Genomic DNA, 57,671 nt, shown 5'->3' on the forward strand with positions numbered 1-57,671 from the left:
TTATCTGAAAGAGACCCCTTCGCAAACAGCCGGGCCGTACGTCCATATCGGTTTGGCCCCCGGGGTTGCAGGGTTTGACATCTACCGCCCGGAATTGGGTCGGGATATCGCGGGCGCGCAGGCTAAAGGCGACCGGATCAGCGTGCGGGGCAAGGTGTTGGATGGCACAGGCACGCCAGTCAAAGACGTGTTGATTGAGGTCTGGCAGGCTGATGCGGCGGGCACCTATCCCGGTTGCGGCGAAGTCGCGCCCGACTTTCGCGGTTGGGGGCGCGTCATTCCGGATTTCGAGACCGGAGAATGGTCCTTCGACACGGTAAAACCCGGGCCGGTCGCCGGGCGGTCGGGCATCATGATGGCACCGCACATCACCCTCTGGCTGGTTGCGCGTGGGATCAATGTCGGGCTGACTACCCGGCTTTACTTTGCCGATGAACAGGCCGCCAACCTAAACGATCCGGTGCTGAACCTGATTGAGCAGGACAGCCGGCGAAAAACCCTTATCGCCCAGAAGAATGGTGACAGTTACAGATTCGACATTCACCTTCAGGGCGATAACGAGACAGTGTTCTTCGATGTCTGACACAGCCGTAAAAACCCCCTGCATCATCTGCGTGGCCATCACCGGGTCCGTGCCCACCAAGGCGGATAATCCTGCCGTTCCGGTCAGTCTGTCCGAGCAGGTCGAAAGCACGCATGAGGCCTTTGAGGCCGGTGCCACAATCGCGCACTGCCATGTGCGGGACGACGCAGGCAATCCAAGCTCTGACCCGACTCGTTTCGCTAACCTCAAACAGGGGATTGAGACGCATTGTCCGGGCATGATCGTACAGTTGTCGACCGGCGGACGGTCGGGTGCGGGGCACGCACGCGGCGGCATGCTGCCGTTGGCCCCGGACATGGCATCTCTCTCTGTTGGGTCAAACAACTTCCCGACCCGTGTTTACGAAAACCCGCCCGATCTGATCGACTGGCTGGCCAGCGAAATGGTCAAGCACGATGTTAAACCCGAGATCGAGGCTTTTGATCTGTCCCATATCTTCCGCGCCGCGGTGATGTACCAAAACGGGCAAATCAAGGATGTGCCTTACGTTCAGTTTGTGATGGGGGTGAAAAACGCTATGCCGGTGGATCGCGAGGTGTTCGATTTCTACGTGCACACGATCCGCAGGCTGTTGGGGGATGCCCCCTGGTGCGCCGCCGGAATAGGCGCGAACCAGATCGTTGTGAACGAATGGTCCATTGCCGCAGGAGGGCATGTACGCACTGGTCTGGAAGATAACGTGCGCCTGAACCGCGATACCCTGGCCCCGTCGAATGCGGCTTTGGTCGCACGAGCCGTCGAGCTTTGCGACGCTTATAAGCGCCCCATCGCCACTACGGCTGAGGCACGGTCAATCCTCGGATTGCGAAAGGGAGTTGCCTGATGTCACGGACTCATTGCCTCACCCTCCTATCCGAAGCTGTTGGCAAACCTCCTACCCTGCACCGATACCCGGACGCTCAGGACCCAAACCTCCGATCCTGGCCGGGATCCACGTCATGAGCGATCTATTCGAACACCCCTGGTTCTCAGGCCTGTTCGGTGATGCCGATGCCGACGCGATCTGGTCGCCGGACCGGTCGCTAACCCATATGCTCGCGTTTGAAGCCGCCTATTCACGTGGGCTGGGGGCCGTTGGCCTTGTGCCCCCAGATCAGGCGCAGGCTGCAGCGGAGTGGATCGAAGAGGCCACTCTCGATCCGACCGTTTTGCGTGCGGGCACGGTGCAGGACGGGCTGCCAATCCCGGCGCTGGTTCGCAGCCTGAAAGCTGAGGCGGGATACCTCGCCGGCGCGATCCATACCGGGACAACTTCGCAAGATGTCATGGATACCGCGCTGGCCATGACATTGCGCGAAACTTCTGACCTGTTGTCAGATCGGTTGACTCGATTGGTAGATCAACTAGAGCAGCTCAAGGCGATACATGGATCGAACACGATCATGGGACGAACGCGTATGCAGGCCGCTCTGCCAATCACTGTCGACCACCGGTTAGAGACCTGGATCACGCCACTGACAGACCACCTGACCCGACTGACCCAGATACGCCCCCGCGTGGAATGCGTGCAGATGGGCGGCCCCGTTGGCGACAGCCAGACCCTTGGAGCACAGAACCGCGAAATGGCGACTTTTCTGGCAGAGTTTTTGAACCTGCATCTGCCGGAGCGATGCTGGCATGTCACCCGAGGCGTGCTTGCAGACTACGCGGGGCTTCTATCCCTGATCTCAGGTTCCATTGCGAAAATCGGTCAGGATATCAGCCTGATGGCACAACAGGGTGTGGATGAGATTAAGCTGAAAGGCGGTGGCGGATCATCGGCAATGCCCCATAAACAGAACCCCATTTTGGCAGAGCTGCTGGTCACACTCGCCCGCTACAACGCAACGCAACTGCCGGGGATGCACCATGCCCTTTTGCATGAACAGGAAAGGTCGGGCAGCGCTTGGGCTTTGGAATGGATGATCCTGCCTAATATGGCAAAGACGACAGCACGGTCGTTATCCGCAGCCGTCACAGTTTGTACGCAGATAACCTCAATTGGCGAGGGGCGGAAATGATCGCACCGCTCTTGCTGGACCTATACGCTGAAACCTGAACAGCGACTTTGCGATACACTGAAGGAGGAAAACCAATGTCGATGAAGAGATCCCTGCTGAGTTCGCTGGCCGCGCTGGCCTTTTCAGCGACCGCTGGCCTGGCACAGGAGGTGACGCTGACGATGCATCATTTCCTGCCCCCTGTCGCCGCGGCGCATAAAGGTATGCTACAGCCATGGGCGGACAAAGTTATTGAAGACAGCGATGGCCGAATTGCCATCGAGATCTTCCCGTCCATGTCGATGGGTGGAAAACCGCCCGAGCTGTATAGCCAGGTGCGCGACGGCTCAGCCGATATTGTCTGGACGGTTTTGGGATATACGCCGGGTGTGTTCCCACGCTCTGAGGTGTTTGAACTGCCCCTGGTTCATGCCGGGTCGGCCACTGACACGACAGTCGCGATGAACGCCTCGATGGATATGCTAGCCGAGGATTTCGACGATGTGCATGTCATCTTTTTGCACACCCACGATGGCAATGTGATCCATTCCGCGTCAGACCCGATCACCAGCCTTGAGGACGCAAAAGGTGTCAAGCTGCGCACCCCCAGCCGCACAGGTGCCTGGATCATCGAAGGTATTGGGGCAGAGCCTGTCGGAATGCCGGTTCCTGCCCTGCCCGAAGCGATGTCCAAAGGCGTGGTTGACGGGGCCCTGATCCCGCTGGAAATCGTTCCGCCGCTCAAACTGCAGGAACTGGACAAGTCCATAACCGAGCTTCCGAACGGCGACCGCTTTGGCACCGCCACGTTCATGGTCGCCATGAACAAGGACGCCTATGATACCCTGCCCGACGATCTGAAGGCCGTCATCGACGCCAATTCCGGTGCCAATGTCGCAGGCAATGTCGGTGCCATGTGGGAAGGCTTTGAGGCTGGAGGTGAAAAAGCGCTTGAGGCCGCCGGGGTCGAGCGGATCGTATTGTCCGACGAAGAGGCCGCCAAATTCAACGCTGTCAGCGAACAGATCGTCCAGCGCTGGATTGATGAGGTGGGCGAAAAAGGTATTGATGGCGCGGCTCTGGTTGAAAACGCGCGCGCCGCAATTGCCGCCGCCAATTCCGGCAATTGATCTGACAAAGCCGGGGGATTCCGATCCCCCGGCATTCAAAAGGCTTTCAGGGAAAACAGCATGAGCGTGGTTCTCAGACGTCTGGCAGATGCGTTTGCACTGCTCGGGGGCGGTATCCTTCTTGCGATTGTGGCCGTCACGACAACAAATGCCTTTGCCTTTATCCTCGATCGGATCGCGGGGCTGTTCGGTACCGACGTGGCCGGGTTGCCCGGTTATGAGGATTTCGTTCAGCTGGCAATCAGCTGCGCTGCTTTGATGTTTTTCCCCTATTGTCAGGCCAATCGCGGGCATGTTTCTGTCGAACTGTTGACCAACCGGATGCCGCAAGCCCTGCAGCGCGCAATCGACCTGCTGTGGCTAGGCGTCACCATAGCTGTTGCGCTGTTTCTGGCCTATTGGATGATCTTTGGCATGCTCGAGGTGCGTTCGGATCAGGTGGTGACCAGCGTTCTGGGCTGGCCGAACTGGCCGTTTTACATCCCCGGTCTGTTGTCCATGATCCTGTGGGCGCTGATCGCGGCGGATCAGGTTTTTGGGGATGCGGCCAATGCTTGATCCAATTTCCATCGGCGTGATCGGGCTGGTTGTTCTGTTTGTCTTGCTGCTGCTTCGGATGCCCGTCGGCATTGCGATGATCGCAGTGGGCATTGGTGGGACATGGGTTCTTAGCCAATCGGTCAGCTACATCCGGTTTGTTCCCTACCTGAAACAGTTCAAAACCCTGCTTTGGGAGAACGTCGCCAACTATGATCTGTCCGTAGTGCCTTTGTTTGTTCTAATGGGCTATGTCGCGGCCGAAGCGCGGCTGTCCACAGACTTGTTCAAGGGGCTCGAGGCGCTGATGTCCCGGTTGCGCGGCGGCGTTGCCATGGCTGCGGTCGCTGCCTGCGGCGGGTTTGGGGCGGTGTGCGGATCATCATTGGCCACAGCCGCCACCATGGGGCGCGTTTCCCTGCCCGAACTGAAAAAGCTGGGATATGCGCCCAGCCTCGCGTCAGGGTCACTGGCGGCGGGGGGAACGCTGGGTATTCTTATTCCGCCTTCGGTTGCGCTGGTGATCTATGCAATCATCGTCGAAGGCTCGATCCTGAGGATGTTTCAGGCCGCAATCGTGCCGGGCATTCTGGCCGTCTTTGGCTTTATCGCTGTCATCGCCATTCAGGTGCGTATCAACCCATCTTTGGCACCAGAACCCACGCAGATGGACCCGGATGAAAAACGCAGAGCGATCCGCCGCTTGTGGCCGGTTGTCGCGATTTTTGGCGCCATCATCCTGGGGTTGGGATTTGGCCTTTTCACACCCACGCCCGCCGCAAGCATCGGTGTGTTCACAATCACAGCCTACGGGTTTGTACTGCGGGCCGTGACGGGCGAAGGTCTGGCATTCTCGGGCCTGTTAACAGCAATTCGCGCAACCGCGATCACCAGCGGCATGATCTATCTGATCCTGTTCGGGGCCGAAGTTCTGAAAGGGTTTTTTGCCCGAACCCAGCTGCCGCAGGCCCTGTCTGAATGGGCCGCAACCAGTGGCATGGAACCGATGATGATACTTGTCATCATGCTGTGTATTTTTGTGGTCCTGGGGTGCTTCATGGAAAGCCTGGCAATGATCCTTGTGGTCGTTCCGTTTTTCTGGCCAACCCTGATTGCCCTGAACGGAGGTGAATACGTCACCGCCGAAACAGCGGCTTTCGGCATGGATCCCGACAGCCTGAAACTCTGGTTTGGGATATTGGCGCTGATTGTTGTGGAACTGGGGCTTATCACACCTCCTGTTGGCCTGAACGTGTTCATCATCTCATCCCTCGCCCGGGATACGTCGATGGGTACTGTTTTTAAGGGCGTCGTCCCGTTTCTAGGCGCCGAGGTCGTTCGGGTTGGTCTGATCTTGCTGATCCCAGCCTTGACACTGGCCGTGCCCAGGTTGATTGGCGGATAATGCTGAACCTGCACTTTAACCGACCCGCTTAAGCCCTGCTCAATCCTTGGCGCGCAAAAGCCTAGAACGCCAAATTGCGCTGGTCGGACGTGACTTCCTGCGACCGGGCATCTCCGGACCGGGATACCTGTATCTTCAACCGTTTGGCCTTTGGAAAGCGGTCGAAATAGGCAAACTCAATACCGTCCAGCGCGTCGATATCCTGGCACTGTATCTGATAGTCAGCCTGAAACTCGGTATGGTTGACTTCCTGCGCTGCTTCGACGTCCTGGCCCAGCGTTTCGCCGGACAGGGTGACGTTGGCAGATGCAGCAAAACAGCCCGCAGCTTCGGGCAAGACAAACAGTTCCAGCGGGTTGGACAGGTCGGAAATCGCCACCGCAACACGGGCGCGGTCATCATCGGTTTCCGCCGGGCCTTCGAACCCGACGATATCAACCCCCGGAACGACCAGCGAAAGCGAGAACTCGGCCCCTGCCATAGCAATGACCACATGCCCGGTTCCGTGCTCATGCACCGTCGTGGCTTGTGATTGCGAGAATGCAATCGAAGGGATCAGGGTCAGGGCAAGGACTGAGAGTTTCATAACCGGGCACCACCTAACTGGGAATCACGCCTGTCATTCTAATGTGATTCAACCCCTACGCAATTGCCCCACTTCTTCCAAAACTACAGCAAAATGACGGAAAACAGAGCAAATAGGGCATTTTATCCATTACCTGACAATAAAACTCAGGTTGACATAGTCGACTAATTCACTCAGTTATCGAGCCGTACGCGTCGCTCAGACGACGCCTGAGACTTTGTTTCTGACAAGAAAGTGCCGTCCCCATGACCAGATTATTTGCTGCTACCAGCGTCCTCACCCTTGGAATTGCCTCTGCTGCTATAGCAGATGATTCGCCATCGAAGGCTGATGTTCTGAGTACCTACTCCAACATTGCCGAAGCCAATTACGATGACAGCCTGATTGCGGCCAAGTCGCTGCAAGCGGCCGTAAACGCCCTGATCGCCGATCCGTCGGACGCAACCCTGAATGCAGCCCGTGCCGCCTGGATCGCGGCGCGTGTGCCCTATCAGCAGACCGAGGTTTACCGTTTCGGAAACGCTATCGTCGATGATTGGGAAGGCAAAGTGAACGCCTGGCCTTTGGATGAAGGCCTGATCGATTACGTGGACTCTTCTTATAGTGGTCCGACTGACGAGAACGAATTTGCCGCGCTGAACGTCATTGCCAACCCCAGTTTTGAGCTGTCGGGCGAAACCATTGACGCCGCCGAGATCACCCCGGAATTGCTGGGCGAGACCCTGCACGAAGCCGACGGAATCGAAGCCAATGTGGCCACCGGCTATCACGCGATTGAATTTCTGCTGTGGGGTCAGGACCTGAACGGTCACGGCACGGGCGCTGGCAACCGCCCCTGGAGCGATTATGCACAGGGCGACGCCTGCACTGGCGGCAATTGCGACCGCCGCGCGCAGTACCTGAGCGCGGCGACCGATCTGCTGGTCAGCGATCTGGAATGGATGGCCGCTCAGTGGGCCGAAGGTGGCGCGGCGCGAGTTGCATTGACCGCAGATGAAGCTGCTGGTGTCAGCGCTATCCTGACCGGCATGGGGTCGCTGTCCTACGGCGAAACCGCAGGTGAGCGTATGCGCCTGGGCCTGATGCTGAACGACCCCGAAGAAGAGCATTCCTGCTTTGCAGACAACACCCATAACGACCACTACTACAATGGCGTTGGCGTTCAGAATGTGTATCTGGGCACCTATACGCGCATTGACGGCACCCCTGTCGACGGTGCCTCTCTGTCCGATCTGGTGATCGCCAGCGACCCGTCTCTGGATGCCGAGATGAAAGTCAAACTGGCGAACACAATGCAGGCTTTGGGCGTTATGAAATCCACTGCCGAAGCGGGATTTGCCTATGACCAGATGTTGGAGCGGGGCAACGAAGGTGGCGAGCTGCTTATCATGGGCGGCGTTAACGGCTTTATCGATCAGACCAAAACCATCGAGCGGATCGTGACCACGATGCAGCTGGATCAGATCGATTTCGAAGGCTCTGATAGCCTCGACAATCCCGACGCAGTTTTCCAGTAAACCGCCCCCTTCGAGACGCGGCGCTTTCATGCCGCGTCTCGTCAGCGTGGATGCCCGCCGACAGTTTGTCGCGGGACATCTCTAAAATAACCTACTATTATAGTAGGAATTAAAAATCAAAGCACCTCAGCCATGATCGTATGCCACTGCACCAATATCTCGGACACTGACATTCACGCCGCCATCGACTGGATGCGTGCCTCGGATCCCTATACGGTGATTACACCCGGAAAGATCTATCATGCGCTTGGAAAATCGGCGGATTGCGGCGGGTGTATGCCGCTTTTCCTAGACTCCATGCGCTCCAACGATAGGCTGGAAGTCCCCATGCAGCTTCGTGCGCTTCGCAGCGAAGCAACACAGGAGAGTGAATATGAAGGGCGATCCCAAAGTCATCGAATACCTCAACAAATCCCTGCGGCATGAGCTGACCGCGGTCAGCCAGTACTGGCTGCACTATAGGCTTCAGGAGGACTGGGGCCTGGGTCACATGGCCAAGAAAAGCCGCGAGGAAAGCATCGAAGAGATGGGCCACGCGGATAAGTTGATCGAACGGATCATCTTTCTGGAAGGCCATCCAAATCTGCAAAAGCTCGACCCGCTCAGGATTGGGCAAACCCCGAAGGAAACGCTGGAATGTGACCTTGCAGCGGAACAGGATGCGCGTGCGCTTTATGTAGAGGCACGGGATTACTGCAGAGAAGCGGCGGACTACGCGTCAATGTCCCTGTTCGAGCAATTGATCCGCGATGAGGAAAGCCATATCGACTTTCTGGAAACGCAGCTCGACTTGTATGAAAGGATTGGCGAAGCCAATTATGCGCACCTTAATGCATCGAAAATGGACGAGGAAGAGTAGCCTTGTCGCCGTTTCGGTGGCCGCTCTGGCGGCCACCCCTTGCCTGTCAGCCGAACTGCAGGACCTTCATCTGAATTTTCAGCCGAGAACCTTGGATGAACAGTCCCGGATAGACCGGGCCATTGCCCCGCCGCAGGACTTCACCACCCTTCAACGGTTCGAAGACCTGCCCGCCGGGGCCGCTACCGTCCGTGCACGTTCGGATGAAGACGCGTTTTCGCAGCCCTCGGCCAACCTCGCCTTTGAGCAGGAGCTAGATTTCAAAGTCGGCAACGGGCTGTTCAAGAAAATCTGGGTTTCTGCGCCATCATCAACACTGGCCTCTGACGGATTGGGTCCGCTTTACAACGCGCGGTCCTGCCAGCGATGCCACATCAAGGATGGGCGCGGCCATACGCCCAACGGCCCAGACGACAACGCGATTTCCATGTTCCTGCGTATCTCGATCCCCGGCGACGCGAATGACGGGTTTGCCGAGATCGAGGACTATATCGCCACCAGACCCGAGCCGAATTATGGCAGTCAGATGCAGGACCTGGCCCTGCCCGGCCACCCGGCTGAATACAGGCTAGACATTACATACCAAGAGACCTCCGTAAAACTGTCGGACGGTGAGACCGTCAATTTGCGCCACCCAACCTACATGGCAGCTGATCTGGGATACGGTCCGCTGCATCCCGATGCCATGCTCAGCCCACGAGTAGCGCCCCAGATGATCGGGCTGGGTCTGCTTGAGGCGATCCCGGTCGAGGATCTGCTGGCCAATGTCGACCCGGATGATGCGGATGGGGACGGGATTTCCGGACGGCCCAATATCGTCTGGTCGGTCGAATATAACCAACCGATGTTGGGTCGCTTCGGCCACAAGGCCGGCATGCCAACGATCATGGACCAATCGGCAGCGGCCTTCGCCGGGGATATCGGCATCTCAAGCCCGCTCTATCCGGCCGGGCACGGGGACTGCACGCAAGCGCAGGCGGATTGCGTGGAAGCGCCTCATGGCGACGGGGATGCGCGTGAGTTTGAGATTGATCAGATCGGCATGGATCTCGTCGCCTTTTACAGCCGCAATCTGGCTGTACCGGCCCGACGGGGCGCAAATGATCCACAGGTATTGCGCGGCAAGGAGGTGTTTCATGAAACCGGATGTGTTTCTTGCCATACGCCCGCCTTTGTCACGCATCGTATGCAGGACCGACCCGAGCATAGTTTCCAGTTGATCTGGCCGTACACAGACCTTTTGTTACACGATATGGGCGAGGGTCTGTCGGACAACCGCCCCGAAGCGCGCGCGACGGGCCGCGAATGGCGCACACCTCCGCTGTGGGGGATCGGTCTGACACAGCAGGTTTCGGGCCATACACAGTTTCTGCACGATGGGCGCGCGCGATCATTGCTCGAAGCCGTTTTGTGGCACGGGGGTGAAGCACAGGCGGCGCGCGATACCGTCGTTTCGATGCCCAAACCCGACCGCGACGCCCTTATCCGCTTTTTGGAGAGCCTCTGACCCATGCGCACCCTTGCCTTAGCCCTTGCTCTGATATTGCCCTTGCACGCACATGCGCAAAATCACGGGCAGATTTTGACCAGCACGGTCGAAACCCATGTGCTGCCGGGATTTGCCGTGCTTTCACAGGCAACCGAGGCACTGACACAGGCAGCGCAGACAGATTGCTCGCCGGGCTCAGCAAGAATGCAGGCGGCCTATCACACCGCTTTTGACAGCTGGATTTCGGTCAGTCACTTGCGGTTCGGCCCCACTGAAGTGCAGGACCGTGCCTTTTCACTGGCGTTTTGGCCTGACACCAAGGGCTTTACTCCCAAAGCACTGTCCGGTCTGATTGCGTCCGAGGACGCGTCCGTTGAAACCCCGGCAGAGTTTGCCGAAACCTCGGTCGCTGGGCGCGGCTTTTTTGCGTTGGAACAGATGCTGTTTGATCCAAAATTCACGGATCAGGGGGCGGCACCGTACCGTTGTGCGTTGATCCAGGCTATCGCCACGGATATCGACAACAACGCCCATGCGATTGATGCCGATTGGGCTATATACGCGATAACCCTGACCCGACCAGGCGAAAGCGGCCCTTACCGGTCCGAAGACGAGGCCATGCAAGAGCTGTATCGGGTCCTGACGACCGGTCTGGAATTCACCGGTGACACTAGACTTGGTCGCCCCATGGGCACATTCGACCGCCCCCGCCCCAACCGCGCTGAAGCGCGACGCTCGGACCGGTCTCTGCGCCACGTGGAGCTGTCGCTGATCGCGCTGTGTGATCTGGCCGCGCATTTGTCGGCGGACTACCCCGGAATCGCAGCCGATCTGGGCGCAGCCTTTGCCAAGGCCATCGCCAGTGCGCAATCGCTGGACGATCCCGCCTTGGCCGGGGTTGCCACCCCACAAGGCCGATTCCGGGTTGAGGTATTGCAGCAATCCATCAACGATATCCGCACTATTGCCTCGGCCGAGCTTGGGCCGACACTGGGCATTAACGCAGGCTTCAACTCTTTGGACGGGGACTGAGCCTTGACCAACCGCCGCCACTTTCTGGCCGGATTGGCCGCTGCAAGCCTTGCGCCGGTACGCGGCTGGGCGTCGGTCGGCGCACCGGACTATTTGGCGGCTGCGCTGTTTCCGGACGGGTCCTATCGGCTCGCCGGGTTGGATGTGAACGGAGAAATCCTGTTTACGTTGCCTCTGCCCGCTCGTGGACACGCGGCTGCGGCCCATCCCCATCGAGCGCAAGCGGTGGCCTTTGCCCGCCGCCCCGGTACATTCGCGGTGGTCATTGATTGCACCACCGGCAGGGAAACCGCCCGGCTGGAGGCGCCCAAAAACCGCCATTTCTACGGCCACGGCGTATTTTCCGCAAACGGGAACAAGTTGTTCACCACCGAGAACAACTTTGAGGCCGGTGAGGGTGTAATCGGCATCTGGGACAGTCAAAGCTACACCCGCTTGGGTGAGTTCCCCTCGGGCGGGGTCGGTCCGCATGACATGCGCCTGATGCCGGACGGCCAGACTTTGGTCGTCGCAAACGGCGGCATTGAAACCCACCCCGACACTGGGCGCAGCAAACTGAACCTACCGGTTATGCGGTCCCGGCTAAGCTATCTTAACCTGTCCGGAAGGGTGCTGGAACAGGTGGAACTGCCTCGTGCGATGCATAAGAACTCGATCCGCCATCTCTGCGTACGGCGGGACGGGCTGGTGGGGTTCGCGATGCAATGGCAGGGTGAGACATCACAACACCCACCCTTGCTGGGCCTGCACCGGCAGGGTGACGCGCCGCACCTGCTGTCGGCGCCCGTGGCCGATCACTCAACGCTGCAGGGCTATGCCGGCAGTATCGCCTTTGCCGGGGACGGCCAAACCGTCGCGATCACCTGCCCGCGTGGCAATGCCCTGCACCGGTTCACTGTCGACGACGGTCAGCTTTCTGGTGTCTTTCCGCTTGAGGATGTCTGCGGTCTCGGACCCGGACCCGGCGGATTTGTCTATACGACCGGCACTGGGCTTGTTGGGCGTCTGCGCAACGGCAAGGCCAAGACCTTTGCCCAGCCGCGATGCCAATGGGACAATCACCTGATACCCATTCGCGGACCCGCTTAATCTCGGTTTTCCCCGCCACATAGTTTAGGCTTGGACGAATCAAATTGCTGCCGTATTGGCGGGCGCGAAGCTGACCCTCTGACCGACAAGGATTGACGTGATTGAAACAGACGCCCGACGCACCGCATTCCATCTACGGGGTTGAGAAATGGGGCAAAGGCCTCATCGAGGTGACGGAACAGGGCGAGATCGGTCTGCGCAATCCCCTGGTCCCCGAGGCTACAGCGATCAGTCTGCCCGGTATTCTGCACGATCTGGACGAACGCGGCATCAAGGCACCAATGATCCTGCGGATCAGCTCCTATCTGGAACACGAGATCGCGCATATCAACGAGAGCTTTCGCGATGCCATCGCGCGCGTCGGTTATAAAGGCAGCTATCGCGGTGTGTTCCCGATCAAGGTGAACCAGCAGGCGCAGGTGGTCGACCGGATCGTCGAGTTCGGTAAAAAGTACAACTATGGGCTCGAAGCTGGGTCCAAGCCTGAACTGGTCGTCGCGCTGGCGCACCGTTTGGCCAGTGAGGCGCTGATCGTCTGCAACGGTGTCAAGGATGCCGAGTTCATTCAGCTGGCCATCCTCAGCCGCAAGATCGGGTTCAACACGGTCATCGTTCTGGAAAGCCCGAAAGAGGCCGACACGGTGATCGAGGTCTATAACGAGTTGGGCATTGAACCTCTGATCGGCGTGCGCGTAAAGCTGACCAACCAGATCAGCGGCAAGTGGGAAGAAAGCTCGGGCGATCGTTCCGCCTTTGGCATGAATACGGATCAACTGGTTGCCGTCGTGGACAAATTGAAAGCAGCTGGCCTGTTGCATTGCCTGAAATTGCAGCATTCGCACCTTGGATCGCAGGTACAGGACGTCAACGATGTGCGCCGCGCAGTGGGTGAGGCCTGCCGTTACTACACCGAGCTGACGCGCGAAGGCGTTCCACTGACCCATCTGGATCTTGGTGGTGGCATGGGCGTTGACTATACCGGCGAGAAAAAGGCCGCAGAAAACTCGATCAACTACACGGTCGAGGAATACTGTGCCAACGTCGTCGAAACCGTGGCTTACGCAATGGATGAGGCCAACGTGGCCCATCCGACGCTGGTCACTGAAAGCGGCCGCGCGGTGGTGGCGACTTCTTCGATGCTGGTGTTCAACGTGCTCGAAAGCACGCTCTATGACGCGCCAAACGGCCCCGAGGTGGAACCAGAGGACCATCACATGGTGTCGGACCTTGCCGCCGTGCACGGATACCTCAGCAGCGACCGCCTGCAGGAATGTTGGAACGACGCCAGTTTTTATCGCAACGAACTGCGCGCCCTGTTCCGGCGTGGCTATGTCGACCTGCGTCAGATGGCCCGGGCCGAACGCATCTACCTGTCTCTGATGGCGCGGCTCAAGGCGCTGGCCGCCAGCGATGATCTGGACACGGATGTGGATGAACAGCTTGAGAAAGTGGCGGATATCTATCACTGCAACTTCTCGCTGTTCCAATCGCTGCCCGACGTCTGGGCCATCGACCAACTTCACCCAATCGTACCGCTGCAGGGCTTGAACCAAACCCCGGATCGTCGTGCGGTGCTGTCCGACATCACCTGCGACAGCGACGGCAAGATTGACCGGTTCATTCTGGCTGATGGCGTCTCACCCAGCCTGCCGGTGCACTCCCTGCCTGAAGCGGGCGAGTATTTCATGGGCGTCTTCTTTGTCGGCGCCTACCAGGAAACGCTGGGCGATCTGCACAACCTTTTCGGAGACACCAATGTGGTCACCATTGACCTGCGTGCTGATGGTGGCTTTGACTTGCTGCATGAACAAGAGGGCGACACGATCAGTCAGGTTCTGTCTTATGTCGAGTTCGATCCAACCGATTGCGTTGCTGCCTTCCGTAAAATGGTGGACGAGGCGATCTCAACCGGTACCCTGAAGGCCAGTGAACGAAAAACCCTGATGAGCGCCTATCGCAACTCAATCAACGGCTACACCTATTACGAATAACCCCCTGAGAGGAGATGACCCCATGGGCACTTTGAGTGGCAAAACACTGGTTGTCGGTGCGGGCGGCGTTTCACACGCGGCCGTGCACAAGATGGCGATGAATTCGGACATCTTCACCGAGATTACGCTGGCTAGCCGCACCAAGTCGAAATGCGACTCCATTGCCACGGCAGTGAAACAACGTGTCGGTGTTGACATCGCCACCGCGGAGCTGGACGCCTATAAGGTCGCGGACACAGTCAAGCTGATCCGTGAAACCGGCGCTGAACTTCTTGTGAACCTTGCCCTGCCCTATCAGGATCTGGTGCTGATGGACGCTTGCCTTGAGGCCGGCATCCACTATCTGGACACCGCGAACTATGAACCCGAGGATGAGGCCAAGTTCGAATACCACTGGCAATGGGCCTATCAGGAGCGGTTCAAACAGGCTGGTCTGACCGCCATTCTCGGCTCGGGCTTCGATCCGGGCGTCACGTCCGTCTTCGCCACATGGCTGAAGAAACACAAGCTGGACACGATCCGCCAGATCGACGTGCTGGATGCCAATGGCGGCACCAACGATCAGGAATTCGCCACCAACTTCAACCCGGAAATCAACCTGCGCGAAGTGCTGGCCGAAGTCCGCCACTGGGAAAACGGCACATGGCACCACAGCCCGGCGATGACCCATAAGGTCGAATATGATTTCCCCGCCATCGGGCCAAAGAACATGTACCTGATGTACCACGAGGAATTGGAAAGCCTCAGCACTCACTTCCCCGAGATCGAGCGCGCCCGGTTCTGGATGACCTTTGGCGACGCCTATATCACCCATGCCAAAGTGCTGGAAAACGTCGGCATGACCCGCATTGATCCGGTGATGCATGACGGCAAAGAAATCATCCCGATCCAGTTCCTGAAAACTCTGCTGCCCGATCCCGGCGATCTGGGTCAAGAGACCAAGGGCAAAGCCTGTATCGGCGATATCGCCACGGGCCAGGCCAAGGATGGCGCGGGCGAAAAGACCTACTACATCTACAACATCTGCGACCACGAAGAATGCTTTGCCGAGGTCGGATCACAAGCCGTCAGCTACACCACCGGCGTTCCTGCCATGATCGGCGCGGCGCAGGTGCTGAAAGGCAACTGGACCCAACCCGGCGTGTGGAACATGGAGCAGCTTGATCCGGATGACTTCATGGACATGCTGAACGAACACGGACTTCCATGGCAGGTCCACGAGCTAGACGGCCCGGTCGACTTCTGATCCCTCGGCGCGGTCAGCGCGACCGCCCTGCTTCATCTGGCTAAAATATCCCGGGGGTCCGGGGGCAGAGCCCCCGACCTCTCCATTCAACGGAGATGCTGGTTATGTCCGACATGATGACCACTCAAGCGGGCGATGCCGGTGCTTTCCGCGATTTCGACCTCAACCGCGTGCCAACACCCTGTTTTGTGGTCGACGAAAAAGCCGTCGAGCGCAACCTGAGCATCCTCGCCGTGATCGGCAAGCAGTCCGGGGCACATGTCCTCAGCGCACTCAAAGCGTTTTCGATGTTCTCGTTGGCGCCGCTGATCCGCCGGCACCTTGGTGGCACCTGCGCCAGCGGTATTTACGAGGCGCGACTGGGTCGTGAAGAATATGGCGGTGAGGTCGCCACCTTCTGCGCCGGGTACAAAGACGCTGACATCGACGAGATCCTGTCATTGTCCGACCACATCATCTTTAATTCTATAGCTCAAAAGGATCGATTCCTGGCCAAAGCCCAAGCAGCAGGTGTGCAGGTCGGTTTGCGCATCAACCCGGAACATTCCGAGGGCGAGATTGCAAAATACGACCCCTGCGCGCCCTGCTCTCGATTGGGAACCCCGGTCAGTCAATTGACCGAAGAGGTTCTAACCGGAGTCGATGGCCTGCATATGCATACCTTATGTGAGCAGGGGTTCGAACCGTTGCAACGCACATGGCAGGCCGTCGCGCCCAAATTGGCACCTTTCATGGGGCAGCTCAGATGGTTGAATTTCGGCGGCGGGCATCACATCACCCGCGACGACTATGACCGCGAAGGGCTGATCGCCTTCATCAAGACAATCCGCGAAGAACACGCGATCGAAGTCTATCTTGAACCCGGTGAGGCCGTCGCTTTGGACGCGGGGATTCTGGTCGGTGAAATCCTCGACCTGCCGACCAATGGAATGAACCTCGCGATCACCGATATCTCGGCCACATGCCACATGCCCGACGTGATCGAAGCCCCCTATCGCCCCGCCCTGATGGATGAGGTCGAACCCGGCCATACCTACCGACTGGGCGGGCCGTCTTGCCTGGCAGGCGATGTCATCGGGGACTACACCTGGGACCAACCGTTGCAGATCGGCCAACGCTTTGCCTTTCTCGATCAGGCGCATTACTCGATGGTGAAAACCAACACATTCAACGGCGTCCCCCTGCCCACCATCGCCCTGTGGAACAGCAAAACCGACGAGCTCAACATCATCAGAACCTTCGGCTATGACGACTTCAAGGACCGACTTTCATGAGCATTTTCCTCGACAGTGAACTGACCGCATCTGAACGCTCAGAAGGCGCCCGGTTTCGCGTGATCCCGGTGCCACTGGAACGCACCGTTTCTTATGGGTCCGGTACCGCCAAAGGCCCCGAGGCAATTATCGAAGCCAGCAATGAGTTGGAACGCATCACTGGCCACGCCGAGCCATGCGTCGAAGGGATTTTCACCGAAACTCCCGTGGATTGCGACGCCGCCCTGTCCGAGATCATGGAACGCCTCGCCCAACGCACCGAGGCGGCGGTGCGGGCGGGCAAGGTTCCGGTGACATTGGGTGGCGAGCATTCGCTCAGCTATGGCGCGGTCATGGGCGTAGCCCGCGCATTGGGGCAACCGCTCGGCATCGTCCAGATCGACGCCCACGCAGACCTGCGCAATGCCTATCAGGGTGAGAAACACAGCCATGCCTCGGTCATGCATCTGCTGGCTGAAGAAGGCGTCCGACTGGCCCAGTTCGGCGTGCGTGCCTTTTCAAGCGAAGAGGCACAAAGCCGCTCGAAAAACCACGTCTTCCACGTCGACGCCGAGGACTTGGTCACCGGCAACGTCCACGCAGTCGACCTGCCCGAGGATTTCCCCAAGCTGGTCTATGTCAGTTTTGATGTCGACGGGCTGGACCCGGCGCTGATGCCCGCCACCGGCACTCCGGTCCCCGGAGGTTTGGGGTATTATCAGGCGCTGCGCCTTGTCGAACACGCTTTGAAAGACCGCAAATGCGTGGGCTTCGATGTGGTCGAGCTGGCCCCCAACGGCAACGCCGCCTGGGATTTTACCGCCGCGCAGATCGTCTATCGCCTGATGGCCGCCTGCTAACCCTCAGCTTTTTCGTTCAGCTCCATATGCCCTTCACCCTTGTTCAACACACGGCGCAGCATCGGCTCAAAGAACTCCAACGGTTTGGTCGGGTACTCAGGGTCAAACGCTTTCTGATCGTATTCGTGACAGAAGTATCGGCAATCCTCCCAATAGGGGCTATCGCGATACCTGTCGCGGGCGTTGCGGTCGCCGCCGAGGTGATGATTATAGTAATAACCCTGAAACACGCAGTGATGCTTGAGGATCCAATGGGTTTTTTCGCTGACATAGGGCTTCATCATCGCCGCTGACAACTCACCATGATTGTAGGGGGACAGAATATCACCGGTGTCGTGGATCAGCGCGGCGACCACAAGTTCTTCGTCGGCACCATCCTCATAAGCCCGGGTCGCGGCTTGCAGGCTGTGTTCGTAGCGGTTGATTGGATACGGCGTCCAATCCTCATCCAGAGAGCGGATCGCATCCAAAATGCGATCCGGCAGGGCGGCGTTATACGCCTCTTCATACTCCATCACGGCGTCCCAGTCGGCTTTGGTCGCCTGTTCGAAACTGGTCCAGGTGGGTTTATGGCTTTTGTCCAGCATGGCGCGGTCCTTTGGCTGATCTGCTGGCCCGAACGTATCGCTGTTTCGGTATTAAAAAAAATGAATTGATTTTATCAGCTTGATCAAAAAATACTGTCACAATGCAGATCAAAGCCATCGAGACTTTTCTATGCGTCGCCGATACCGGCGGCTTCCATGCGGCAGCTCGCAAACTGAACGTGACCCAAACCGCGGTCAGCGCCCGCATCCGGCTGATCGAAGAGGAAACCGGAAAACCCCTGTTCACCCGAGGGGCCGGGGGCACCAGTCTGACTGAGTTCGGTCAACAGTTCCGCCCCTATGCCGAGCAGATGATATCGCTTTGGTCCTTTGCATCCCGGGATTTGCCTACACAGACGCAAAACCGCACCGCACTGCGTCTTGGCGCACAGCTTAGCATCTGGGACCCCCTGCTGGTCGATTTGGCTGTGCAGTTCGAGCTACACTTTGGTCAACTGTTGCTGACGCTCAATTACGACCATGATCTGAACATGGTCGAAGCCGTCGCCACCCATGTTCTGGACGCGGCATTGACCCATGAACGCCCGCTGGACCCGAGGGTTCAATCCCATGACCTGGGCCCGGAACGCCTGATACTGGTGACAACGCCTGTCCCGGTCGACCCTGTTTTCGTCAATCTGGAACTGGGCGAGATCTATCAGGATCACGTCCGCTCGGCTGCGCGGCGTGCCACGGGACAGACGGTTTTTCTGGGCAATTGCATGATGGCTCTGCGCTATGTCTTGCGCCGGGGTGGAACCGGGTATTTCCCGGAGTATGTCATCCGCGATCAGATATTGGCAGGTGATCTTGCCCCCGTCGCCGGGGCAATGGAGCTGTTGCTACCGCATTACCTGGTAACTCGCAAAGGCAGCACTACGTCGGCCGACATTTTGACCTGCCTGACCGATTTGCGCAAAGACGATCAGGCCTGAGGCACCGCCCCGTTTGCCCCTCGCGATCTGGCCGGCACCAGAGGGCGCCCCGCGATCAGCAGAAAAAAGCACGAAATCAGAATGCCCATAATCGCAGGCAAGTATAACAATATCCAGAGCTTTGGGTCATCGATTACCACCGGCGAGACAAAGCCGCGCACACCTTCCAGCAAGATCAGGATCGTGAAAGCGCCCAGTATCTGAGGCCACAGCCCAAAACGGGAAAAACTACCCAGCATCAGCGTTGCATAGCCCGCCATAGCCACCGCGATACAGATGGCAATCCAGGAAAACCGCTGATGTAACTCGTCGATCAGCTCACCCTCGGTAAACCCTTCGGCGGCACTGATGGTGTCGCGGTTCTGCAAAAGCTCGAGCGTGGGAACCGCCTCGAGACTGCGTTCAGCCGTGCTGCTGGTATTGGTCAGCGCGGAAATATCGTATGACGCATCCTCGAACAGGGTCGAGGACAATACCCTGCCCTGCTGGTCCAGACGCAGGGCGATGCCATCCACCATTACCAGGTGAATACCGGCACCGTTGTTGACCAGATAGGCCGTTTTGCTGGAGTAGCTGACCGGATTTTGCCCGACACGACGGTCGGAAACGAATACCTCATGCAACGTGCCGTCAAGGTCAATCCTACCGATATAGACGGTCACACCCTGTGTCGGGTGCAGAAATTCGCCCTCATTCAGCAGCTGAGCTGTCACGTCGCCGGCAACTTCGGCTTGGCGCTGTTCCAGCTGTTCAACAGAAGCAGGGCGCAGAAACACACTGATGACAGCCATCATCAACCCCGCCACAAGGCCGAACAGAAACACCGCGCGCGCCAAGCGCCATGGGCTGGAACCGGTGGCCAGCATCACCGTAAGCTCGCTTTCGCGGCTCAACCGATTGGTGGCATAGACCGCAGCGGCAAACACCGCCATGGGCATGACAGTCCGGATCAGTGTCGGCAGGGTCAGCGCGGTGAACTCCAGAAACACCATGGCCGATTGGCCGCCGCTGATCACACGATCAAACAGGCTAACGGATCGCGTGATCCAAAACACGCCCACCAGAACCAGGGTGAAAAAGCCGAACAGAATCAGCAGTTGCCGCAGGAAATAACCATCAAAGCGCGACATGTAACTCCATCCGTCTGTTCACGTTCCAGCGGACAGTATTCCATTCGCAGGATCGAGGAAACCGCCATTGAAAGGCCCGCGAGAATTTGCGTTGCGAAAGCGCCTGCTTGCATTGTGATTTCCGGGATATGGCAGGGGCAGCAGGGTTCGAACCCGCGACCAACGGTTTTGGGGGCCCTTAAAGTGGCATGAAAACACCGTGTTTTTTGCCCGATTAGGAAAAACGACGCCTATACCCAAATAGGTTTGCGCGCCATCTCCCAACCGTCAAGAAGCTGCTTACCTTCGCTAAACCCTTTATGGAACTCGCAAACTTTGCTGGGCGCTCGCCATGCGTGCTGGAGGCCCCGCTCTGTCAAAATTAGACGTGGCTATCGCGGCAGGTTTGGGTAGTTCGGAACTCCCCCCAAATTGCCAACAGAAAACCCATTAAAAGCGGAAGCCCTTCGCCTCCATCTCCAGGATAGGCAACCTGCGGAAACTATGCTGCGCCTATTGTCAGCGCAACAAATTGAACCATTGCCGTTCCACATTCGAGACACCCGATGTCAGATAAAAACAACTATTGATCGATCAATGATGGAGCTCAGGAATGCCCGATGACATCCAAGAAACTGTGGAAGGCGAACCGAACTTTAAGGAACGCCAGCCAAAGATTTTTCAGATGGGCTTCAACAAATGCAGCACCCGAACTTTCAATAACTTTTTTGAGATCAACGGCGTTAAGTCGGTCCATCATGCGGGTGGGGCACTGGCGAAATCAATCGAAAAGAACATGGCGGCTGGCCTTGATCTGATTGGGGACTTTCCCGAATACACCGCATTTACGGACATGGAGTTCGTTAGTGATACAGGCTACATCGCGGCACAAAGGTGGTTCCAAACTTTCCACAAATGGCATCCAGACGCATACTTCATTCTTAACACAAGGAATATCAAGGACTGGATCTCCAGCCGCCTGCGGCACGGTGACGGCAATTTTTTACGTCGTTTCGAAGAGCTGTACGGTTTAAGCCAAGATTAGATCATTCAGCAATGGTCTGCGGATTGGCATCGGCATCACCATGAAGTCAATGAATATTTTTCCGATTGCGACGGTAAGTTCTTAATTTTCGACATAGACAGAGATAAACCTGAGGCAATCTGCGACTTTCTTGCAGATGACTTCTCACTCGATGCAAGTTTCTGGGGGCATATCGGCATCTCTCTAGACGCACAAGATTCGAGCAACTCGCAACTGAAATCTGGCGAAATCGAAGTCTTGAAAGAAAAAGCAAAGGGGCTGTTGTTCGAACGTGACAGATTTAAGAATGCCCAAAAGGGGATACAAAAAGAGCTCGAAACAGTTGTAGAAGAAAATGAGCAGTTACTGGCCGACCTTGAGCGGGAAAAGCAATTTCCTCGTACAAAAATCGGCTCTGCAATTGAGTATACCGACTATCTGCTGCACGTGGCTCTTTCGAAGCTCCCCATTGCACCTGCGACTTTACGAAACCGGTTCGAACGTTCTGCTACGCGACTTTGGCGAAGCCGATACTCTGAGGACTAAAGTAGCAGGGCTCTATTGCATGGTATTGGCGATTCACGCTGCGGAGACAGAGCTACTGTAAACGCGAGTTATGCTTGCCCGGGGCTGCCCAGAAAGATGGGTTTCACCTAACGACATCCAAGGCCACAGCCTGAAAGACGTTGGTGCGATCCTTGATGCCAAGTTGGCAGAATCAAGAACCCGTAAGCTGGAAAGGTATGAAATAGGGGTTAAAAATCTAACTGTTATAGCTTGGGATGGGCAGAAACGGTACAAGTGGTTGATTGTAAATGGCAGGGGCAGCAGGGTTCGAACCCGCGACCTACGGTTTTGGAGACCGTCGCTCTACCAACTGAGCTATACCCCTAAGGTGTGCATCAGATATGCCAGCCGTGCGGCGGACTCAAGAGGCATTTTCATTTTCCACCACCCTTGTGCAATCGACAAACAAGTTGCGCGCGGCGATGAGTTCTATAAGACACGTTTTGGCCAGACCAGGGGACACTATCCGTGAGTATCCGCAAAAAGATCGCCGACAGCGAAGCCGTTCTAAACTGGGCGGCGCGGCGTATTGCGGGTTATATCCGGATGGTCAATCGCAACACAAACTGGCAACGCATCGGGTACGAGGAGCTGGATCAACTTGCCGAGCAGGGCGAGCCGGTCATCGTGGTTCTTTGGCACCAGCGGTTGGCGCAGTCACCCTATTTCTTTCCGTTGGACAAGGGGCGTATCTGCTCAATCACCTCAGCCGCGCGGGCGGGCAGCATGGTGGGTCGGGTGCAGCAGCTTTTCGGCATGGATACGATTGCCATGTCCAGCCACAAACGCCACGTCGCCCTGTCGCGCGAAGTGCTGGGCAAGATAAAACAAGGCGTCTCGATTGGGATCGCCGCCGACGGACCACGCGGGCCGGAACGGATATCGTCAACCGTGCCGCTGATCTGGGCACGAACATCTGGCAAGCGGATATTTGGCATCACCTATTCGGCCAAACACGGGCGTGAGGCCGGGACATGGGATCGCCTGTTGATGCCGCGACCCTGGCGGAATGAGGGCGTCTTTATCTGTCGTGAATGGACTGATCCGGTGCCGCGCAAGGCTGACGAACAACAGATCGAGGTTTTGCGCCAAAGCCTAGAGCAGCATATGAACGACCTCACCGCCGAAGCTGACCGCATGGTCGGGCGCGAACCCTGGGCGCCGGAAGTCTAGCCGCCTCTTAATCGTTGCATCAGGTAGACTTCGCTGCCTTCGGGGATCGGTTCAGTCAATCCTGTGGCAATGACGCGCCCATCGATGGCGATGGACACGCCTGCATCAATCGGCCCCTGCAGCTGTGGATGCATACGAACCAGTTCCTTTAGCAGATCACCGGTGGTCTTGGCCTGAACTTCAACCAGCTGCTGACCCCCGGTCAAAGACCGGAGGCCGGACCATAGGTGGACCTCAACCATTGTCCTTCAACGCCGCCAGAATACGCGGCGGTGACATCGGCAGCTGCCGCATGCGCACACCGGCCGCATGCGACACCGCATTGGCGATGGCCGCCAGTGGCGGCACGATGCCGGTTTCGCCGACACCGCGTACACCAAACGGGTGGCCGGGGTTGGGCACTTCGACAATCACCGTGTCGATCATTGGCAAGTCGCTGGCAACCGGGATGCGGTAATCGAGGAAGATCGAGTTCTGCAAGCGGCCATCGTCACCATAGATATATTCCTCGTTCAGCGCCCAGCCGATGCCTTGTGCGGCACCGCCCTGATACTGACCTTCGACATAGGTCGGGTGGATGGCCTTGCCGGCGTCCTGAATGACCGTGTAACGCGTGACCGAGGTTTTACCGGTCTCCGGGTCGACCTCTGCATCGACGATATGGGTGCCAAAGGACACGCCTGCGCCTTCGGGCGTGGCCTCGAAATGGCCCGAGATCGGACCGCCGGTCGATCCCATGTCTGCTGTGATATCGGCCAGTGGCATCGGATCGAAATCACCCGCATTGGGCCCCGAGGGCACCGCGCAGCCATCTTCCCATTTCACCGCATCCACCGGGATACCCCATTTGGCCGCAGCCCGTTCACTGAGCTTTTCAACCGCATGTTTCGCAGCCTTGATGGTTGCCAGGCCACTGGCATAGGTCACACGTGAGCCGTGGCTGACGTCATTGTATCCCAGCGTCGCAGTGTCCGCGATGGTGACTCGGATATTCTCGTAGGGAATGCCCAGAACCTCAGCCGCCATCAGTGCCATCGAGGCGCGCGACCCGCCAATATCGGGCGTGCCGACCATCAGTTGCGCCGAGCCGTCCTCGGACAGGGCCAGAGATACCGATGTCTCGCCACCGTGGTTGAACCAGAAGCCACAGGAAATCCCCCGCCCCTGCCCCGGCTTCAGCGGGGCCGAGTAGTGCGGATGCGCCTTGGCGGCCTCAAGCGTTTCGACCAGACCGATGCGTTCGTAGCGCGGGCCATAGCTGGCCTTGGTGCCCTCATGCGCTGCGTTTTTCAGGCGCACGTCGACCGGATCGAGATTCAGTTTCTTGCACAGCTCGTCAATCACCGACTCGACCGCGAAGGCTCCCATTGGCGCACCCGGCGCGCGGTAGGCTGCCTGTTTCGGGCGGTTGGCCATCACATCATAACCGATCTGCTTGACGTTGGTCAGGTTATAGGGCGCGAATGCACACATGGCAGTCATGTCCCCCGGCGCACCCGGGAAGGCGCCGCCCTGCAGGCGGAACACGCCTTGCGCGGCCGTGATCGTCCCATCCTGCTTCATCCCGATCTTGATATCCATCGACGCAGAGGAGGTCGGACCAGTCGCCCGGAACACTTCGGAACGCGTCATCACCAGTTTAACCGGGCGGTTGGCCTTGCGGCTCAGCGCCAGAGCGACAGGTTCGATGAACACGGTGGTCTTGCCACCAAAACCACCGCCAATCTCGGACGCAGTCACACGCAGTTGCGAGGTCTCGATGCCCAACAACGCGGCACAGGTCTTTTGCGCGATCCAGTGACCTTGGGTGGTGCACCAAAGCTCGCCTTTGCCGTCATTGCCCAACATGGCCAGACAGGCGTGCGGCTCAATATAACCTTGATGAGTTGCCTCGGTGACAAAGCTGTCTTCGGTCACCAGATCGGCTTCGGCAAACCCTGCCTCGACATCGCCGTGGCCGCTATCGTGATAGCGTACGACGTTCGGGTGCATCCCTTCAGGCACGGAATAGTCCGCAGCGCCTTCGCGAATGACCGGTGCATCAGTGGCCATCGCCTTGTCCACGTCGGTGACGTGGGGCAGCACCTCATACTCAACCTCGATCAGCTTAAGTGCATCACGTGCCGCCAGCGCCGAGGTCGCAGCGATAGCCGCCACAGCATGCCCATCATAAAGGGCCTTTTCACCCGCCATGACGTTTTCCAGCACGTTCCAGAACTCGCCTTCCAGACCGGGTTTGAACGGTACATCGGCAAAGTCCGCGCGTGTGACGACAGCTTTGACGTCCTTATGCGCCTCAGCCTTCGACGCGTCGATCTTCACGATCCGCGCGTGGGCATGGGGTGAGCGCAGAACCGCACCAAACAGCATGCCCGGCGCTGAGATATCCGCCCCGAACTTGGCGCGGCCAGTGACCTTGTCCAAACCATCCGGACGGTTCGGGCGGGTGCCCACAAATGTGAAACCTGATTTACGATCGTCGAGTGCCATTACGAAGCCTCCCGCAGCTCTGCCGCCGTTTCCATCACGGCACGAATGATCTTGTCATATCCGGTGCAGCGGCAGAGGTTGCCTGCCAGCCAATACCGGGTTTCCTCCTCGGACGGGTTTGGATTTTTCTCCAACAGCGACTTGGCAGCAACCAGAATGCCCGGCGTGCAGATACCGCACTGAAGCGCGGCGTGTTCGATGAACTTTTGCTGCAGCGGATGCAGGATGTCGCCTTCTGCGATCCCTTCGACGGTTTCAATGGCCTTGCCGTCAGCCTCAACCCCCAGCATCAGGCAGGAACAGACCAGACGGCCATCGACCGTGACCGAACACGCGCCGCAATCGCCGGTGCCGCAGCCTTCTTTGGCGCCGGTCAGGTTCAGCTTGTCGCGCAGACAATCCAGAAGGGTTTCGCGCGGATCGCACAGGTATTCGACCGTGTCCCCGTTCACGGTGGTGGATACGTGGAATTTGCTCATGCTTGTTCTCCCTTGGCACGGGCATAGGCGATTTTCGCAGCGCGTGTTGCCAGAACACCGGATACCTCAGTGCGGAACGCGATGGTTCCGCGCTTGTCATCGATTGGGTTGCAGGCAGCAGACGCAGCCGCAGCCAACGCGCCCAGCGCAGCGTCATCCAGCGTGCTGCCGATGATGGCCTTGGCGCAGTCTTCAACCAGCAAAACGGTTGGCGCCACGGCCCCCAGCGAGACGCGCGCCTCGGTGACTGTGTCACCCTCCAGACGCAGGTTCACGCCGACGCCAACCACGGCGATGTCCATCTCAGTCCGTGGGATAAAACGCAGATAGGCGTCACCGCCGTTTGCCCCGCGTGCGGGGATGTTCACAGCCGATATCAGCTCACCCTTGTTCAGCGCGGTTCTACCGGGGCCGGTGGGGATGTCTTCAACGGCAACCTCGCGACTATCATCCGGGCCGGTCACCGTGACGGTCACGCCGGCGGCAACCATTGCCGGTACGGAATCTGCAGCAGGCGATCCGTTGCACAGGTTGCCGGTCAGCGTCGCGCGGCCCTGCACCTGGGTGGACCCGATCAGGTCCATCGCCTCAACCACGCCGGGCCAGTCGCGGACCAGTTCGGCGTGTTCGCTCATCTCGGCACCGGTGACGGCGACACCAATTGTCCAACTGCCGTCGGCATTGCGGGTGATGTCTTGCACGCCGTTGATTTTCTTGATGTCGATCAGCGTATCAGGCGTCACCAAGTCTGAGCGCAGCTGCACCAAAACATCGGTGCCGCCTGCCAAAAACCGTGTGGTGCCCGTCGCGTTCGCGGCAAGTGCCGACGCCTCGGCAAAGCTGGCGGGGCTGTGATAGTCCATGAAAATACCTCGCACCTGTTGATCAGGATTCACTGGGGTTCGCAGGGGACGTTAGTGCAGCAACCCAACGGCGTCCATGGCTGGAACGACCAAATTTTGCGTTTCAGAATGTCGTTTCCTGACCTCAGGTCACAGATCGATCTCGATCACTCCGCCCGGTTGGGCCGCGCGGCTCTGGCACAGGATGATCGCACCCTCGCGTTGCTTGTTGGACAGGACAAAATCGCGGTGCTCGATCTCACCTGAAATCACACCGCATTTGCAGACCCCGCAAATCCCGTCCGAGCATTTCACATCGACGTGAATACCCGCCTCATTCAACACCTGCGCGGCGTCCTTTGTTTCTGGCACAGTCAGTTCCTGACCGGATTGCCGCAGTTTCAGGGTGAACGGGTGGTTCTCATACTCCGGCTGTTCGGGAACCGAGAAATACTCAAGATGACGTGCCTCGTCCGGGAAGCCCTCACGCTGTGCCGCTTGGATGACCCCGTCCATATAGCGGTCGGGCCCACAGGTATAGACGTGCCAACCCTCTTGATAGCCCGACAGGATCGCATCCAAATTGGCGCGGGTGCCTTCAACCGAGAAATGGAAATGCACATGATCTGCCCAGGGCATCGCCGCCAGATCGTCCAGATACCCGGCCCCGGCCCGTGTGCTGGCGGAATAGTGCAGAGCGAAAGGTTTGCCCAGGGCATGCAAACGCTGAGCGAAAGCGATCATCGGGGTGATCCCGATACCGCCCCCCATCAGGAATGATTTGGTCGCTGTTTCGTCCAGTTCGAAATGGTTGATGGGTTTTGAGATAAAGACCTTGCGCCCCTCGTTAAAGATACGGTGCAACAAGGCTGACCCGCCACGTCCCTCATCCTCACGCAAGACGCCGATCTGATAAGTAGACCGATCAGAAGGGTCGCCAGACATCGAATACTGACGCAGGAATTCCGGCGCGACCAGCACATCCAAATGCGCCCCGGCGGTCCAGCCGGGCAGGTCTGTGCCATCAAGGGTTGCGAACTCGTATTTCGTCACATCCGCCGTCATCCGGTCAACCTTGGACAATTCGACCCGCATCACCGGCGCGTCACCGGCAATGGTATAGCGGTGGACAACAGATTGATCTCCGGCAGTTTTGCGGGCCTTGTAATCGTCGGCGGTCACCAGTGCCTCATAGGCGGCAATCCCTGCCTCGCGGTCCATCGCAAAGGGATAGGGCCAGGGATGAGGGGCCAGATAGGCGGGATAGACGGCCAGGGTCTGGTCTTCGTATTTCAGGTCCAGATCGGTTTGCAGCCCCCGCCGGTTCAGCGGGTGTGCCGTCGGGCGGTAAGACCCGTCAGCCTGCAGTTCGATATCCCACCACCATTTCTTGGTGTCGTTCAACCCGCCATTGCCCACCATATCGTCCAGTTTCGCCAATGCAGGCGCGGCGGACGGGAGGTTCATCGCGGCCCATCGGAACGGGCGTTCCTTGAAGATCCCTTCAAGGTTCCACGGGCAGGTCTTCATACACCGCCCGCACATCGCGCCACCTGGGGTGGTGATCCGGTAGGTGGCGCATTTCTGGCTGTCGGATTTCCAGATCTCATAGCCGTTGAACATCAGCTTTGGACCCGCAGTGATGGCCCCGGACGGACATTCCCGCGCGCATTTGTTGCACGATTCGCAAAAGCTCTGCAGGCCGAAATCAATCGGCTTGTCATGCGCCATTGGCATGTCCGTGGTCACCGCCCCTGATTTCAGACGCGGTCCCAGATAGGGGTTCAGAATGACCTCCCCAATGCGGCTGACCTCACCCAGGCCCGATAACAGCAGCAGCGGCGGTTGCAGCACCTCGCCATCCATTACCGTATGCGCCCTGGCCTTGTAACCGAGGTTGCGGATCTGTTGCGCAATCACCCCGCCCAGCAAAGAAAAACGCAGATAGGCGCGCATGGATTGGGCAACGCTGATCCAATCGTCGCCGCTGGCCCCCTCCATCGTTTCATAGCCCTGATCGATGATCATGCTGATGGCTTGATCATGGGGCGGCGTGATTTCCTCGCCGGTCGCGTCGTGGGAATACCAAGCCCAGTCTGGGCATCGGCTTAGCCCCACCGCATCCACACCCAGGAAATAGGTTGCGGCCTTGATATTGGCCGCATTGCGCTGGGCATCGGTTGGCGGAGCAACATCCGCTGTTTCTCCATCCTGCAGCAGCACAAAGGCGCCCAGAGCCCGCCGTTGGGCAAAACTGGGGGCGGCCTTGCGTACGTAATGCCCGCCCTTTGCTGCGTCCTGCAGCGCCTTGCCCATATCCCCGAATTGCGCCCGCGCGAACATGTCCGCCCGTTTGGGGACACGGGCGACGTTTTCCTCGTCGATATAGGTGGTTGGAGTATCCACGCGTTTCAGTTTTTCGAACGGATGTGCCCCGTCCATGTAACGCCGCTTGGCATAAGGATCGCGGTTCAGCGCGTTCTTGGCAAATCCTGTCCCCAGCCACCACGCAGGCCCCTGCGTGCGAAACCACGGCTGCTGGTCCATCGGCACCAAGGGCTGATCATGGGTAATCTCCATCTCGGTTGTTACGGCGGCCAAACCGAACCGTTTGCCCAGCCACGGCACCACGACCTCTCCGTCTTCAACCGAGGCCAAGCCTGCGGCAACGGCCAGCTTGCCCAGATCAACCTCGGACGACATCGCCGTGTGCAGACGCGCGTCAAACCCCAGCAGACGGATGTAATTGGCAAGAACCACCGCATTCTCGGTCGCCAGCAAACAGGCACGATGATCCTGCGCATCGGCGATCCAGTCTGCCCCCGGCTCATCCGGATCAGGGTCGCGGTTATGTTCGTACAGAAACACGATGGCGTGGCGGTGTGTGGCCATTGGTTTGGGTGCGGCCTCCATGCTCTCCTTGAGATCCGCCATGATCAGATCGATCCCCGAGGCCAGCGTCTTGGTCTGCCGCGTCTTCAACGCGTGGGCTAGACGGTCGATATCAGGGTTGCGGCGGGGCTCATTCAACATCGCTTCGGGCGGTAGGGGGCCGCAGCCCATCATCGAGGCATCGTTGAAATACCCAAACGCCTTTAGGTGGTTGGCGCGTTCGGTCGGGTCAGACGGCACATCCGACGGCACCGGGTTCACGAACCCGTCGCGGATGGTATCCATCATCGCCTGGAACTCCCCCATCGCATTGACGATATTGTCCGGCTGATCGGGGCGATGAAAGCTTAGCACCGGCATTGGCTGCACCAAACTCAGATCCGGCATCTGACCTTGCCGCTCCAGCCGTTCCAGCGGATAGGAGCCCATATGGACCGGCCGGTTCTTGTCTGAGAAAAAGCGGGTCCCCATCGCGTGCCTCCAGTTGCTGACTGTCTCCTATCCTGCGGTGGACAGCAAATCTATTCATGAATAGTCATAGACGGTATGAGCAAAACTGATTTCACCGATCTGGACGGCAAGGTGCTGCGCGTCTTCCTGACCATACTCGAGGAAAGCTCGGTTTCGAAAGCGGCGGACCGGCTAGGGGTCACGCAATCGGCCATTAGCCACACGTTGGGCAAACTGCGACAGGTCCTGGGTGACCCGCTTTTCGTTCGATCCGGTCAGGGGCTGACACCCACCGAGCGCGCCTTGTCGTTGAAGGACCCGGCCCAGCGGGTTCTGGACGGCATGCGCGCCCTGACCGAGGATCGCCCGTTTAACCCATTGTCAGAAGAGATCAGCCTGCAGATCGCCACCAATGATATGCCGCGAGAACTGATTTTTCCCCCGCTGGTGCGCGCGGCCCGGGCCGAAGGCGTGCGGCTTCGACTTGGCTTTATCCCCTCGGGTGTGCCGGACCCTGATCTACTGCGCAGTGACCGCTGCCAGCTGATGCTGACCCCGCTGCCACCGGATGGACCGGATATCTTTCAGAAACGCGTATTAAGCAGCCCGTTGATGATCTTCTATGACGCGGAGCGGCGCACGCCCCCAAAAAGTTGGCAAGCCTATTGCGACACAGATCACGTCGCGGTCCGGTTTGCGGATGGGCGCAGCTCTCGTGTGGTGATGCGGGGCGTGGATCAGACCCGGATCAAACCAGCCACTGTCACCCTGCCGCATTTCAACGCCATTCCACCGTTCGTGAAAGGCAGTGACCTGATATCAACTGACACGGCGCTAATGAAACGCGGTCCGCTTGCAGCACTTGACTGCGCGCCGCTGCCCTTTGCCTGTGACCCGGTTTCAATCTACATGGTCTGGCACCAACGGTCAGCCAACGACCCAGCGCACCGTTGGCTGCGCCATCGGATCGAAGCGCTTGCCGCGGCGCTTCAGGACTGAGTCAGCAGCCAGTCCTTCATCGCCGTGACAAGCGCAGGCTGGCGCGAATCTTTCGGCGTGACGACGTAAAAGCCGACGTCTTCGATCAGCACTTCGGGTAGAGGTTGAACCAACTGACCGGATACAAGCTCTGCCGATACAAGGGCTTCGTTGGCCAGCGCGACCCCCTGGCCCGACAAAGCGGCATCAATTGCCAGACTGGTTTGGCTAAAGTTCATGACACGGGCTTTGCCCTCAACGGCGGCGCGTTCCAAAAACAATGGCCACAAACCATGCGTGTCATTCAGCAAAACGTGGCGCAACAGATCCTTGGGTTGCTTGATCTCACGCGCCAGCACCTGGCTGCAGACTGGAATGAAATTGGTGGAAAACAATGGCTCGGCCGTCAGGCCCTGGCCAAATGGCGCGCGGCCCTGCCTGACAGCAAGGTCCACGCCATCGCCCCGGAAATCGGCCAATTGTTCGCGCGCATCGATCCGAACTTCGATCTCGGGGTGTTGTGCGGTGAAGTCCGGCAAGCGTGGGACCAGCCATTTCGACGCAAAGCTGGGCGTGACGGACAGTGTGATCTGACGGTCCCCCGACAGCTCGTGTACCGCGTCTTCAATCAGGCGAAAGGCTCGGCGCAGTGGTGCATGAAACCGTCGCCCCGCATCGGTCAGCGCAAGACCCCGTGGCAAACGGTCGAACAGGGTTTCCGCCAAACGCGCCTCAAGACCGCGCACCTGCTGGGCGACCGCACCCTGCGTCACACCCAGTTCTTCAGCCGCAAGGCGAAAGTTCAGGTGCCGGGCCGAGGCTTCAAAAGCCCGCAATGCATTTAAGGGGGGCAGTGCTGTCATCAATTCATCCAGTAGATTTCCTACAGCATAGAGACAGAAGAACTGATTGGTCAAACCCGGTTTCAGCGCCCATCTTGAAGGCAACCACAAAACGGAGACATCACATGACAAAAGTGGCGCTAATTACGGCAGGTGGCAGCGGCATGGGCGCAGATTCCGCCCGTCGGCTGGCCGCAGACGGGTTCAAGGTCGGCATCCTGTCCTCGTCCGGCAAGGGCGAAGCACTTGCCCATGAACTGGGTGGGGTAGGCATCACCGGTTCGAACCAATCGCCCGACGATCTGCAAAAACTGGTAGATACTGCGATGAACCATTGGGGGCGTATCGATGTGTTGGTCAACTCGGCCGGGCACGGACCCCGCGCACCGGTGCTGGAGCTAACGGACGAAGATTGGCACACTGGGATGGATGTCTATTTCCTGAACGCGGTGCGCCCAACCCGCCTGGTCACGCCGATCATGCAGGAACAAGGCGGCGGATCGATCATCAACATCTCGACCTTTGCTGCGTTTGAACCGGACCCTGTGTTTCCGACCTCTGGCGTGTTCCGCGCCGGGTTGGCGGCGTTTACCAAACTGTTCTCTGACAAATACGCCGCTGACAATATCCGCATGAACAACGTCCTGCCCGGTTTCATCGACAGCCTGCCCGAAAAGGAAGAGTTCCGCGCCCGCATCCCAATGGGCCGCTATGGACGCAGTTATGATGAAATCGCCTCGGTCGTGGCCATGCTGGCCTCTGAGGGTGGCGGGTACATCACCGGCCAGAACATCCGCGTTGACGGTGGCATTACACGAGCCGTTTAAGGTCCGAACCGCGCCTTGATCAAATGCGTCAGCGCCGCGCCGGTTTCGAAATAGGCGCGGCGCAGGCCTGCCCAGCTTTCGCGATGACTGGAAACGATCGGAACTGGCAACAAAGCAGGATCATTGGCCAGCAAGCTTTCCGCCATCATCCGCCCAAAAACCGTTCCCGGACCGATACCACGCCCGGAAAATCCGTGAACAGACAGGGCATTGGGACCGATCCGTGTGATCTTGGGAAGATGATCAGAGGTCATCGCAATGCGTCCGTGCCACCCCTCAACCAACGCCTGATCGGCCAGTTGCGGGTAAAGCGCGGTCATCTTTCGCCTGATCCATGCACTGTGTGCCCCGCTGCCGACATGGCCAAGGTCTCCCATCGCGCCGATGATCAGGCGGCCCTGAGAATCCATCCGGAACGAGGTCATGATCAGCCCGGTATCCCAAGCACCTTCGCCACCGGGCAGTAGGCTGGCACGCAGATTGTCGGACAAAGGCCCAGTGGAATACTGGAAATAATAGACCGGAACATAGGCCGGGGCCGAGGCCTGCAGATGCTGGTGATAGGCATTTGTCGCCTGCATCACCGATTTCGCCCGTATAGTGCCGCTGCTGGTCTTCAGCTCCCAGACACCTGCCGTGTGCTTTAGGGATTGGACCGGGCTGTTGGTAAACACCTGTGCCCCAACTTCGGTGGCGCAACGGGCCAGGCCCCGGACATAAGCCAGCGGCTGGATCGTACCCGCGCGCGGATCAAAAAGAGCCTCGTGAAACGCAGCACTACCAGTGCGCTGGCGGGCCTGCTCAGCAGACAGCAACTTAACCGGTGCGCCGCTGGCAGTCAGTTGCGCATATCGGGTCTGCAAGTTCCGGGACCCTGCCGTCGAATGTGCGCAGTGCAGGGTTCCTTTGCGCACCGGATCGCACGCGATACCATGCTGGTTGATCAGATCAAACACCGCAGACGGGGCAGCGGCCAGAAGGTCGATCAAACGATCACCGGCATTCGCACCCAGATATCCACGGATGTCCTCTGGTGGCAGCCACAGCCCTGCATTTACCAGCCCGACGTTTCGACCCGACCCTCCGTGGCCAATCTCCTGCGCCTCAAGCAGGCACACGGACGCCCCTGCACGCGCCGCTGTCAGTGCGGCAGCACAACCAGTATAGCCACCGCCAATTACAGCTAGGTCAACGGTCAGATCCGCGCTTAACGATGTGCTTTCGACGTGCTCCTGGCAGGTTTTCCGCCAGAGGGACTGGTCGTGATCGCTCATGTAGGGCTCCTGAAATGTGCGCGGATCATCTGGGGAGTTTCAACCGGTTGCAAGCGCCCTTTGGTCCGCACGGCCCATTGCGATCAGGGCAGGCTGTGTATCCTGTTGGACCTGGAACGCTGCCTTGTCCGACATGCCGCGCCAATCCGCCAGCACCAGCGATTGCGCGACCGCGCCGCCTAAGGTTGCTCCGGGGCCGGTGACGATGAACAGATCGGGGGCAAACTCTTGGGCTGCGGTCTGGATCGCGCGGGTGAAGTCATAGGGTTCAGTCACCTGGTGCCCCAGCGTGTAATCCCACAGCGCCTGCGTATCCGTCGCACCCGGCCACCAGATCTTGCCACGCCCGTCGATCAGCGGATGGTTTGGTTGACCAAACAGATCCGCGCTCAGGCGCGCTCGGCCTTCGGTCGCAACGGGAGCCTGCAAATGGGTGTGAAAGGCTGCATGGTTGGCCAGCCGCATCGGAAACCGATCCTGCGCCATGGGCTGAGAGGCCTCGAACGCGGTCAGGCCTGCCTTATTCCCGGCCAGAACCAGCATCCCACCCAGATCAATGGACAATGCCAGATCATGACCCTCTTGCCCGTTGATCCGCGCGACATCCAACAACAGTTCGGCCTTGCGCGCAGGGTCATTTGCCCAATTTTCACCGGTGAAGGGATAGACCAGTTGTCCGCCGATCAGATGGTCCTGCATCAACGTGCCCATCGTGTTGACGATGGTGAATCCTGCCTCGGCCGACACTGCACCGCCTGCAGCCAACGCGATGTACCAGCCCATTGAATTGCCGGTAACCGCGACAACCTCGATATCCTCGGCCAAATCCTGCGCATCCGCCAGCGACGCCGCATAAATCAAAGGCGAGGCCACGTCGCCGCGCGAATAAGTGCTGACCATGTATCGGTCGGCGGCGTCCAATGCGGTTACGGTCTTCTGCCCGGCCTCGGCCCGGACGGCGTCAAAACCCTGAAACATTGCCACCTTGTCCGGGTGATGACGGTGCAGATATCCCAGCTCGGGCTTGTTATAGGTCCCGCGACCGGGGCAGATGACAACGGCTGTGCGGGTCATGATGGGACTCCCGTAAGGGTCAAGGCGGCGGCGATGATTCCGTCTTTGGACGGCAAGGGCGCGGCATAGGCCGGGCCGGTTGCGATAAAACTGTCTTCAGCCACAACGCGCGCGGTTGGAACTGTGGTGTTTTCCTCTGCAAAGAAGGTCATCAGCGCCTCGGACTGGCTGCCGGTGCGGCGGCATTCGTCGACGATCAGGATGTGTTTGCACCCTTCTGTGGCCTCGCGCAGCGCTTCAGTTGGCAAGGGCGCCAACCAGCGCATATCGATAACGCGGGTTCGCAGCCCGGAAGCTTCCAGCGCGGGCAGTGCCTGTTTCGAAAGGTAATGCCCGTTGCCATAGGTAACGATGGCCAGATCTGTACCGCCCCCATACACGCCGACATTACCCAGTGCGATACGTTTGTCCGGCGCAGGATAAGTGTCCATCCATCCCGCATCCTGCGGCTCGTGAAGATCGCGCATCGGATACAGCGCGATAGGCTCAAGGAAGACGACCACCCGCTGTTCCTCACGGGCAAGGCGAACACATTCGCGCAACATCTGCACCGCGTCCGCCCCGGTTGAAGGGCAGGCGATAATGATCCCGGGGATGTCCCGCAGCACCGCCAGCGAGTTGTCGTTGTGGAAATGGCCGCCGAACCCTTTCTGGTACCCCAACCCGGCAATCCGCAGCACCATCGGATTGGTAAACTGCCCGTTCGAGAAGAAGGGTAACGTCGCCGCCTCGCCGCGGATCTGGTCTTCGGCATTGTGGAGATAGGCAAGGAACTGGATTTCCGGGATCGGAATGAACCCGTTATGCCCCATGCCAATGGCCAGACCCAGAATGGATTGTTCATCCAGCAACGTGTCGATGACCCGGTCGGGGCCAAAGCGCTGCTGCAACTTTTGCGTCACGCCATAAACTCCGCCCTTGCGGCCCACATCTTCACCCATGCAGACGATCTCGGAATGGTCCAGCATCAGATCGGTCAGTGCCCAGTTGATCAGGCGGTTCATGGGCTGAGGATCAGCCATCGCGCGCATATCGCCGCCAAAGGCCTTGGCGCGGGCCTCGACACTTGGGCCGTTGGTGGGCTTGCAGGCACGTTTGGGAGGGATCAGGCTGGCCATGACTTCGGCCGCGCTGGACAGATGCGGACGTGTTGCGACTTCGGCTGCTATCCGGTCAGTGCGGGCGCAGGTGTCGGTGTAAATTGCCAACGCCCGATCCGGCGGTAAGGCCCCGGCCTGATCTAGCAGCCGCACCGAATGCAATAAGGGATCCTGGGCCTCGTCCGCCTCAACCTCGGATTTCGACAGATAGGTGGTTGGCACATCCGCCCCTGCATGGCCATAGAGGCGCACAGTTTTCAGGTGCAGGAAGGCAGGTTTGCGGCGGGTCCGCACATAGGCGGCGGCCTCTTGTGCCACTGCGTAGGTTTCATAGATGTCCAACCCGTTGGCCTCAAAATACCTGATCCCCGGGCGATGCTCCATCGAGGTTTGAATCCACCCTTTCGGTGTTTTGACCGAAATGCCGATCCCGTTATCCTCACACACGAACAGCAGGGGCAAAGGCGTTGACTGCACGCTGGTCCAGCCCGCGGTGTTGATCGCGCCCTGCGCCGTGGAATGGTTGGCTGAGGCATCCCCAAAAGAACACATGGCAATCCCATCCAGCGGCAGTTCCCGATGTTCGGGCGGGTACCGCCGCGCTGCGCCCAGCGCGTAAGCCGCGCCAACAGCTTTGGGCAGGTGACTGGCAATGGTCGAAGTCTGCGGCGGGATTGTTAGTGTCTTGGACCCCAGCACCTTGTGACGCCCGCCCGAGATCGGGTCCTCGCTCGAACAAGCAAAGCTTAGCAACATGTCCCATGCGATCTGCTGGCCTGGCACTTGCTCGGCCCGTGCGATTTGAAAAGCCGCATCGCGATAGTGCAGAAATGCGATATCCGTTGGGCGCAAAGCATGGGCCACGGCAGCCATGCCTTCGTGGCCAGAGGACCCGATTGTATAGAACCCCTGCCCCGCCTTCTGCATCGCGCGGCTGGTCCGGTCCAGTGCTCGGCTGAGGACCTGCGACCGGAACAGCGACACGGCGTCGGTATCGCTCAGCTCATCGCGCGGGGTCGCGCCCTTAGGATAGTCGCGTTTGGCGACCCGTTTCAGGAAATTCTCATGAACGATCTGCGCGCGATCCATTGCGTGTTCCCCGGTCTTCTCTCATTACAGTCTGGCATATTCTTCGGTGGCACTATGCGGGCTTACAGACGGCCACACAAAAGAAGTACCTGAATTTGTATCGGTCTGGCGCATCGCAATTGCCAGTGATATTCCTTCCGAAAGGTATGAGGATTAGTCATATGATCGCCCCCCGCCGCTTCCTGCCCTCGATCCCCTCTTTATTGGCGCTTGAGGCCGTAGACCGCCTCGGCAGTGCCTCGGCCGCAGCCGAAGAGCTGTCGCTGACGCAAAGCGCGATCAGCCGGCAGCTCAAATCTATGGAGCAGCAGCTGGGCGTCGACCTGATCCAGCGCAGTCAGATGCGGCTGCACCTGACCCCTGCGGCGCAGGAATACGTCCAGGTTGCCCGTGCGGCGCTGACCCAGCTGGCGCAGGCCTCACTGAAGCTCAAGGCCAACCCAACGGGTGGGTCGCTGAATCTGTCGATCCTGCCCGCGTTCGGGATGCACTGGCTGGCCCCGCGCCTTCAGGATTTTGCCCGGCGCCACCCGGAAGTGACGGTCAACCTGAACACGCGCCTGCGGCCCTTCGATTTCGAGACCCAGCATTTCGACGCCGCCATCCATTTTGGTCAACGTGATTGGGCCGGGGTGAACTACCTGCCGATCATGCGTGAAACTGTCCTGCCCGTATGCGCACCGGACATATTGCCAGACAATCCCGATGACATCGAATGGTTGGCAGGGGCGCCGCTGCTGCACCTGGAAACCCGACCCGATGCCTGGGAAAGGTGGTTTGCGGGTCAGGGCCGGGATGTTACGGGCGTACGCGGAATGCTGTTCGATCAGTTTTCGACAATGGGCCAGGCCACGGTTCACGGGCTGGGCGTGGCACTTCTGCCCAGCTATCTGGTCGAAGAGGACTTGCGGACCGGGCGACTGGTCCAGGCCTGGCAGGGGCCGGGGGTTAGCCTGGGTGATTTTTATCTGGTGTGGCCGCAATCGCGTGCGGAATCCGAACCACTGAAGTCTTTTCGACTGTGGCTGGAGTGCCAGATAAACCCAGCTGGCAAGAGCAGGAAATAGCCCAACCGCTGACCACGCCGTTCGCCTGACGGCACTTCAATACCTGCGCGGCCTTCGGCCTTGCGTCCTGCGGACGGGAAGGGGCCAGGCAGGCGCGGGCTACGCCCGCGCCTGCCTGGCTCAACGGGAGGGGATGTTTCGACAGAAACCTCGACGACGGGCGGGAGGTCCCGCAGCGTCCTTATTTGTCAAGTGAGCGAGCGATAAGCTCTTTCATGATCTCGTTCGTACCGCCGTAAATCATCTGCACCCGCGCGTCGGCATACAGCCGGGCTATCGGGTATTCCATCATGAACCCGTATCCGCCGAACAACTGAAGGCATTCGTGCATGATTTCGTTCTGCACTTCGGATCCCCAGTACTTTGCCATAGACGCGGTCGCCGCATCCAAAGTACCCGCTTCAAGTCGCGCGATGCCGTCGCTGAGGAAGCTGCGCAGAACTTCTGCCTTGGTCTTGCATTCGGCCAGCTTGAACCGCGTGTTCTGAAAATCCATCACCCGCTGGCCAAAGGCTTTGCGTTCCTGCGTGTATTTGATCGTCTCGGCAATTGCGAAATCAATCGCGCCCAGCGCACCGATGCCAATCGTCATTCGCTCCCAGGGCAATTGCTTCATCATCTGATAAAAGCCTTGCCCTTCTTCCGACCCGATCAGGTTGGTCATGGGCACCCTGACATCCTCAAAAAACAGCTCGGCCGTGTCGTTGGCCTTCATGCCCAGCTTCTTGAGGTTACGCCCCTTGCGGAATCCTTCGGCGCCTTCGGTCTCGACAGCGATCAGCGACACGCCCTTTGGGCCCATTGTCTTGTCAGTCTTGCCCGCCACCAGGATCAGGTCTGCCGTGGCCCCGTTGGTGATAAAGATCTTGGACCCGTTCAGACGGTAGGAGTTTCCATCCTTTTCGGCCGTCGTACGAATGGCCTGCACGTCCGAGCCGGTTCCGGGTTCGGTCATGGCCAGCGCACCGACCATCTCACCCGAGGCAAGCTTGGGCAGCCATTTGCGCTTTTGATCTTCGGTGCCGTAGGCGGTGATATAGTGAATAACAATCGACTGGATGGCATACCCCCAGCCCGAATCCCCATGCGAGGTCTGCGCGTACATCGTGACGGCATCAAAACCGAGCCCGCCGCCGACGCCCTCGTATTCTTCGGGGATCGCCCCGGCCATCAGCCCCATATCGCCAGCTTTGCGCCAGAAATCGCGGTCTACGACGCCGTTGTCGTTCCACTTTTCGATATTGGGCTCCAACTCATCGGCCATGAAACGGTCTGCCATTTCGGCAAACATCTGGTGTTCTTCAGTGGCCCAGCTGGAAGTGGCGGTAAAAAGCGACATGGGTGTCCTCCGTTGCAGATTTTCGTCAAGGTATCTTCGGACTTATCGCAATCCAATCCATCGACAGCGCCGCTACGCAACGTCTTTTCGACGTTTGCGCCTTGGTTCAGGCCAACGCGGCATCCAGCAGGACCTGCGCTGCGGCTTTCGCATCGCGCGCCGGATCGCAGGACTTCAGAAGAACCGCCGTCACAATCGCTCCTTCTTTCAGCAACAGGATCTGGCAACCCAGCGCCTCTGGATTTCGGGCACCGGCCTTGCGCGCCAGATCTGTGAAATACTCCAGCAGCGCACGCTTGTGTTCAGCGGCTTGAACGTGAATCGGATGTTCTTTTTCCTGAAACTCGGCCCCGGCTTTGATGAACATACAACCGCGAAAGCCGTCTTCATTGAACCATTCGCCCAGCGCATCAAAACTGGCAAGCAATTGCTCTGCCGGGGTATCCGCCAACTCTTGGACACGACGCAGAAACCAGTTCCGGAAATTCTCGTCCCTCAATCGCAATGCGGCCAGGATCAGCTCTTCCTTGGTGCGGAAATGCTTGTACATCGAGGTCTTGGAAACGCCCGTTTCCACCACCAGCTTGTCCATGCCCGTGGCGTGAAAACCGCTTTTGTAAAAGACCTGCAATGCCTTTCGGACCAGCTCGTCACGTTTGTTTGGGCGCATGATTCGGCTCCATAGTGTACAGATCAGTACATAATGCGCATCTTCCCGGGCGACAACCCGGATGGTCCAAGCCGTTGATTTACATCGAAATCACCAGGTGAGTGATCGAGATCCCGCAGTCGTAAGAAAATCTCGCTTGCAAAACTTTACCGATCAGTACACATTAATCCAAAGATGTACCGATCTGTAAACCTTGGAGCGATCAGATGCGCCGCCGACCCAACCCTTTCTCAGCCCAGTACGTCCCGCTTCTTTTGGCCATCGCACTGATTGCCGTCTCTCTGACCTGAAAGATACCGACATGAGCCGCCCCCCTTTGCCCCCTTTCACCCTGGACACCGCCACGCAGAAGGTGCGTATGGCGGAAAACGCATGGAACAGCCGCGATGCTGATGTCGTGACCCCCGCCTATACCGACGAAAGCCAATGGCGGAACCGGGCCGAGTTCCTGAGCGGGCACAAAGACATCCATGCTTTTCTGACCCGCAAATGGCGCAAGGAACTGGAGTATCGCCTGATCAAAGAGCTATGGGCTTATTCGGGCAATCGCATCGCCGTACGCTATGCCTATGAATGGTGCGACGGCGACGGCCAGTGGTTTCGGTCTTATGGCAACGAGAATTGGGAGTTTGCCGAAGATGGCCGGATGGCCAACCGTCACGCCTCGCTCAACGATCTACCGATAACCGAGACCGACCGCCTGTTCCATTGGCCACTGGGGGCCCGCCCCGATGGCCATGCGGGCCTGTCCGAGCTCGGCCTTTAAGAAAGACACAGCATGCCCCGCGCCTTTTCGGAACTGACCTTCACACCCGCCGTTCGCGCCCATCAAGAACGCAACGGATCAGCAAAGACCTATGCCAAATTCCTTGAGGGCGGACCACAACAAGGGCATGAGATCGGCCCCGCAGAAAAGGCGTTTATCGAAGCGCGGGACGGGTTTTACCAATCCACTGTTTCGGAAACCGGCTGGCCGTATGTCCAGTATCGTGGCGGCCCGGCAGGGTTTTTGAGAGTTCTTGGCCCGCGCACAATCGGATACGCCGATTTCTCGGGGAACAAACAGTATATCTCGCGCGGGAACTTGGACGGGAATGACCGGATTGCAATGATCCTTATGGATTACGTCAATCAGCGGCGGCTCAAGATCCTGGGCCGCGTGGACTTCACCGAAGGTGAGGTCGCTGCCGCCAGCCTGTATCCCGAAGGCGCTGACGCGCTGGCCGAGCGTGCCGTCATTATTAGCGTCGAAGCGCTGGACTGGAATTGCCCCCGCCATATCACGCCACGCTTTACCGAGGCCGAGCTGCAACCTCACCTAAGCTCTTTCGGGCAGCAGCTGGGACAGTTGCAGGCGGAAAATGAGAGATTGAAACAGGAATTGGCAAAACGGTCCTGATCCTGGTCAGCCAAACAAGGAGCGTTCGCCGATGTTAAGACTAAGGCTGGATATCGCCCTCACCTGCCTGATTGGCGTGATTTTATGTGTCGCAGCTCTGGCCCTGGCGTTCTTCGCTTCACCCGAGGCGGTCCGCAGCGCGCCGCCGGCCTCCTACAACGCGTTGCTACTGGAGCGGCTGTTGGACAGGTCGTCCGATTGATTCCCCGAGAATTTCTTTCAAATCCTGCTTATACCCCTTGACCTTCCTGTGACTGGAACCCCCATTTGGAAGGAGAAAGACAGTACAGGATGAGTTGGATGGCCGCGCCACAGACAACGCAGTTGAAAATCACCGGCATGGGATGTGCGTCCTGTGTCGGGCGTGTCGAGGCCGCATTGCGAAATGTGCCGGGCGTAACCAATGCTGCCGTCAATTTCGCGACCGAAACCGCGCAGGTCACCCATGACACGCCCCTGCGTGCGCTGACTCAGGCCCTGACGGATGCCGGATATCCTGCCCATGCGGCGAACAATCAGACTGATATGGCCAAATCTGAAGAGGCCCACGCCCTGACCCGTGCAACGCTGCTTGCTGCCCTTCTGGCCCTGCCCGTGTTTGTTCTGGAAATGGGCGGGCATATGATCCCGGCTTTTCATCACTGGGTGCACGGGACAATTGGCGCGCAAACCAGCCACCTGATCCAATTCGCGCTGACCTCTGTTCTGCTGATCGGCCCCGGGCGGGTGTTCTATGCCAAAGGCATCCCGTCATTGCTGCGTGGATCGCCTGACATGAATGCACTGGTCGCGTTGGGCACTGGGGCAGCTTATCTGTTTTCGGTCACAGCCACCTTTGCCCCGCAGATCCTGCCGCGGGGCAGCGCCAATGTGTATTTCGAAGCCGCCTCGGTCATCGTTGTCCTGATCCTGTTGGGCCGCATGATGGAGACCCGCGCCAAGGGTCGGACCGGGGCCGCGATCCGCAAGCTGGTGGGCCTGCAACCCAAGACCGCACGGGTTGAGGTAGACGGCATCTTTATCGACCGCCCCATCGCCGACATCATGGTCGGCGATACCCTGCAAATCCGCCCCGGAGAGCGCGTGCCGGTCGATGCCGAGGTATTGGAAGGCACCTCTTACGTTGATGAAAGTATGATCACAGGGGAGCCTGTTCCGGTCGGAAAATCATCAAGCGATCAAGTCGTAGGCGGCACTGTCAACGGCACCGGTGCGTTGCGGGTACGCGCCACGCGGGTCGGGGCCGATACCGTGCTGGCACAGGTCATTCAGATGGTGGAACAGGCGCAAGGGGCCAAGCTGCCAATTCAGGGGCTGGTCGACCGGATTACCGCCTGGTTCGTGCCTGCGGTGATCGGTGCCGCGCTGCTGACGATTGTGGTCTGGCTAATTTTTGGCCCCGTACCTGCGCTGCCGATGGCGTTGGTCACAGGGGTGTCGGTTCTGATCATCGCCTGCCCCTGTGCGATGGGGCTGGCCACGCCTACCTCGATCATGGTGGGCACCGGACGGGCGGCGGAACTGGGTATTCTGTTTCGCAAGGGCGATGCGCTGCAACAATTGCAGCAGGCCAAGGTAGTGGCGCTGGACAAGACCGGCACCTTGACCTTGGGCCGGCCCGAGCTGGAGCATGTGACCACGATCAATGGCTTTGAACGCGCTGACCTCCTGCGACTTGCCGCAGCGGTCGAGGCGCACTCGGAACATCCAATCGCCACAGCGATTACGCGGGCCGGGCCGGCGGAACTGCCACCTGTGACTCAGTTTGCCTCGCTGACCGGGCTGGGCGTGCAGGCTGTGGCTGACGGCCACGACATTCTGATCGGCTCACCCCGCCTGATGCTGCAGAACGGGATCGACCTGACAGACCTGAAGCCCGAGGCCGATCAGTTTGCCAGCGAAGGGGCAACCCCCTTGTATGTGGCCATTGACGGCCAAGCGGCTGCTCTGCTTGCCGTGTCAGACCCGATCAAACCCGGCACTGTGCAGGCGCTGGACCGTTTACATGCAATGGGCCTGACCCTGGCAATGGTGACCGGAGATAACGCCCGCACCGCGCAGGCCCTGGCCGACACGCTGGGTATCGACCATGTCACGGCCGAGGTTCTGCCTGATGGCAAACTTGCCGCAATTACGGCCTTGCGCGACCAGTTCGGCGCGCTTGCTTTTGTCGGCGACGGCATCAACGACGCCCCTGCCCTAGCCGCAGCGGATATCGGCGTGGCCATCGGCACGGGCACCGATGTGGCGATTGAGACGGCAGATGTGGTGCTGATGTCCGGCGACCTGCGCGGTGTGGCCAACGCGGTCGAGATCAGCCGCCGCACCATGCGCAACATCCGACAGAATCTGGGCTGGGCATTTGGTTACAACATCGTGCTGATCCCTGTGGCGGCCGGGGCGTTGTATCCGTTCAGCGGGCATCTTCTGTCCCCCGCCCTTGCGGCCGGGGCCATGGCATTGTCGAGCGTCTTTGTCGTCGCAAACGCGCTGCGTCTGCGTCGGGTGCGGGCCAGCCTGCCAGAACCAAAACAAGATCACACAACCCAAACGGTGACGACATGAATATCGGCGACGTGGCAACCCGAACCGGGCTGCCCGCTAAGACAATCCGGTATTACGAGGATATCGGTCTGATCAAACCCTTGCGCGATGACAATGGCTATCGTCGGTTCCGAGACCAGGACCTGCACAAGCTGAACTTTCTGGGTCGCGCTCGCGCGCTGGGTTTCACGATCGAGGATTGCCGAACCCTGATGGCGCTGTATGAGGATGAAACCCGGGCCAGCGCCGATGTCAAAAAGGTCGCACGCGCGCATATGGGACAGATTGAGGCAAAGATTGCCGATCTGAACGCGATGCGCGACACGCTGAGCCATCTGATCGATGCCTGCGCGGGCGATGACCGGCCCGATTGCCCGATCCTGCAGGATTTGGGCGGCAAGCCCTGACGCGGGGTTGCCCTTTGGGCGCAGCTTTGCTTTGTCTCTGCTAGACATTCCGGCCTTCTGATCGAGATGGCTACCGAACAGCTGAGAGGATCACAAAATGGCAAAAGTCGCGTTTCTGGGCCTGGGCGTTATGGGCTATCCCATGGCTGGTCACCTTCAGGCCGCAGGTCACGACGTGACCGTTTACAATCGCACCACTGCTAAGGCCGAAGCCTGGGTTGCACAGCATGGCGGCGCGATGGCGACCACGCCGAAAGACGCGGCTGAGGGCGCTGAGTTTGTCATGGCTTGCGTCGGCAACGACAACGATTTGCGCGCGGTCTGTACCGGCGATAACGGAGCGTTTGACGGCATGGCCGCGGGATCGGTTTTTGTCGATCACACCACCGTCTCAGCCAAGGTAACGCGCGAACTTTATGAGGCAGGCCTAGACCAGGAGATCGCGTTTGTGGACGCCCCAATTTCGGGCGGGCAGGCAGGTGCAGAAAACGCTGTCTTGTCGATCATGTGTGGCGGGGATCAGGTGGCCTATGATGCGGCTGAACCGGTCATGCAGGTCTACTCAAAAATCTGCCGGCGTATTGGCGACAGCGGCGCAGGGCAGATGACCAAGATGTGCAACCAGATCGCCATCGCGGGCCTAGTGCAAGGCCTCAGCGAAGCGCTGCATTTCGCCGAAAAGGCCGGTCTGGACGGCCGCGCGGTGGTTGAGGTGATCAGCCAGGGTGCTGCAGGCAGTTGGCAGATGGCCAACCGCTATGAAACCATGCTGGACGATCATTTCGAGCATGGGTTTGCGGTAGACTGGATGCGCAAGGATCTGGGCATTTGCCTGAACACCGCCAATGAAACCGGCGCATCGCTTCCGGTGACTGCGCTTGTCGATCAGTTTTATAAGGATGTGCAGAAACTGGGCGGTGGACGGTGGGATACGTCGTCTCTGATCAAACGCCTGCGCGCGCTGGGCTGAGGGTAAGGGGGCTGTCTGCCCCCTCTTGACCCTGAGGGCCAATTCACCCCCGAGGATATTTGTGGCCAGATGAAGAGGATCATCGTGACGTTTTCGCAGGAGGTCGCATGAGCGACATGAGTGCATTCTGGACAGAAGCTATGCGCCAAAACTGGGGATTGGATGCCCGGTTGGAGCGGTTGGATGGCGAGTATGATCTGAACTTTCGGGCCTGCGCCACAAATGGCCAGGATTACGTTCTGAAAGTCATGCGCGCGGGATGCGAGGCCGAGCTTGTAGACCTGCAAGTTCAGGCGCTGGCGCACCTTGCGGCTGAAGCTCCGGGGCTGCCATTTCCCAGAGTGTTTCCTGATCTGAGCGGTGTTTTGTTACCCGAAATCGCGGACGCGGACGGGCAAATGAGGTTGGTTTGGCTGCTCGAGTGTCTGCCGGGGAAATGCTATGCGCGGGTAGCGTCGAAATTGGAGGATTTGATCCTGAAACTGGGGCGCGTTTTGGGTGCAACGGACCGCGCGCTAGAGCGGTTCTCACATGCCGGATTACAGCGCGCCGGGTTCAAGTGGGACCTGATGCAAGCGGGCTGGGTTGCGGATCAGTTGGGCGCGATTACGGATCCCTCACGCCGAGCCTTGTTAGCCGAAATCTGCGACGGGTTCGCGGCAATTTCAGGCCAATTGGTGGGATTGCCCAAACAGGCCCTCCACAATGATGCCAATGATTACAACATACTGGTCGAAGGCGCGCTGGATAAACGCCCGAGTGTTTCCGGCCTGATCGATCTGGGTGACATGTGTGCTGCGCCGCGCATCTGTGATCTGGCGATTGCGGGGGCCTATGTGGTGTTGGATCACCCTAAACCCGAGCATGCGCTGGCGGCCTTGGTGCGTGGCTATCACGCGGTTAACCGGTTGCGTCCGGATGAGGTCGACCTGATCTGGCCGTTGCTGCGCATGCGACTGGCGGTCTCGGTTGTGAATTCCACCTTGATGGCAGGTGAGAACCCCGATGATCCGTACGTGACCATCAGTCAGGCCCCGGCCTGGCGGTTCCTTGAAAACACAGAGATCAATGGCGGCTTGATGCCCGCCCGATTGCGTGCTGCTTGCAGCTTGCCAGTGACCGACGGGGCAGAGCGTATCCACGCCTATCTGTCTGAGCATCGCGGCCAGTTCGCGCAGCTGTTCGAACAGGACCTGAGCGATGTGCCGATGGGCTCGCTTTCGGTCGAAAACTGCACATGGCCGCAGAACCCGTTCCAAATGCCACTGGCCGAGGCCGCGCGGGTGGGTGAGGAATACGGCGAAGGCGTGTGGCTGGGCTATTACAATGAACCCCGCCTGATTTACGCGGAACCGGAGTTCCGCAAGGGGCCGTGGAAAGCCTCGGACCGACGCACCGTTCACCTGGCTGTGGATGTGTTTGCCCCCGCCGGCACCGTTCTACATGCGCCGATGAGCGGCCGGGTCGAAGCGGTGGAGAACAGGAACGCACATCTGGATTACGGCGGTGTTGTGATCTTGCATCACGAAACACCCGAGGGGGATGCTTTCTATACCCTTTATGGCCATCTGGACCCCGAGGTTTGCGACCGGCTGAAACCTGGCGATCCGGTGGCGCAGGGGGCTGCTTTTGCGCAGTTGGGGGATGCGGCGCAGAACGGAGGTTGGGCTCCTCATGTGCATTTCCAACTGGCCCTGGCCACGGGTGGAATGCAGACAAACTGGCCCGGCGTCGGTGATCCTGATGAGATGGAGCTGTGGCATGCGCTCTGCCCCAACCCCGCTGCTCTGCTGAACCTGCCAGACGACAAAGTGTTCTATCGCCCAACCGACAAACAGGCGATCCTACAGGGGCGGCACGATCATTTTGGCGGCAACCTCAGTCTGACCTATGACGATCCGGTTATGCTGGTGCGTGGCTGGAAACATCACATGTTCGACGAATGGGGTCGCCCGTATCTGGACGCCTATAACAATGTGCCACATGTGGGGCATGCTCATCCACGCATTCAGGCGGTGGCGGCGGATCAACTGAGGCGGATGAACTCGAACACCAGGTACCTGCATCCGGCGCAGACGGCCTTTGCCGACAAACTGCTGTCTAAACTGCCAGATCACCTCAGCGTGTGTTTCTTCGTCAACTCGGGCACCGAAGCAAATGAACTGGCCCTGCGGCTGGCCCGCGCCCATACCGGCGCCAAGGGCATTGTGACACCGGATCATGGCTATCATGGCAACACCAACGCTGCTGTGGCGATCTCGGCCTATAAGTTCAACAAACCAGGCGGGATTGGCCAGGCCGATTGGGTTGAACTGGTTGAGGTCGCGGACGAGTACCGTGGGTCGTTCAGACGTGACGATCCTGACCGCGCCAGCAAATATGCCGATCTGGTCGACCCGGCGATTGCAGCGCTGCAGGACAGGGGACAGGGCGTGGCCGGTTTTATCGCCGAGACCTTCCCTTCGGTCGGGGGGCAGTTCATCCCTCCCATAGGCTATCTGCCTGCCGTGTACGAGAAAATCCGAGCCGCCGGAGGTGTCTGCATCGCCGATGAAGTCCAAACCGGCCTGGGGCGTCTGGGCGCGTATTATTTTGGCTTTGAACATCAGGGCGCGCTGCCGGATATCGTTGTGATGGGAAAGCCCATCGGCAACGGCCACCCGCTGGGTGTTTTGGTCACCACCAAAGAGATCGCTCAAAGCTTTGACAACGGGATCGAATTCTTCTCGACCTTTGGCGGATCAACCCTGTCCTGCCGGATCGGAAAAGAGGTGCTGGACATCGTTGATGACGAAGGGCTGCAGGACAACGCACACGCAATGGGCGTGCGGTTGATGGACGGGCTGCGTCAGATCGAAGGTGATTTCGCCTGTATCGGCGATGTGCGCGGCATGGGGCTGTTTCTCGGTGTTGAACTGATCAATCCTGATGGCTCGGAAGGCACGGAGATTTGCAAATACGTCAAGAACCGGATGCGCGATCATCGCATTCTGATCGGCAGCGAAGGGCCAAAGGACAATATCCTGAAAATCCGCCCGCCTCTGACGATTGAGGCTGATGATGTCGACATGATATTGTGGGCCTTGCTGGATGTGCTGGCTGAAGTCGGCGACTATGCCCCTGCCCCAGCCTGTGATCATGACCATCACCACGCAGGTTGCGGTTGCTGCTGAATCGACAAAACCCCGGCGCAACAAGCCGGGGTTTTGTCGGAGGCCTGGTGCTTAATGCAGCACGGCCTCAGGGGGTTTATGCTCGGTTGTTGGCAACGGCACCGAAGCGGTCATCCGGCGCAGCAGCATACCCATTTCTTCGGACAATGCGGCCAGAGCGGGCGCGAAATCCGGACGTACAATCAACGACGCCATCATCATGGCGTCTTCGCGCGCGCCTTCCGAGGCGGACGCGATCATCTGGGCAAAACAGTTTTCGTCCGCGCCAAGGCAGGAACATCCCAGCCCGTGCCGAATTAGCGGACGCCGCCCATAATTGGCGCAAAGGGAACAGAGCCGGTCCAAAGTCAGCATTGCAGCCCGCCCACAATCGGCACCCAAGGCTATTTCGAAATCGCTTGCGGCATCGGCACGACCATTTGTGCCATCCCCCCACAACCGCAGATACATAACGGCGCCTGCCTCTAGCGGGCTCAGGTCGGACAGGCGGCCCACGGCCGCCCCGCCTCGCGTCGAAGGGTTGCTCATTTCGTCAAGATCAGTTTGCCAGCGCGGGTGATGCGCAACGTGTACAGTTGGTCGCCCAGCTCGATATGGGCGAGGTTCCCGCCCTTGGTCAGTTCTTCCGCCTTATGGGCCGGAAGCATGGACACCGCATAGGACTGGCTGGGATTCGGGTTCTGCATATTCATCAGGACAACTCCAGAGGTTCTCGGGCGAAAGGCCGTGTTCTGTTCGCTTTTCAGTTAACGTGGCTGACCCGAACAAGGGTTGGCTGATTGACTTCACCTTAATCTGATTAATTTACTCAGGTATGTCAATCCCCGTTCTGGTTGAATATGTAACAGCAGCGTCGTTGCACTGTTTTATCCAGCAAGTTACCTGTTGTGCGGACACTCAAACAGGCAGGAAACACAATGAGCGCGACCATCATGTTCGATCTGGACGGGACATTGGTAGACAGCCTTCCGGACATTGCGGCGGCTGCCAACAGGATGCTGCGGGATGTCAGAGTTGCCGCTCTGCCACAGGATGTTATCAAGACGTTTGTCGGCAACGGCCTGCCAAAACTGGTCGAGCGTGTGATCCACCATTGTGATTTACCGATGTCGGATCATGCAGACCTGACCGCAAGAACGCTGGCCCACTACAACGCCGCCTCATGCGATCAGACCGTTGTCTATCCCGGTGTGCCACAGGCACTAGGTCGATTGCGTGGGATGGGGTGCGTTCTGGGCGTCTGCACCAACAAGCCCGAAACTCCGGCGCGCCACGTTCTTGAGGCGCTGAATCTAGCGCATTACTTCGATTGCGTCCTCGGCGGAGACAGCCTGAACACCCGCAAACCGGATCCGGCCCATCTTGAGGCAAGTTTTGAGGCCGCCCCCCCAGCCGGTCCGCGTCTGTTTGTCGGCGACAGCGAAGTTGACGCCGAAACCGCCCGGCGCGCGCAGGTTCCGTTCCTGCTGTTTACTAGGGGCTACCGAAAAACGCCGATCGACCAGATACCGCACACAACCCGCTATGACGACTGGGATAGCTTGCCCACCCTGGTCACTGAGCTGTTGCACATACAGGACGAAGCCGTCTGATACTGACGCTAATGGGAGACGGATTCGGGCATGGGAAGATCGCGGGATTTCGGTGACTGAGGGGCCGGCCGAGGGGGTAAGTAGCCAGCCCCTCACAGGGGAAAAGTGGTATGGTCCGAAATGACCCTTTCGATGGATTATGATTAACGAATCAGCTCGCGCGACGGTATTGGGGGATTCCCGTAGACCCAGAGAAAGCCTTGAGATTGCTGCACCTTTTTTTTCAAATTTATTTGAATAAATGCACACAGAGCACAAAAGAACGTAAACGAGCGCAATGCAATGAACGCAGAACACGCGCCCTGAAGGTGTGCGTTTACAACTTTTGGTAACCCACCGCAGGGCACGATGTGCGGGTGCTTATACGGTGACACCTTGCAAGACCTGATCCCGCGACAGCTCTGATTTGGTGCCGGACATCAAAATCGCGCCCCGCCTAAGCACAACGAACTGATCCGCCAGGTCGTAGGCAAAATCGAAATACTGTTCGACCAACACAATCGCCATCTCACCTTTGGTTCTGAGGTGGCAAATGACCTCGCCGATTTGCTGGATGATATTAGGCTGAATGCCTTCGGTCGGCTCATCCAATAGCAACAGCTTGGGTTTCGTGATCAGCGCCCTTGCAATGGCCAGTTGTTGTTGCTGGCCTCCCGACAGATCTCCACCGCGGCGGTTTTGCATCTGTTTGAGCACCGGAAACAGATCGAAAACCTCATCTGGTATGAAATGCTGACTGGTGGGCAAACAGGCAAAGCCGGTTTCTAAATTCTCACGCACAGTGAGCAGGGGAAAAATTTCGCGACCCTGTGCAACATAGCCCACACCTTTCCACGCCATGCGATGTGCGGGCAAAATGCCCAACGCTTCGCCGTTCAACTCCATCGCACCGCCCGAGCGCGGATGCGTGCCCGAGATTGCCTTGATCAGGCTGGTTTTGCCAACACCATTGGTGCCCATGACGCAGGTTACTTCGCCAAGAGCGGCCTCCATCGAGACGCCGTTCAGGATTTGCGAGTGCCCGTAATGCAGGGTCAGATCGTTTAGCTTCAGCATCGCTCAGCGCCCCAGAAAGACGTCGATGACGTCCTGATTTGATGTGACGTGGTCCAGACTGCCCTCAGCCAGAACAGACCCTTCGTGCAGGACTGTGACCTTGCAGTTCAGGCGGCGGACAAATTCCATGTCGTGTTCCACCACCACAACCGCGCGGGTTTTGGCGGCTTGTACCAAAATGTCGGTAGTATGTTCGCGTTCCTGCGGGGTCATGCCCGCGGCAGGCTCGTCGACCAACAGCAGACGCGGTTCCTGCGCCAGCAGCATCCCAATCTCCAGCCATTGCTTCTGGCCGTGGCTCAGCTCGCCTGATTTGCGGCCCAGCTCATACTTTAGACCGATTTCAGCAGCCAGATCCTCGACCTTTCGGAAATCGTCACCGGAGGGGCGGTAGAACAGAACACGCAGCCAACCGCGCATGTTCTTCAGCGCCATCAGCAGGTTTTCCTGTACGGTCTGATCTTCGAACACCGTGGGTTTCTGGAACTTTCGGCCAATGCCAGCTTGCGCGATCTTGGCCTCGCTCATCTTCAGAAGGGATACAGACTTTTCACCCCAGATTACGCGACCCTCGTCGGGCCGGGTTTTGCCGGTGACAATGTCCATGAATGTGGTCTTGCCCGCGCCGTTGGGACCAATGACGGCGCGCAATTCGGCATTGCCGATCTGGAACGACAGGTTGTTGATGGCGCGAAACCCGTCAAAGGTGACCGAGACGCCGCTGACCTCTAACAAAGTGCTCATTCCGTGGCCTCCTTTTCGCGAAGGGCCCCGTCATCCGGGCCAAGGTTAGAGCCATGACGATCCAACGGGCGACGATTGGCCCACAGATCGAACAACCCGCCGATACCTTGCGGGGCGAACAGAGTGACCAGAACGAAGGACACTCCCAGCAGAACCTGCCACCAATCGACCCATTTGATCGTGTAGAAACCCAAGGGGATATCCGGAGCCTGCCCGCCGGTGAACCACGTGCTGAGCAAGCTGACAAACGCCGCGCCGATCATAGCACCGTACAATCGACCACGCCCGCCAATGGCAACCCAAACGGCTAGATAGATCGAGGCGATGGGGGCCATCTCTTCGGGGTTGATGATGCCCGCCTGCGGGTAATAGAGCGCACCGGCGATGGCGGCGATGCAGGCGGTCAGTGAAAAGACGGCCAGTTTGTATACTTCGACCGAGTATCCAAGGAACCGCACCCGCGCCTCGTTATCCCGGATGCCGCAAATGACTGACCCGAACTTGCCCGACACGATCCAAGCGGCAAGCAAATATCCCAGACCCAGCGCCAGTGCTGACGCCCAGAGGAACCAGATCGACACCATGTCTTGCCCTGCGGTAACACCGGGTAGGTTCTGCAATCCTGACAAGCCATTATTGCCCCGCAACCCGCTGTCATTCTGGAACAGATACAGCGCCAGCGCCAAGGTCATCGCCTGCGTCAGAATCGATAGGTAGACGCCTGTTACCCGGCTGCGGAAGGCGAGCCAGCCAAATATCAGCGCCAGCAGTCCGGGGACCAGAACGACCAATGCCAGTTGCAGAAAAAGACTGTCCGAGAACGCCCAGATCAGCGGAAAATCCGATGACCCCACCACGCCGAAGATCTGGTTGCCGATGGCATCCACGACTTCAGCCGGGGTGGGTGGGATTTCGGCCTGCGCCAGTGACTCGACCACGATCAGGCGCGTACGCTCATACATCAGCCACATGCCGATCGTGTAGCCGCCCAGCCCAAAAAAGGCGAAGTGACCCAGTGAGAGGATGCCGGTGAAACCCCAGACCAGATCCATTGCCACCGCGATCAGGCACAGACACAGGGTTTTGCCCAGCGTCTTGACGAAACTGGTCGAGATCACGCCGATCCCGAACCCTTCGGACAAGACCGTGACCATCAGAGTGAACAGCGACAGGATGGCCAGAAAGACCAGAACCGACGGATTTTTGGCTATAAAGCTGCGGTCCATGGCTCAATCCCCCGCCGCGCGACCTTTGAGGGCGATGATGCCCCTTGGTCGGAACTGGATGAAGATGATGATGAAGATGATCATGTAGGTTTGGGCTGCGAGGGTGTTTGAGGGGTTCATCCACTCGATCCCCTTTTGCAGGAAACCGATCATCCCCGCCCCGGCCAGTGCTCCCCAGATATTGCCGACCCCACCGACAACCACAGTCATAAAGCTCTGGACGATGTAATCATTGCCCAGGTCCGACGTGACCTTGGCAAACAGACCAATGGCGACACCTGCGATCCCGGCAATGCCCGAGCCCAGTCCAAAGGTCAGCATGTTCACACGCCCCGGATTGATCCCCATCGAGCCCGCCATGCGCGGGTTCTGGGTCACGGCACGCATCTCAAGCCCCAACCTTGTGCGGTTCGTGATGTAGAGGAACAGCAACAGAAAGATCAGTGCCAGCACAAAAATCGCAATCCGAATGTAACTGATCGAAACCACATCATTCAGGACCCAGGCCCCGTCCAGCCATCCTGGCGCGGTCAGCGGACGGGCCTGCGTACCAAAGATATTCTTGGCCAGTTGTTGCAGCGCAATCGAGATGCCAAACGTGGCCAGCAACGTTTCAAGCGGGCGGGCATAAAGCCAGCGGATCACCAACCGTTCCATCGCAACCCCCATCGCAAAGGTGACGGCAAAGGCCATTGGGACAGCGATGATGATCGACAGCGTGTGATCAGGGATGAACTGCTGCACCACATAACCGGTATAGGCGCCCATCATGATAAACTCGCCATGGGCCATGTTGATCACGCCCATCACGCCAAAGGTGATGGCAAGCCCGATGGCGGCCAGAAAATAGATCGACGCCAGCGAGATCGCGTCCAGCGTCAGGTCGAGCGTCTGGTTCAGGCCGACCTTCAGTTCAATCCGCTCAAGCGCCTGTTGCGCGGCAGTTGTCACTTCGGGTGAGGGCTCGGCATAGGTTTCAAAGAACACGTGCGGATCCAGTGCGGCGTCAATGTCGGCTTGCGTGATCAACGCGGGAACCGTTCCGGCCTCTGCCAGAGCGGCATACGCCCGAGTACGGGCAGCGGCGTTGTCAAGTTGCGCAACCGGAACGCCACCGACGCGGCCCCCGTTGATGTTTCCAGCCAGAGCGTTGCGGATGTCGTTGGATGTTACGCGGGGCGTGGCGAGGTTGTTTGCGACCAGCAGATCGTATGCGTCGTCCCGCGAGAGCGCAGTTGAACCGGGTATCAGCATTTTGGCGACATTCAGATCCACGGGCTGTTCCACTGCCGCTTGCCGTCTGGTTACAACAAGGGGGTTCAGCGCCGCGCGGACATCAACACCCAGGTCGTCGGTCATTTCCTCAATCGCGGCAACGCGCGCTGCGCTGTCTTCGTCATACCCAATGGTCAGCAACCGCTCGAGCCGGTGTTTCTGCACTTTCAGATCAGCGTCAGGCTCGCCATCGATCGAAGCGCGCAAAGGTTCTAACAACGCACCCTCGGGGTCGCGTTGAATGGATTGCAGCGCAGCCAGACGTTTTGCGCGGTCCGGGTCCGATAACTGGAACTGTACAAGCGCCGTGGCAATCATCGCGCGGACACCACTGTTGGGTTTCAACTGCTTGAGATTTGATTTCTCGTACGCTCCGACCGGTTCACCGGTATCGAAATCGGTCAGGATGTACGACCGCCCCTCGGCCTTTTCCGCGGCAAAGAACTGACCATCCGTCTTGCGCATCCACATGTTCTTGGCGGCCCATGTCTCAAGCATTGCTTGCGCCTGAGGCAAGCCGCTGGTCGCAATCGCATCAATCGCCGGTTTGATCGTCTTGCGAGAGCTTTTGGCAATGATCTCTTGATGATTTTGCAGGATCGGTTGCAGACCGCCCTCTTGTGCGTTGGCGGTAAGGCAGGCGCACAGGATTGCGAAGCCCGCTAGAAATAGTCGTAACATGTAGTTAAAACCCGAGTGTCTTTTTGGGGCAAGGCGGATGATCACACCCGCCTTGCAGAAATGTTCAGTAGTTCGACAGGGTCTGAACGCAGGTCTTGGTCTCGGTGTTGTACATACCGCAGCCCAGATCTTTCCAATCCGATTTCAGCACCGCCGATTCCGGCAGGAAATCAGTCCAGGCATCACCTGCCACAACGTCGGTTTCGCTGATGATGTCGAACTGGCCGTCGTCCTGAATCTCTCCGATCAGAACCGGCTTGGCCAGATGATGGTTCGGCAACATGACAGCGATGCCGCCGGTCAGGTTCGGGAATTCCTGCCCGTACATGGCGCCGCGCACGGCGTCGACTTCGGTCGAGCCTGCCTGGGTTGCGGCATTCACCCACATGTTGAAGCCGATGTAATGGGCCTCCATCGGGTCGTTGGTCACGCGGTCGTCGCCCATGGTGGCTTTCCATGTCTCGACGAATTCCGCGTTGGCGTCAGTGTCTGCAGACTGAAAGTAGTTCCAGGCTGCCAGATGACCCACAAGGTTGGTGGTATCCAGACCTGAAAGTTCCTCTTCCCCGACCGAGAAAGCCACAACCGGAATATCATCCGCCGAAACGCCAGCTGCGGCCAGTTCCTTATAGAACCCGATATTGGCATCCCCGTTGATGGTTGAGATCACCCCGACCTTCTTGCCATCCGCGCCCAGCGCCACGACGTCGGACACGATCTTGGACCAGTCGGAATGACCGAAGGGCGTATAATTCACAAAGATATCGTCATCCGAGATGCCCTTTTGTTTCAGATAGCTTTCCAGAATGTTGTTGGTGGTGCGGGGATAGACATAGTCCGTGCCCAGCAGGGCAAATTTCTCAACTCCCAGCTCGTCCAGAAAATAGTCTGTGGCCGGGATCGCCTGTTGATTGGGTGCGGCACCAGTGTAGAACACGTTCTTCGACGATTCTTCGCCCTCGTACTGAACCGGATAGAACAACAGGCCGTCCAGTTCCTCGATCACCGGCAGCACCGATTTGCGGCTGACGGAAGTCCAGTTGCCAAAGATCACATCCACCTCGTGCACCGTCAGCAGCTCACGCGCCTTTTCGGCAAACAGCGGCCAGTCGGATGCGGGATCCACCACCACGGCCTCAAGCTGTTTGCCCAGCAGGCCACCTTTGGCGTTTTGCTGGTCGATCAGCATCAGCATCGTGTCTTTCAGCGTGGTTTCCGAGATCGCCATGGTGCCTGACAGCGAATGCAGCACGCCGACCTTGATGGTGTCTTCGGCGGACAATGCTGCCGTCGCCATGGCCGCGAAGACCGCCGATCCGGCGAGCGTGGATTTTAGAAATGTCATGTAGTCCTCCTGGCGGGTTCCGCGGCAGAGGGCTTGCGCAACGGCGCAATCTTCTTCTACCTGATCCCCGCAACTGTTGTTGCGTTCCGTGTGGCGGTTGTGTCCGAGGTCCAATTCGCGCAGCCGTCACACACCCCCAAGGTCAAATCCGCGGCGGGCACCCATACGGTTTCTGCATTGCAGAGAACTTGGCAAATTGGTTGACCCATCATTTCCAGAGATCGGTCGCAGTTGATTAAATTTTAATCCTCAGCTTCATCAGGTGGTCAAAAATTAGTCATGTGCTTGGGTAAAAGGCCCGTTTCCGCCACCCAGCAATAGAGTTCCAACACCAGAGCAGTGAAACAAGCGGCACATGTCTTTGATCAGCAGGTGCGCTATTACTCATCATGCCTCCATAATGCTCAGGCTGGACGCAGCCCCACCGCGTGCCAAAGGCGCGATTCGTCTGAATGCAAAGCCATTGGGCAACAAGTCGGTATTAGGTGGGTTTCGCCAATCCGGGTCATTTAGGTGCCTGTTCCCTCGGCCTACAGTACCCGGGTTGGAGGCCGTGCTTTTGAACACGGCAGGCGGGATCACTGGCGGCGATGTCTTCCGGTTCAACGGACACGCTGCCCAGGGCACCACCCTGTCCCTGACCACGCAGGCCTGCGAGCGGGCGTACAAGGCTCAACCCGGCCCCTCTGGCCATGTAACCAACGATCTGAGCGTCGAGACAGGTGCGCGCCTGAACTGGTTGCCGCAGGAGACGATTCTGTTCAATGGCAGCGCTCTGGACCGTCAGCTGCGGATCGATATGGCCCCCGGCGCAACTTTGCTGTTGGTCGAACCGCTGGTTTTTGGGCGCGCAGCCATGGGCGAGACACTGACA

At 58.7% G+C, this 57,671-nt stretch carries 53 protein-coding genes and 1 tRNA gene (2 of these 54 running past the window's edge); 32 read left to right on the plus strand and 22 right to left on the minus strand.

Features of this window, described 5'->3' with window-relative positions; all coding sequences use genetic code 11:
* The 6 genes from pcaG to SJY13_RS10630 form a co-directional block, all read left to right on the plus strand.
* Positions 1-583 carry the 3' portion of a protocatechuate 3,4-dioxygenase subunit alpha gene (gene pcaG / locus SJY13_RS10605; protein ID WP_377190758.1) on the plus strand. 17 nt of this gene lie to the left of the window's left edge, so 583 of the gene's 600 nt are visible here — the last part of the coding sequence; the start codon falls outside the window, past its left edge; the stop codon is at positions 581-583.
* Positions 576-1,427: a BKACE family enzyme gene (locus SJY13_RS10610; RefSeq protein WP_377190760.1), complete on the plus strand. Its 852-nt coding sequence runs from the start codon at positions 576-578 to the stop codon at positions 1,425-1,427. Before pcaG ends, SJY13_RS10610 begins: the two co-directional genes overlap by 8 nt.
* 115 nt (positions 1,428-1,542) lie before the next feature.
* Entirely contained in the window at positions 1,543-2,604 is a 1,062-nt protein-coding gene (locus SJY13_RS10615; protein ID WP_377190762.1) for a 3-carboxy-cis,cis-muconate cycloisomerase, read from the plus strand.
* Positions 2,605-2,678: 74 nt separating this feature from the next.
* Positions 2,679-3,713, plus strand: a complete 1,035-nt coding sequence (locus SJY13_RS10620; protein ID WP_377190764.1) for a TRAP transporter substrate-binding protein — start codon at positions 2,679-2,681, stop codon at positions 3,711-3,713.
* A gap of 60 nt (positions 3,714-3,773) precedes the next feature.
* Positions 3,774-4,271 (plus strand): TRAP transporter small permease, encoded by a 498-nt coding sequence (locus SJY13_RS10625; protein WP_377190766.1) that lies wholly within the window; start codon positions 3,774-3,776, stop codon positions 4,269-4,271.
* On the plus strand, positions 4,264-5,655 hold the full coding sequence (locus SJY13_RS10630) for a TRAP transporter large permease (RefSeq protein WP_377190768.1): 1,392 nt from the start codon (positions 4,264-4,266) through the stop codon (positions 5,653-5,655). The genes SJY13_RS10625 and SJY13_RS10630 overlap by 8 nt, the downstream gene beginning before the upstream one ends.
* Before the next feature lie 61 nt (positions 5,656-5,716).
* On the opposite strand, the gene SJY13_RS10635 is transcribed toward SJY13_RS10630, so the two are convergent.
* The gene (locus SJY13_RS10635) at positions 5,717-6,241 is read right to left on the minus strand and encodes a ZrgA family zinc uptake protein (RefSeq protein WP_377190770.1); all 525 of its coding nucleotides are present in this window, start codon (positions 6,239-6,241) and stop codon (positions 5,717-5,719) included.
* A gap of 245 nt (positions 6,242-6,486) precedes the next feature.
* On the opposite strand from SJY13_RS10635, the gene SJY13_RS10640 reads away from it, so the two are divergent.
* From SJY13_RS10640 to speB, 10 genes are all read left to right on the plus strand, one after another.
* A complete protein-coding gene (locus tag SJY13_RS10640; protein ID WP_377190772.1) occupies positions 6,487-7,758 on the plus strand; it encodes an imelysin family protein in 1,272 nt (423 codons plus the stop codon).
* Positions 7,759-7,890: 132 nt separating this feature from the next.
* Positions 7,891-8,184, plus strand: a complete 294-nt coding sequence (locus SJY13_RS10645; RefSeq protein ID WP_085823735.1) for a (2Fe-2S)-binding protein — start codon at positions 7,891-7,893, stop codon at positions 8,182-8,184.
* Positions 8,132-8,617 (plus strand): bacterioferritin, encoded by a 486-nt coding sequence (bfr, locus tag SJY13_RS10650; RefSeq protein WP_377190774.1) that lies wholly within the window; start codon positions 8,132-8,134, stop codon positions 8,615-8,617. The genes SJY13_RS10645 and bfr overlap by 53 nt, the downstream gene beginning before the upstream one ends.
* Positions 8,589-10,124, plus strand: a complete 1,536-nt coding sequence (locus SJY13_RS10655) for a di-heme oxidoreductase family protein (RefSeq protein ID WP_377190776.1) — start codon at positions 8,589-8,591, stop codon at positions 10,122-10,124. The genes bfr and SJY13_RS10655 overlap by 29 nt, the downstream gene beginning before the upstream one ends.
* 3 nt (positions 10,125-10,127) lie before the next feature.
* Complete coding sequence (locus SJY13_RS10660) at positions 10,128-11,138, plus strand: imelysin family protein (RefSeq protein ID WP_377190778.1); 1,011 nt, start codon at positions 10,128-10,130, stop codon at positions 11,136-11,138.
* Positions 11,139-11,141: 3 nt separating this feature from the next.
* Positions 11,142-12,227, plus strand: coding sequence for a DUF1513 domain-containing protein (locus SJY13_RS10665; protein WP_377190780.1), 1,086 nt, complete (start codon positions 11,142-11,144; stop codon positions 12,225-12,227).
* A 101-nt stretch (positions 12,228-12,328) separates the two neighbouring features.
* A complete protein-coding gene (gene speA / locus SJY13_RS10670) occupies positions 12,329-14,218 on the plus strand; it encodes a biosynthetic arginine decarboxylase (RefSeq protein ID WP_377190782.1) in 1,890 nt (629 codons plus the stop codon).
* Positions 14,219-14,240: 22 nt separating this feature from the next.
* Positions 14,241-15,464, plus strand: a complete 1,224-nt coding sequence (locus tag SJY13_RS10675) for a saccharopine dehydrogenase family protein (RefSeq protein ID WP_377190784.1) — start codon at positions 14,241-14,243, stop codon at positions 15,462-15,464.
* A 104-nt stretch (positions 15,465-15,568) separates the two neighbouring features.
* Positions 15,569-16,738: a carboxynorspermidine decarboxylase gene (gene nspC / locus SJY13_RS10680; RefSeq protein WP_377190786.1), complete on the plus strand. Its 1,170-nt coding sequence runs from the start codon at positions 15,569-15,571 to the stop codon at positions 16,736-16,738.
* On the plus strand, positions 16,735-17,577 hold the full coding sequence (gene speB / locus SJY13_RS10685; RefSeq protein WP_377190788.1) for an agmatinase: 843 nt from the start codon (positions 16,735-16,737) through the stop codon (positions 17,575-17,577). Before nspC ends, speB begins: the two co-directional genes overlap by 4 nt.
* Here speB and SJY13_RS10690 read toward each other — a convergent pair.
* Positions 17,574-18,164 carry an HD domain-containing protein gene (locus SJY13_RS10690; RefSeq protein ID WP_377190790.1) on the minus strand — a complete coding sequence of 197 codons (591 nt, stop codon included), beginning with the start codon at positions 18,162-18,164 and terminating at the stop codon, positions 17,574-17,576. The genes speB and SJY13_RS10690 overlap by 4 nt on opposite strands.
* A gap of 101 nt (positions 18,165-18,265) precedes the next feature.
* Here SJY13_RS10690 and SJY13_RS10695 point away from each other — a divergent pair, with 101 nt between their 5' ends.
* Positions 18,266-19,099 (plus strand): LysR family transcriptional regulator, encoded by an 834-nt coding sequence (locus SJY13_RS10695; RefSeq protein ID WP_377190792.1) that lies wholly within the window; start codon positions 18,266-18,268, stop codon positions 19,097-19,099.
* Here the strand turns inward: SJY13_RS10695 and lptF are convergent.
* Positions 19,090-20,229 (minus strand): LPS export ABC transporter permease LptF, encoded by a 1,140-nt coding sequence (gene lptF, locus SJY13_RS10700; protein ID WP_377190794.1) that lies wholly within the window; start codon positions 20,227-20,229, stop codon positions 19,090-19,092. The two genes, SJY13_RS10695 and lptF, sit on opposite strands and share 10 nt — an antisense overlap.
* A gap of 592 nt (positions 20,230-20,821) precedes the next feature.
* Between lptF and SJY13_RS10705 the strand changes: the two genes are divergently transcribed.
* Together SJY13_RS10705 and SJY13_RS10710 are read left to right on the plus strand one after the other, a co-directional pair.
* Positions 20,822-21,253: a sulfotransferase gene (locus SJY13_RS10705; RefSeq protein WP_377190796.1), complete on the plus strand. Its 432-nt coding sequence runs from the start codon at positions 20,822-20,824 to the stop codon at positions 21,251-21,253.
* Positions 21,254-21,490: 237 nt separating this feature from the next.
* The gene (locus SJY13_RS10710) at positions 21,491-21,778 is read left to right on the plus strand and encodes a hypothetical protein (RefSeq protein WP_377190798.1); all 288 of its coding nucleotides are present in this window, start codon (positions 21,491-21,493) and stop codon (positions 21,776-21,778) included.
* Between the two features lie 270 nt (positions 21,779-22,048).
* Here the strand turns inward: SJY13_RS10710 and SJY13_RS10715 are convergent.
* Positions 22,049-22,124 (minus strand) — tRNA-Trp (locus SJY13_RS10715).
* Between the two features lie 143 nt (positions 22,125-22,267).
* Between SJY13_RS10715 and SJY13_RS10720 the strand changes: the two genes are divergently transcribed.
* On the plus strand, positions 22,268-22,972 hold the full coding sequence (locus SJY13_RS10720) for a lysophospholipid acyltransferase family protein (RefSeq protein ID WP_377190800.1): 705 nt from the start codon (positions 22,268-22,270) through the stop codon (positions 22,970-22,972).
* Here the strand turns inward: SJY13_RS10720 and SJY13_RS10725 are convergent.
* The 5 genes from SJY13_RS10725 to SJY13_RS10745 all read right to left on the minus strand — a co-directional run bounded on the left by SJY13_RS10725 (position 22,969) and on the right by SJY13_RS10745 (position 30,146).
* A complete protein-coding gene (locus SJY13_RS10725; protein ID WP_377190802.1) occupies positions 22,969-23,214 on the minus strand; it encodes a MoaD/ThiS family protein in 246 nt (81 codons plus the stop codon). The genes SJY13_RS10720 and SJY13_RS10725 overlap by 4 nt on opposite strands.
* The gene (locus SJY13_RS10730; protein WP_377190804.1) at positions 23,207-25,462 is read right to left on the minus strand and encodes a xanthine dehydrogenase family protein molybdopterin-binding subunit; all 2,256 of its coding nucleotides are present in this window, start codon (positions 25,460-25,462) and stop codon (positions 23,207-23,209) included. Before SJY13_RS10730 ends, SJY13_RS10725 begins: the two co-directional genes overlap by 8 nt.
* Positions 25,462-25,941: a (2Fe-2S)-binding protein gene (locus SJY13_RS10735; RefSeq protein ID WP_377190806.1), complete on the minus strand. Its 480-nt coding sequence runs from the start codon at positions 25,939-25,941 to the stop codon at positions 25,462-25,464. The genes SJY13_RS10730 and SJY13_RS10735 overlap by 1 nt, the downstream gene beginning before the upstream one ends.
* Positions 25,938-26,804 (minus strand): FAD binding domain-containing protein, encoded by an 867-nt coding sequence (locus SJY13_RS10740; RefSeq protein WP_377190808.1) that lies wholly within the window; start codon positions 26,802-26,804, stop codon positions 25,938-25,940. Before SJY13_RS10740 ends, SJY13_RS10735 begins: the two co-directional genes overlap by 4 nt.
* A gap of 129 nt (positions 26,805-26,933) precedes the next feature.
* Positions 26,934-30,146 carry a reductive dehalogenase gene (locus SJY13_RS10745; RefSeq protein WP_377190810.1) on the minus strand — a complete coding sequence of 1,071 codons (3,213 nt, stop codon included), beginning with the start codon at positions 30,144-30,146 and terminating at the stop codon, positions 26,934-26,936.
* A 75-nt stretch (positions 30,147-30,221) separates the two neighbouring features.
* Between SJY13_RS10745 and SJY13_RS10750 the strand changes: the two genes are divergently transcribed.
* Positions 30,222-31,124, plus strand: coding sequence for a LysR family transcriptional regulator (locus SJY13_RS10750; RefSeq protein WP_377190812.1), 903 nt, complete (start codon positions 30,222-30,224; stop codon positions 31,122-31,124).
* Here the strand turns inward: SJY13_RS10750 and SJY13_RS10755 are convergent.
* A complete protein-coding gene (locus SJY13_RS10755; protein ID WP_377190815.1) occupies positions 31,115-31,966 on the minus strand; it encodes a LysR substrate-binding domain-containing protein in 852 nt (283 codons plus the stop codon). The genes SJY13_RS10750 and SJY13_RS10755 overlap by 10 nt on opposite strands.
* Before the next feature lie 104 nt (positions 31,967-32,070).
* Here SJY13_RS10755 and SJY13_RS10760 point away from each other — a divergent pair, with 104 nt between their 5' ends.
* On the plus strand, positions 32,071-32,772 hold the full coding sequence (locus SJY13_RS10760) for an SDR family oxidoreductase (protein ID WP_377190817.1): 702 nt from the start codon (positions 32,071-32,073) through the stop codon (positions 32,770-32,772).
* Here the strand turns inward: SJY13_RS10760 and SJY13_RS10765 are convergent.
* Genes SJY13_RS10765 through SJY13_RS10775 form a run of 3 tightly spaced genes read right to left on the minus strand, consistent with a single transcriptional unit; the run spans position 32,769 to position 37,309 of the window.
* A complete protein-coding gene (locus SJY13_RS10765; RefSeq protein WP_377190819.1) occupies positions 32,769-34,046 on the minus strand; it encodes an NAD(P)/FAD-dependent oxidoreductase in 1,278 nt (425 codons plus the stop codon). The two genes, SJY13_RS10760 and SJY13_RS10765, sit on opposite strands and share 4 nt — an antisense overlap.
* Positions 34,047-34,085: 39 nt before the next feature.
* Positions 34,086-35,120: an ACP S-malonyltransferase gene (locus SJY13_RS10770; protein WP_377190821.1), complete on the minus strand. Its 1,035-nt coding sequence runs from the start codon at positions 35,118-35,120 to the stop codon at positions 34,086-34,088.
* Positions 35,117-37,309: a dehydrogenase E1 component subunit alpha/beta gene (locus tag SJY13_RS10775; RefSeq protein ID WP_377190823.1), complete on the minus strand. Its 2,193-nt coding sequence runs from the start codon at positions 37,307-37,309 to the stop codon at positions 35,117-35,119. The genes SJY13_RS10770 and SJY13_RS10775 overlap by 4 nt, the downstream gene beginning before the upstream one ends.
* 161 nt (positions 37,310-37,470) lie before the next feature.
* Between SJY13_RS10775 and SJY13_RS10780 the strand changes: the two genes are divergently transcribed.
* Complete coding sequence (locus tag SJY13_RS10780; RefSeq protein ID WP_377190825.1) at positions 37,471-38,376, plus strand: LysR substrate-binding domain-containing protein; 906 nt, start codon at positions 37,471-37,473, stop codon at positions 38,374-38,376.
* Positions 38,377-38,557: 181 nt separating this feature from the next.
* Here the strand turns inward: SJY13_RS10780 and SJY13_RS10785 are convergent, their stop codons facing one another.
* Both SJY13_RS10785 and SJY13_RS10790 read right to left on the minus strand, forming a co-directional pair.
* The gene (locus SJY13_RS10785; protein ID WP_377190827.1) at positions 38,558-39,715 is read right to left on the minus strand and encodes an acyl-CoA dehydrogenase family protein; all 1,158 of its coding nucleotides are present in this window, start codon (positions 39,713-39,715) and stop codon (positions 38,558-38,560) included.
* A 106-nt stretch (positions 39,716-39,821) separates the two neighbouring features.
* Positions 39,822-40,385, minus strand: a complete 564-nt coding sequence (locus SJY13_RS10790) for a TetR/AcrR family transcriptional regulator (protein WP_377190829.1) — start codon at positions 40,383-40,385, stop codon at positions 39,822-39,824.
* A 301-nt stretch (positions 40,386-40,686) separates the two neighbouring features.
* Here SJY13_RS10790 and SJY13_RS10795 point away from each other — a divergent pair, with 301 nt between their 5' ends.
* The 7 genes from SJY13_RS10795 to SJY13_RS10825 all read left to right on the plus strand — a co-directional run bounded on the left by SJY13_RS10795 (position 40,687) and on the right by SJY13_RS10825 (position 48,878).
* Entirely contained in the window at positions 40,687-41,151 is a 465-nt protein-coding gene (locus SJY13_RS10795; RefSeq protein WP_377190831.1) for a nuclear transport factor 2 family protein, read from the plus strand.
* A gap of 12 nt (positions 41,152-41,163) precedes the next feature.
* On the plus strand, positions 41,164-41,784 hold the full coding sequence (locus SJY13_RS10800; RefSeq protein ID WP_377190833.1) for a pyridoxamine 5'-phosphate oxidase family protein: 621 nt from the start codon (positions 41,164-41,166) through the stop codon (positions 41,782-41,784).
* Between the two features lie 31 nt (positions 41,785-41,815).
* Positions 41,816-41,986 (plus strand): hypothetical protein, encoded by a 171-nt coding sequence (locus tag SJY13_RS10805; RefSeq protein ID WP_377190835.1) that lies wholly within the window; start codon positions 41,816-41,818, stop codon positions 41,984-41,986.
* A 98-nt stretch (positions 41,987-42,084) separates the two neighbouring features.
* Positions 42,085-44,349, plus strand: coding sequence for a heavy metal translocating P-type ATPase (locus SJY13_RS10810; RefSeq protein ID WP_377190837.1), 2,265 nt, complete (start codon positions 42,085-42,087; stop codon positions 44,347-44,349).
* Positions 44,346-44,735, plus strand: a complete 390-nt coding sequence (cueR, locus tag SJY13_RS10815) for a Cu(I)-responsive transcriptional regulator (protein WP_377190839.1) — start codon at positions 44,346-44,348, stop codon at positions 44,733-44,735. The genes SJY13_RS10810 and cueR overlap by 4 nt, the downstream gene beginning before the upstream one ends.
* A 97-nt stretch (positions 44,736-44,832) precedes the next feature.
* Entirely contained in the window at positions 44,833-45,705 is an 873-nt protein-coding gene (locus SJY13_RS10820; RefSeq protein WP_377190841.1) for an NAD(P)-dependent oxidoreductase, read from the plus strand.
* A gap of 107 nt (positions 45,706-45,812) precedes the next feature.
* Positions 45,813-48,878 (plus strand): aminotransferase class III-fold pyridoxal phosphate-dependent enzyme, encoded by a 3,066-nt coding sequence (locus tag SJY13_RS10825; protein ID WP_377190843.1) that lies wholly within the window; start codon positions 45,813-45,815, stop codon positions 48,876-48,878.
* A 51-nt stretch (positions 48,879-48,929) separates the two neighbouring features.
* Here SJY13_RS10825 and SJY13_RS10830 read toward each other — a convergent pair whose 3' ends face one another.
* Positions 48,930-49,406 carry a hypothetical protein gene (locus tag SJY13_RS10830; protein WP_377190845.1) on the minus strand — a complete coding sequence of 159 codons (477 nt, stop codon included), beginning with the start codon at positions 49,404-49,406 and terminating at the stop codon, positions 48,930-48,932.
* Entirely contained in the window at positions 49,403-49,570 is a 168-nt protein-coding gene (gene hemP / locus SJY13_RS10835; protein ID WP_085823765.1) for a hemin uptake protein HemP, read from the minus strand. Before hemP ends, SJY13_RS10830 begins: the two co-directional genes overlap by 4 nt.
* Before the next feature lie 225 nt (positions 49,571-49,795).
* On the opposite strand from hemP, the gene gph reads away from it, so the two are divergent.
* Positions 49,796-50,470 carry a phosphoglycolate phosphatase gene (gph, locus tag SJY13_RS10840; protein ID WP_377190848.1) on the plus strand — a complete coding sequence of 225 codons (675 nt, stop codon included), beginning with the start codon at positions 49,796-49,798 and terminating at the stop codon, positions 50,468-50,470.
* A gap of 360 nt (positions 50,471-50,830) precedes the next feature.
* Here the strand turns inward: gph and urtE are convergent, their stop codons facing one another.
* From urtE to urtA, 5 genes are all read right to left on the minus strand, one after another.
* A complete protein-coding gene (urtE, locus tag SJY13_RS10845) occupies positions 50,831-51,526 on the minus strand; it encodes an urea ABC transporter ATP-binding subunit UrtE (protein WP_377190850.1) in 696 nt (231 codons plus the stop codon).
* 3 nt (positions 51,527-51,529) lie between these two features.
* Positions 51,530-52,270, minus strand: coding sequence for an urea ABC transporter ATP-binding protein UrtD (urtD, locus tag SJY13_RS10850; RefSeq protein WP_377190852.1), 741 nt, complete (start codon positions 52,268-52,270; stop codon positions 51,530-51,532).
* A complete protein-coding gene (urtC, locus tag SJY13_RS10855; RefSeq protein ID WP_377190854.1) occupies positions 52,267-53,496 on the minus strand; it encodes an urea ABC transporter permease subunit UrtC in 1,230 nt (409 codons plus the stop codon). Before urtC ends, urtD begins: the two co-directional genes overlap by 4 nt.
* A gap of 3 nt (positions 53,497-53,499) precedes the next feature.
* On the minus strand, positions 53,500-55,452 hold the full coding sequence (urtB, locus tag SJY13_RS10860) for an urea ABC transporter permease subunit UrtB (protein ID WP_377190856.1): 1,953 nt from the start codon (positions 55,450-55,452) through the stop codon (positions 53,500-53,502).
* A gap of 64 nt (positions 55,453-55,516) precedes the next feature.
* On the minus strand, positions 55,517-56,797 hold the full coding sequence (gene urtA, locus SJY13_RS10865; protein ID WP_085823770.1) for an urea ABC transporter substrate-binding protein: 1,281 nt from the start codon (positions 56,795-56,797) through the stop codon (positions 55,517-55,519).
* 553 nt (positions 56,798-57,350) lie between these two features.
* On the opposite strand from urtA, the gene SJY13_RS10870 reads away from it, so the two are divergent.
* On the plus strand, positions 57,351-57,671 hold the start of the coding sequence (locus SJY13_RS10870) for an urease accessory protein UreD (protein ID WP_377190858.1). It continues 342 nt past the right edge of the window; only the first 321 of its 663 coding nucleotides appear in the window; the start codon lies at positions 57,351-57,353; its stop codon lies beyond the right edge, outside the window.

It is taken from the genome of Ruegeria meonggei (genome assembly GCF_042768335.1).
GTDB lineage: Bacteria > Pseudomonadota > Alphaproteobacteria > Rhodobacterales > Rhodobacteraceae > Ruegeria > Ruegeria meonggei.

Bases quoted from the DNA above. Each gene is read 5' to 3' on its own strand.
- SJY13_RS10610 (WP_377190760.1), top strand. From the start codon at position 576: ATGTCTGACACAGCCGTAAAAACCCCCTGCATCATCTGCGTGGCCATC.
- SJY13_RS10615 (WP_377190762.1), top strand. From the start codon at position 1,543: ATGAGCGATCTATTCGAACACCCCTGGTTCTCAGGCCTGTTCGGTGAT.
- SJY13_RS10620 (WP_377190764.1), top strand. From the start codon at position 2,679: ATGTCGATGAAGAGATCCCTGCTGAGTTCGCTGGCCGCGCTGGCCTTT.
- SJY13_RS10625 (WP_377190766.1), top strand. From the start codon at position 3,774: ATGAGCGTGGTTCTCAGACGTCTGGCAGATGCGTTTGCACTGCTCGGG.
- SJY13_RS10630 (WP_377190768.1), top strand. From the start codon at position 4,264: ATGCTTGATCCAATTTCCATCGGCGTGATCGGGCTGGTTGTTCTGTTT.
- SJY13_RS10635 (WP_377190770.1), bottom strand. From the start codon at position 6,241: ATGAAACTCTCAGTCCTTGCCCTGACCCTGATCCCTTCGATTGCATTC.
- SJY13_RS10640 (WP_377190772.1), top strand. From the start codon at position 6,487: ATGACCAGATTATTTGCTGCTACCAGCGTCCTCACCCTTGGAATTGCC.
- SJY13_RS10645 (WP_085823735.1), top strand. From the start codon at position 7,891: ATGATCGTATGCCACTGCACCAATATCTCGGACACTGACATTCACGCC.
- bfr (WP_377190774.1), top strand. From the start codon at position 8,132: ATGAAGGGCGATCCCAAAGTCATCGAATACCTCAACAAATCCCTGCGG.
- SJY13_RS10655 (WP_377190776.1), top strand. From the start codon at position 8,589: ATGCATCGAAAATGGACGAGGAAGAGTAGCCTTGTCGCCGTTTCGGTG.
- SJY13_RS10660 (WP_377190778.1), top strand. From the start codon at position 10,128: ATGCGCACCCTTGCCTTAGCCCTTGCTCTGATATTGCCCTTGCACGCA.
- SJY13_RS10675 (WP_377190784.1), top strand. From the start codon at position 14,241: ATGGGCACTTTGAGTGGCAAAACACTGGTTGTCGGTGCGGGCGGCGTT.
- nspC (WP_377190786.1), top strand. From the start codon at position 15,569: ATGTCCGACATGATGACCACTCAAGCGGGCGATGCCGGTGCTTTCCGC.
- speB (WP_377190788.1), top strand. From the start codon at position 16,735: ATGAGCATTTTCCTCGACAGTGAACTGACCGCATCTGAACGCTCAGAA.
- SJY13_RS10690 (WP_377190790.1), bottom strand. From the start codon at position 18,164: ATGCTGGACAAAAGCCATAAACCCACCTGGACCAGTTTCGAACAGGCG.
- SJY13_RS10695 (WP_377190792.1), top strand. From the start codon at position 18,266: ATGCAGATCAAAGCCATCGAGACTTTTCTATGCGTCGCCGATACCGGC.
- lptF (WP_377190794.1), bottom strand. From the start codon at position 20,229: ATGTCGCGCTTTGATGGTTATTTCCTGCGGCAACTGCTGATTCTGTTC.
- SJY13_RS10705 (WP_377190796.1), top strand. From the start codon at position 20,822: ATGCCCGATGACATCCAAGAAACTGTGGAAGGCGAACCGAACTTTAAG.
- SJY13_RS10725 (WP_377190802.1), bottom strand. From the start codon at position 23,214: ATGGTTGAGGTCCACCTATGGTCCGGCCTCCGGTCTTTGACCGGGGGT.
- SJY13_RS10730 (WP_377190804.1), bottom strand. From the start codon at position 25,462: ATGGCACTCGACGATCGTAAATCAGGTTTCACATTTGTGGGCACCCGC.
- SJY13_RS10735 (WP_377190806.1), bottom strand. From the start codon at position 25,941: ATGAGCAAATTCCACGTATCCACCACCGTGAACGGGGACACGGTCGAA.
- SJY13_RS10740 (WP_377190808.1), bottom strand. From the start codon at position 26,804: ATGGACTATCACAGCCCCGCCAGCTTTGCCGAGGCGTCGGCACTTGCC.
- SJY13_RS10745 (WP_377190810.1), bottom strand. From the start codon at position 30,146: ATGGGGACCCGCTTTTTCTCAGACAAGAACCGGCCGGTCCATATGGGC.
- SJY13_RS10750 (WP_377190812.1), top strand. From the start codon at position 30,222: ATGAGCAAAACTGATTTCACCGATCTGGACGGCAAGGTGCTGCGCGTC.
- SJY13_RS10755 (WP_377190815.1), bottom strand. From the start codon at position 31,966: ATGACAGCACTGCCCCCCTTAAATGCATTGCGGGCTTTTGAAGCCTCG.
- SJY13_RS10760 (WP_377190817.1), top strand. From the start codon at position 32,071: ATGACAAAAGTGGCGCTAATTACGGCAGGTGGCAGCGGCATGGGCGCA.
- SJY13_RS10765 (WP_377190819.1), bottom strand. From the start codon at position 34,046: ATGAGCGATCACGACCAGTCCCTCTGGCGGAAAACCTGCCAGGAGCAC.
- SJY13_RS10770 (WP_377190821.1), bottom strand. From the start codon at position 35,120: ATGACCCGCACAGCCGTTGTCATCTGCCCCGGTCGCGGGACCTATAAC.
- SJY13_RS10775 (WP_377190823.1), bottom strand. From the start codon at position 37,309: ATGGATCGCGCGCAGATCGTTCATGAGAATTTCCTGAAACGGGTCGCC.
- SJY13_RS10780 (WP_377190825.1), top strand. From the start codon at position 37,471: ATGATCGCCCCCCGCCGCTTCCTGCCCTCGATCCCCTCTTTATTGGCG.
- SJY13_RS10785 (WP_377190827.1), bottom strand. From the start codon at position 39,715: ATGTCGCTTTTTACCGCCACTTCCAGCTGGGCCACTGAAGAACACCAG.
- SJY13_RS10790 (WP_377190829.1), bottom strand. From the start codon at position 40,385: ATGCGCCCAAACAAACGTGACGAGCTGGTCCGAAAGGCATTGCAGGTC.
- SJY13_RS10795 (WP_377190831.1), top strand. From the start codon at position 40,687: ATGAGCCGCCCCCCTTTGCCCCCTTTCACCCTGGACACCGCCACGCAG.
- SJY13_RS10800 (WP_377190833.1), top strand. From the start codon at position 41,164: ATGCCCCGCGCCTTTTCGGAACTGACCTTCACACCCGCCGTTCGCGCC.
- SJY13_RS10805 (WP_377190835.1), top strand. From the start codon at position 41,816: ATGTTAAGACTAAGGCTGGATATCGCCCTCACCTGCCTGATTGGCGTG.
- SJY13_RS10810 (WP_377190837.1), top strand. From the start codon at position 42,085: ATGGCCGCGCCACAGACAACGCAGTTGAAAATCACCGGCATGGGATGT.
- cueR (WP_377190839.1), top strand. From the start codon at position 44,346: ATGAATATCGGCGACGTGGCAACCCGAACCGGGCTGCCCGCTAAGACA.
- SJY13_RS10820 (WP_377190841.1), top strand. From the start codon at position 44,833: ATGGCAAAAGTCGCGTTTCTGGGCCTGGGCGTTATGGGCTATCCCATG.
- SJY13_RS10825 (WP_377190843.1), top strand. From the start codon at position 45,813: ATGAGCGACATGAGTGCATTCTGGACAGAAGCTATGCGCCAAAACTGG.
- SJY13_RS10830 (WP_377190845.1), bottom strand. From the start codon at position 49,406: ATGAGCAACCCTTCGACGCGAGGCGGGGCGGCCGTGGGCCGCCTGTCC.
- hemP (WP_085823765.1), bottom strand. From the start codon at position 49,570: ATGAATATGCAGAACCCGAATCCCAGCCAGTCCTATGCGGTGTCCATG.
- gph (WP_377190848.1), top strand. From the start codon at position 49,796: ATGAGCGCGACCATCATGTTCGATCTGGACGGGACATTGGTAGACAGC.
- urtE (WP_377190850.1), bottom strand. From the start codon at position 51,526: ATGCTGAAGCTAAACGATCTGACCCTGCATTACGGGCACTCGCAAATC.
- urtD (WP_377190852.1), bottom strand. From the start codon at position 52,270: ATGAGCACTTTGTTAGAGGTCAGCGGCGTCTCGGTCACCTTTGACGGG.
- urtC (WP_377190854.1), bottom strand. From the start codon at position 53,496: ATGGACCGCAGCTTTATAGCCAAAAATCCGTCGGTTCTGGTCTTTCTG.
- urtB (WP_377190856.1), bottom strand. From the start codon at position 55,452: ATGTTACGACTATTTCTAGCGGGCTTCGCAATCCTGTGCGCCTGCCTT.
- urtA (WP_085823770.1), bottom strand. From the start codon at position 56,797: ATGACATTTCTAAAATCCACGCTCGCCGGATCGGCGGTCTTCGCGGCC.